This window comes from Nocardia iowensis, from assembly GCF_019222765.1.
GTDB lineage: Bacteria > Actinomycetota > Actinomycetes > Mycobacteriales > Mycobacteriaceae > Nocardia > Nocardia iowensis.
The window spans coordinates 6,249,872-6,306,439 of sequence record NZ_CP078145.1 but is presented as its reverse complement, the minus strand read 5'-3'; the positions used below and the strand labels follow the sequence as shown (position 1 = coordinate 6,306,439).

At 67.2% G+C, this 56,568-nt stretch carries 53 protein-coding genes (1 of these 53 running past the window's edge); 34 read left to right on the top strand and 19 right to left on the bottom strand.

Annotated elements, in window-relative coordinates:
• A protein-coding gene (locus tag KV110_RS29015) for a glutamate ABC transporter substrate-binding protein (protein ID WP_218470394.1) crosses the window boundary here: on the bottom strand, positions 1–598 show its 5' portion. Its footprint begins 239 nt before the window's first position; only the first 598 of its 837 coding nucleotides appear in the window; its start codon is at positions 596–598; its stop codon lies beyond the left edge, outside the window.
• 67 nt (positions 599–665) lie between these two features.
• Positions 666–1,394, bottom strand: coding sequence for a glutamate ABC transporter ATP-binding protein GluA (gluA, locus tag KV110_RS29010; protein ID WP_218479024.1), 729 nt, complete (start codon positions 1,392–1,394; stop codon positions 666–668).
• Positions 1,395–1,807: 413 nt separating this feature from the next.
• Here gluA and miaB point away from each other — a divergent pair, with 413 nt between their 5' ends.
• Together miaB and KV110_RS29000 are read left to right on the top strand one after the other, a co-directional pair.
• Entirely contained in the window at positions 1,808–3,313 is a 1,506-nt protein-coding gene (gene miaB, locus KV110_RS29005; RefSeq protein ID WP_218470393.1) for a tRNA (N6-isopentenyl adenosine(37)-C2)-methylthiotransferase MiaB, read from the top strand.
• 431 nt (positions 3,314–3,744) lie between these two features.
• Positions 3,745–4,323 (top strand): Rv2732c family membrane protein, encoded by a 579-nt coding sequence (locus tag KV110_RS29000; RefSeq protein WP_246634051.1) that lies wholly within the window; start codon positions 3,745–3,747, stop codon positions 4,321–4,323.
• A 66-nt stretch (positions 4,324–4,389) separates the two neighbouring features.
• On the opposite strand, the gene KV110_RS28995 is transcribed toward KV110_RS29000, so the two are convergent.
• Positions 4,390–5,754 (bottom strand): DUF349 domain-containing protein, encoded by a 1,365-nt coding sequence (locus KV110_RS28995; RefSeq protein ID WP_218470392.1) that lies wholly within the window; start codon positions 5,752–5,754, stop codon positions 4,390–4,392.
• A gap of 214 nt (positions 5,755–5,968) precedes the next feature.
• Here KV110_RS28995 and KV110_RS28990 point away from each other — a divergent pair, with 214 nt between their 5' ends.
• The 6 genes from KV110_RS28990 to KV110_RS28965 all read left to right on the top strand — a co-directional run bounded on the left by KV110_RS28990 (position 5,969) and on the right by KV110_RS28965 (position 12,622).
• On the top strand, positions 5,969–6,745 hold the full coding sequence (locus KV110_RS28990; protein WP_246634050.1) for a class III extradiol ring-cleavage dioxygenase family protein: 777 nt from the start codon (positions 5,969–5,971) through the stop codon (positions 6,743–6,745).
• Complete coding sequence (gene miaA / locus KV110_RS28985; protein WP_393538293.1) at positions 6,742–7,674, top strand: tRNA (adenosine(37)-N6)-dimethylallyltransferase MiaA; 933 nt, start codon at positions 6,742–6,744, stop codon at positions 7,672–7,674. Before KV110_RS28990 ends, miaA begins: the two co-directional genes overlap by 4 nt.
• Positions 7,671–8,507 carry a TrmH family RNA methyltransferase gene (locus tag KV110_RS28980; RefSeq protein WP_218470390.1) on the top strand — a complete coding sequence of 279 codons (837 nt, stop codon included), beginning with the start codon at positions 7,671–7,673 and terminating at the stop codon, positions 8,505–8,507. The genes miaA and KV110_RS28980 overlap by 4 nt, the downstream gene beginning before the upstream one ends.
• A 33-nt stretch (positions 8,508–8,540) precedes the next feature.
• The gene (gene dapF, locus KV110_RS28975; protein WP_218479018.1) at positions 8,541–9,422 is read left to right on the top strand and encodes a diaminopimelate epimerase; all 882 of its coding nucleotides are present in this window, start codon (positions 8,541–8,543) and stop codon (positions 9,420–9,422) included.
• Between the two features lie 218 nt (positions 9,423–9,640).
• Complete coding sequence (gene hflX / locus KV110_RS28970; RefSeq protein WP_246634795.1) at positions 9,641–11,098, top strand: GTPase HflX; 1,458 nt, start codon at positions 9,641–9,643, stop codon at positions 11,096–11,098.
• Positions 11,099–11,716: 618 nt separating this feature from the next.
• On the top strand, positions 11,717–12,622 hold the full coding sequence (locus tag KV110_RS28965; protein WP_218470388.1) for a lysophospholipid acyltransferase family protein: 906 nt from the start codon (positions 11,717–11,719) through the stop codon (positions 12,620–12,622).
• A 19-nt stretch (positions 12,623–12,641) separates the two neighbouring features.
• Here the strand turns inward: KV110_RS28965 and KV110_RS28960 are convergent, their stop codons facing one another.
• Complete coding sequence (locus KV110_RS28960) at positions 12,642–14,636, bottom strand: glycosyltransferase family 39 protein (protein WP_218470387.1); 1,995 nt, start codon at positions 14,634–14,636, stop codon at positions 12,642–12,644.
• 254 nt (positions 14,637–14,890) lie between these two features.
• Here KV110_RS28960 and KV110_RS28955 point away from each other — a divergent pair, with 254 nt between their 5' ends.
• Both KV110_RS28955 and KV110_RS28950 read left to right on the top strand, forming a co-directional pair.
• On the top strand, positions 14,891–16,036 hold the full coding sequence (locus tag KV110_RS28955; RefSeq protein WP_218470386.1) for an acyl-CoA dehydrogenase family protein: 1,146 nt from the start codon (positions 14,891–14,893) through the stop codon (positions 16,034–16,036).
• A 389-nt stretch (positions 16,037–16,425) separates the two neighbouring features.
• Positions 16,426–17,214 (top strand): ABC transporter permease, encoded by a 789-nt coding sequence (locus KV110_RS28950; RefSeq protein ID WP_218479016.1) that lies wholly within the window; start codon positions 16,426–16,428, stop codon positions 17,212–17,214.
• 17 nt (positions 17,215–17,231) lie between these two features.
• Here KV110_RS28950 and KV110_RS28945 read toward each other — a convergent pair whose 3' ends face one another.
• On the bottom strand, positions 17,232–17,915 hold the full coding sequence (locus KV110_RS28945; RefSeq protein ID WP_218470385.1) for a response regulator: 684 nt from the start codon (positions 17,913–17,915) through the stop codon (positions 17,232–17,234).
• Complete coding sequence (locus KV110_RS28940) at positions 17,912–19,492, bottom strand: sensor histidine kinase (protein ID WP_218470384.1); 1,581 nt, start codon at positions 19,490–19,492, stop codon at positions 17,912–17,914. Before KV110_RS28940 ends, KV110_RS28945 begins: the two co-directional genes overlap by 4 nt.
• 179 nt (positions 19,493–19,671) lie before the next feature.
• Between KV110_RS28940 and KV110_RS28935 the strand changes: the two genes are divergently transcribed.
• The 7 genes from KV110_RS28935 to KV110_RS28905 all read left to right on the top strand — a co-directional run bounded on the left by KV110_RS28935 (position 19,672) and on the right by KV110_RS28905 (position 27,007).
• Entirely contained in the window at positions 19,672–20,649 is a 978-nt protein-coding gene (locus KV110_RS28935) for a Bug family tripartite tricarboxylate transporter substrate binding protein (protein WP_218470383.1), read from the top strand.
• Entirely contained in the window at positions 20,646–21,224 is a 579-nt protein-coding gene (locus tag KV110_RS28930) for a tripartite tricarboxylate transporter TctB family protein (protein ID WP_218470382.1), read from the top strand. Before KV110_RS28935 ends, KV110_RS28930 begins: the two co-directional genes overlap by 4 nt.
• Position 21,225: 1 nt before the next feature.
• The gene (locus tag KV110_RS28925; protein ID WP_218470381.1) at positions 21,226–22,752 is read left to right on the top strand and encodes a tripartite tricarboxylate transporter permease; all 1,527 of its coding nucleotides are present in this window, start codon (positions 21,226–21,228) and stop codon (positions 22,750–22,752) included.
• A gap of 43 nt (positions 22,753–22,795) precedes the next feature.
• Complete coding sequence (locus KV110_RS28920) at positions 22,796–24,025, top strand: metallophosphoesterase (RefSeq protein ID WP_343224130.1); 1,230 nt, start codon at positions 22,796–22,798, stop codon at positions 24,023–24,025.
• A gap of 134 nt (positions 24,026–24,159) precedes the next feature.
• On the top strand, positions 24,160–25,107 hold the full coding sequence (locus KV110_RS28915) for an alpha/beta hydrolase (protein ID WP_218470379.1): 948 nt from the start codon (positions 24,160–24,162) through the stop codon (positions 25,105–25,107).
• 93 nt (positions 25,108–25,200) lie between these two features.
• Positions 25,201–26,481 (top strand): SGNH/GDSL hydrolase family protein, encoded by a 1,281-nt coding sequence (locus tag KV110_RS28910; protein WP_218470378.1) that lies wholly within the window; start codon positions 25,201–25,203, stop codon positions 26,479–26,481.
• Between the two features lie 346 nt (positions 26,482–26,827).
• Entirely contained in the window at positions 26,828–27,007 is a 180-nt protein-coding gene (locus tag KV110_RS28905) for a YegP family protein (protein ID WP_218479014.1), read from the top strand.
• Between the two features lie 102 nt (positions 27,008–27,109).
• On the opposite strand, the gene KV110_RS28900 is transcribed toward KV110_RS28905, so the two are convergent.
• The gene (locus KV110_RS28900) at positions 27,110–28,591 is read right to left on the bottom strand and encodes an FAD-dependent monooxygenase (protein WP_218470377.1); all 1,482 of its coding nucleotides are present in this window, start codon (positions 28,589–28,591) and stop codon (positions 27,110–27,112) included.
• Positions 28,592–28,684: 93 nt separating this feature from the next.
• Here KV110_RS28900 and KV110_RS28895 point away from each other — a divergent pair, with 93 nt between their 5' ends.
• Positions 28,685–29,332 (top strand): TetR/AcrR family transcriptional regulator C-terminal domain-containing protein, encoded by a 648-nt coding sequence (locus KV110_RS28895; RefSeq protein ID WP_218470376.1) that lies wholly within the window; start codon positions 28,685–28,687, stop codon positions 29,330–29,332.
• 71 nt (positions 29,333–29,403) lie between these two features.
• On the opposite strand, the gene KV110_RS28890 is transcribed toward KV110_RS28895, so the two are convergent.
• The gene (locus tag KV110_RS28890; RefSeq protein ID WP_218470375.1) at positions 29,404–30,123 is read right to left on the bottom strand and encodes a helix-turn-helix domain-containing protein; all 720 of its coding nucleotides are present in this window, start codon (positions 30,121–30,123) and stop codon (positions 29,404–29,406) included.
• Between the two features lie 77 nt (positions 30,124–30,200).
• On the opposite strand from KV110_RS28890, the gene KV110_RS28885 reads away from it, so the two are divergent.
• Positions 30,201–30,779 (top strand): DUF2867 domain-containing protein, encoded by a 579-nt coding sequence (locus KV110_RS28885; protein ID WP_218470374.1) that lies wholly within the window; start codon positions 30,201–30,203, stop codon positions 30,777–30,779.
• Positions 30,780–30,830: 51 nt separating this feature from the next.
• Here KV110_RS28885 and lexA read toward each other — a convergent pair whose 3' ends face one another.
• Positions 30,831–31,565 carry a transcriptional repressor LexA gene (gene lexA, locus KV110_RS28880; protein WP_218470373.1) on the bottom strand — a complete coding sequence of 245 codons (735 nt, stop codon included), beginning with the start codon at positions 31,563–31,565 and terminating at the stop codon, positions 30,831–30,833.
• Between the two features lie 317 nt (positions 31,566–31,882).
• Here lexA and KV110_RS28875 point away from each other — a divergent pair, with 317 nt between their 5' ends.
• From KV110_RS28875 to nrdR, 3 genes are all read left to right on the top strand, one after another.
• A complete protein-coding gene (locus KV110_RS28875) occupies positions 31,883–32,401 on the top strand; it encodes a hypothetical protein (RefSeq protein WP_218470372.1) in 519 nt (172 codons plus the stop codon).
• Positions 32,402–32,630: 229 nt separating this feature from the next.
• On the top strand, positions 32,631–33,887 hold the full coding sequence (locus tag KV110_RS28870; protein ID WP_218470371.1) for a hypothetical protein: 1,257 nt from the start codon (positions 32,631–32,633) through the stop codon (positions 33,885–33,887).
• Between the two features lie 225 nt (positions 33,888–34,112).
• A complete protein-coding gene (gene nrdR / locus KV110_RS28865; RefSeq protein ID WP_218470370.1) occupies positions 34,113–34,580 on the top strand; it encodes a transcriptional regulator NrdR in 468 nt (155 codons plus the stop codon).
• A 143-nt stretch (positions 34,581–34,723) separates the two neighbouring features.
• Here the strand turns inward: nrdR and hrpA are convergent, their stop codons facing one another.
• The gene (hrpA, locus tag KV110_RS28860) at positions 34,724–38,938 is read right to left on the bottom strand and encodes an ATP-dependent RNA helicase HrpA (protein WP_218470369.1); all 4,215 of its coding nucleotides are present in this window, start codon (positions 38,936–38,938) and stop codon (positions 34,724–34,726) included.
• 127 nt (positions 38,939–39,065) lie between these two features.
• On the opposite strand from hrpA, the gene KV110_RS28855 reads away from it, so the two are divergent.
• Together KV110_RS28855 and KV110_RS28850 are read left to right on the top strand one after the other, a co-directional pair.
• Positions 39,066–39,692 carry a Pr6Pr family membrane protein gene (locus KV110_RS28855; protein ID WP_218470368.1) on the top strand — a complete coding sequence of 209 codons (627 nt, stop codon included), beginning with the start codon at positions 39,066–39,068 and terminating at the stop codon, positions 39,690–39,692.
• Between the two features lie 154 nt (positions 39,693–39,846).
• A complete protein-coding gene (locus tag KV110_RS28850) occupies positions 39,847–41,070 on the top strand; it encodes an aminotransferase family protein (protein ID WP_218470367.1) in 1,224 nt (407 codons plus the stop codon).
• Positions 41,071–41,076: 6 nt separating this feature from the next.
• Here KV110_RS28850 and KV110_RS28845 read toward each other — a convergent pair whose 3' ends face one another.
• On the bottom strand, positions 41,077–41,595 hold the full coding sequence (locus KV110_RS28845) for a GNAT family N-acetyltransferase (protein ID WP_246634048.1): 519 nt from the start codon (positions 41,593–41,595) through the stop codon (positions 41,077–41,079).
• A 126-nt stretch (positions 41,596–41,721) separates the two neighbouring features.
• On the opposite strand from KV110_RS28845, the gene KV110_RS28840 reads away from it, so the two are divergent.
• A complete protein-coding gene (locus KV110_RS28840) occupies positions 41,722–43,353 on the top strand; it encodes an acyl-CoA synthetase (RefSeq protein WP_218470366.1) in 1,632 nt (543 codons plus the stop codon).
• A gap of 6 nt (positions 43,354–43,359) precedes the next feature.
• On the opposite strand, the gene KV110_RS28835 is transcribed toward KV110_RS28840, so the two are convergent.
• On the bottom strand, positions 43,360–44,091 hold the full coding sequence (locus tag KV110_RS28835; protein ID WP_218470365.1) for an SDR family NAD(P)-dependent oxidoreductase: 732 nt from the start codon (positions 44,089–44,091) through the stop codon (positions 43,360–43,362).
• 281 nt (positions 44,092–44,372) lie between these two features.
• On the opposite strand from KV110_RS28835, the gene KV110_RS28830 reads away from it, so the two are divergent.
• From KV110_RS28830 to KV110_RS28815, 4 genes are all read left to right on the top strand, one after another.
• The gene (locus KV110_RS28830; protein ID WP_246634047.1) at positions 44,373–45,410 is read left to right on the top strand and encodes an AraC family transcriptional regulator; all 1,038 of its coding nucleotides are present in this window, start codon (positions 44,373–44,375) and stop codon (positions 45,408–45,410) included.
• A gap of 92 nt (positions 45,411–45,502) precedes the next feature.
• Positions 45,503–46,225, top strand: coding sequence for a DUF5134 domain-containing protein (locus KV110_RS28825; RefSeq protein ID WP_218470364.1), 723 nt, complete (start codon positions 45,503–45,505; stop codon positions 46,223–46,225).
• A 223-nt stretch (positions 46,226–46,448) separates the two neighbouring features.
• Positions 46,449–47,117 (top strand): sigma-70 family RNA polymerase sigma factor, encoded by a 669-nt coding sequence (locus KV110_RS28820; protein ID WP_218470363.1) that lies wholly within the window; start codon positions 46,449–46,451, stop codon positions 47,115–47,117.
• Positions 47,110–47,826, top strand: a complete 717-nt coding sequence (locus KV110_RS28815; protein ID WP_218470362.1) for an anti-sigma factor — start codon at positions 47,110–47,112, stop codon at positions 47,824–47,826. The genes KV110_RS28820 and KV110_RS28815 overlap by 8 nt, the downstream gene beginning before the upstream one ends.
• A gap of 408 nt (positions 47,827–48,234) precedes the next feature.
• On the opposite strand, the gene KV110_RS28810 is transcribed toward KV110_RS28815, so the two are convergent.
• The 3 genes from KV110_RS28810 to KV110_RS28800 all read right to left on the bottom strand — a co-directional run bounded on the left by KV110_RS28810 (position 48,235) and on the right by KV110_RS28800 (position 50,233).
• Positions 48,235–48,909 (bottom strand): PhzF family phenazine biosynthesis protein, encoded by a 675-nt coding sequence (locus KV110_RS28810; protein ID WP_218470361.1) that lies wholly within the window; start codon positions 48,907–48,909, stop codon positions 48,235–48,237.
• A 147-nt stretch (positions 48,910–49,056) separates the two neighbouring features.
• Positions 49,057–49,596 carry an alkylhydroperoxidase, AhpD family gene (gene ahpD, locus KV110_RS28805; RefSeq protein WP_218470360.1) on the bottom strand — a complete coding sequence of 180 codons (540 nt, stop codon included), beginning with the start codon at positions 49,594–49,596 and terminating at the stop codon, positions 49,057–49,059.
• Positions 49,597–49,645: 49 nt separating this feature from the next.
• Positions 49,646–50,233, bottom strand: a complete 588-nt coding sequence (locus KV110_RS28800) for a peroxiredoxin (RefSeq protein ID WP_218470359.1) — start codon at positions 50,231–50,233, stop codon at positions 49,646–49,648.
• Between the two features lie 124 nt (positions 50,234–50,357).
• Here KV110_RS28800 and KV110_RS28795 point away from each other — a divergent pair, with 124 nt between their 5' ends.
• Positions 50,358–51,266, top strand: coding sequence for a hydrogen peroxide-inducible genes activator (locus KV110_RS28795; protein WP_218470358.1), 909 nt, complete (start codon positions 50,358–50,360; stop codon positions 51,264–51,266).
• 124 nt (positions 51,267–51,390) lie between these two features.
• The gene (locus KV110_RS28790; RefSeq protein WP_218470357.1) at positions 51,391–51,834 is read left to right on the top strand and encodes a gamma-glutamylcyclotransferase family protein; all 444 of its coding nucleotides are present in this window, start codon (positions 51,391–51,393) and stop codon (positions 51,832–51,834) included.
• Here the strand turns inward: KV110_RS28790 and KV110_RS28785 are convergent.
• Positions 51,831–52,148 (bottom strand): hypothetical protein, encoded by a 318-nt coding sequence (locus KV110_RS28785; protein WP_218470356.1) that lies wholly within the window; start codon positions 52,146–52,148, stop codon positions 51,831–51,833. The two genes, KV110_RS28790 and KV110_RS28785, sit on opposite strands and share 4 nt — an antisense overlap.
• A gap of 4 nt (positions 52,149–52,152) precedes the next feature.
• Entirely contained in the window at positions 52,153–52,461 is a 309-nt protein-coding gene (locus KV110_RS28780) for a hypothetical protein (protein WP_218470355.1), read from the bottom strand.
• Between the two features lie 111 nt (positions 52,462–52,572).
• Here KV110_RS28780 and KV110_RS28775 point away from each other — a divergent pair, with 111 nt between their 5' ends.
• The 3 genes from KV110_RS28775 to KV110_RS28765 all read left to right on the top strand — a co-directional run bounded on the left by KV110_RS28775 (position 52,573) and on the right by KV110_RS28765 (position 54,176).
• Positions 52,573–53,163 (top strand): TetR family transcriptional regulator C-terminal domain-containing protein, encoded by a 591-nt coding sequence (locus tag KV110_RS28775; protein ID WP_218470354.1) that lies wholly within the window; start codon positions 52,573–52,575, stop codon positions 53,161–53,163.
• A gap of 78 nt (positions 53,164–53,241) precedes the next feature.
• A complete protein-coding gene (locus tag KV110_RS28770) occupies positions 53,242–53,976 on the top strand; it encodes an SDR family NAD(P)-dependent oxidoreductase (RefSeq protein WP_218470353.1) in 735 nt (244 codons plus the stop codon).
• Positions 53,976–54,176: a tautomerase family protein gene (locus KV110_RS28765; protein ID WP_218470352.1), complete on the top strand. Its 201-nt coding sequence runs from the start codon at positions 53,976–53,978 to the stop codon at positions 54,174–54,176. The genes KV110_RS28770 and KV110_RS28765 overlap by 1 nt, the downstream gene beginning before the upstream one ends.
• Before the next feature lie 62 nt (positions 54,177–54,238).
• Here KV110_RS28765 and speD read toward each other — a convergent pair whose 3' ends face one another.
• Together speD and KV110_RS28755 are read right to left on the bottom strand one after the other, a co-directional pair.
• Positions 54,239–55,441 carry an adenosylmethionine decarboxylase gene (gene speD / locus KV110_RS28760; protein WP_218470351.1) on the bottom strand — a complete coding sequence of 401 codons (1,203 nt, stop codon included), beginning with the start codon at positions 55,439–55,441 and terminating at the stop codon, positions 54,239–54,241.
• An 8-nt stretch (positions 55,442–55,449) separates the two neighbouring features.
• Positions 55,450–56,550: a type III PLP-dependent enzyme gene (locus tag KV110_RS28755; protein ID WP_218470350.1), complete on the bottom strand. Its 1,101-nt coding sequence runs from the start codon at positions 56,548–56,550 to the stop codon at positions 55,450–55,452.
• Between the last annotated feature and the right edge of the window lie 18 nt (positions 56,551–56,568).

The following is a 56,568-nucleotide window of genomic DNA, read 5'->3' as shown; positions in this document are numbered from 1 at the left end:
CGTCGGTGGTCACCGCGTCCCACGAACCCGCGCGCAGGCCCTCGAGGCACAGCGAGTAGGTGTCATTGGCCTGCAGCTGGGTGTCCTTGAAGTTCTTTTCGATGTTCTGGGCGGGGGTGGAGCCCTTCACCGAGCAGACCTTCTTGCCCTTGAGGCTGTCCGGGCCGGTGATGTCGGTGTTGTCGGCGCGGACCAGCAGCGACTGGCCTGCGATGTAGTACGGGCCCGCGAAGTCGACCTTCTGCTTGCGTGCGTCGTTGATCGAGTAGGTCGCCACGATGTAGTCCACCTGACCGTTTTCGATCAGCGTCTCGCGCTGGCCGGACGGGGACTCCTTCCAGGTGATGCCCTCCGGCTTCACCCCGAGCTTTTCCGCCACATACTTGCCGACCTCGACGTCGAAGCCGCTGTAGGAGCCGTCCTTGTTGCGCAGCCCGAGGCCCGGCTGGTCGAACTTGATGCCGATGGTGAGCTTGCCGTCCTTGGCGTTGTCCAAGGCGGACTTGCTGTCACCGCCGCCACACGCGGTGGCGGTTGCGGCGGCGAGTGTCAGAGCGATCGCTCCGACACCGAGTCGCAGGGCACGGTTGATCCTCATCGAGTTTCCTTCTCCCTCTAGTGGGTTTGTTGGCCGTGGTCGTTGCACAGCGGGTCGATCTGACGTTTCAGTGGCTCAATATCTTGCCGAGGAAGTCCTTCGCACGGTCGGACTTCGGTGCGGTGAAGAACACCTCCGGCTCCGCGTCCTCGACGATCTGCCCGTCCGCCATGAACAGGACCCGGTTCGCCGCGCGGCGGGCGAAACCCATTTCGTGGGTGACGACCAGCATGGTCATCCCATCCTTGGCCAGCGAGACCATCACGTCGAGCACCTCCTGGACCATCTCCGGGTCCAGCGCCGAGGTCGGCTCGTCGAACAGCATCACCTTGGGGTTCATCGCGAGCGCGCGGGCGATGGCGACGCGCTGCTGCTGGCCACCGGACAGCTGGGCCGGGTACTTGTCGGCCTGGTTGGCGATGCCGACCCGGTCGAGCAGTTCCATCGCGTGCTTGTGCGCCGCGTCTTTCTTGATTTTGCGAACCTTGATCGGCGCGAGCATGACGTTCTCGACGATCGTCTTGTGCGCGAACAGGTTGAACGACTGGAACACCATGCCGACATCGGCGCGCAGCGCGGCGAGTCCGCGGCCCTCGGCGGGTAGCGGGACACCATCGATGGCGATGTCACCAGAGTCGATGGGTTCCAGGCGGTTGATGGTGCGGCACAGCGTCGACTTCCCGGAACCCGAGGGTCCGAGAACAATGACTACCTGTCCTTTGGGAACTTCGAGGTCGATATCGCGCAGTACGTGCAGTTCACCGAAGTGCTTTTGCACATTGCGCATCGAGATCATCGGCGCGCTGGTGGCGGCGCTGGCGTCCCCGGTTGAAGCGTCCCCCGTTGTATCGGGCGCGGCGGCGTCGTCGGTCATGGTCAAAGACCTTAAGGGGAAAACACGGATTTGCCCGAGTTTCCGCGACACACCGTCACGCCGCGCCGAAAAGACACGTCTCGGTAATACGTCCGATGAATGCCTTCGGCGCGGTCCGCGGGGTGGCCGGGGGATAGGTGGAACGGTGTCACGTGACCGGCCGGTGCGGCGCCCGTTGCCTGCGCCGATGCCCCCGAAACCCGCTTTGCGCGTCCCCGTACCCTGGACGCGTGGATTCGATCGGAGACGCAGCGTCGCGAAGCGACTCGATAAGGGGCGGTGGTCGGGCGACGGGCGGGCCAGTGTTGACTCCCACCCAACTTCCCGCTGAAGGCATGCGCAGCTACGAGGTCCGCACCTTCGGTTGCCAGATGAACGTGCACGATTCCGAACGCTTGTCCGGACTCCTGGAGGACGCGGGTTACGTGAAGGCCGCGCCGGGGGCGACGGCCGACCTGGTCGTCCTCAATACCTGCGCGGTGCGCGAGAACGCCGACAACAAGCTCTACGGCACCCTCGGCCATCTGGCGTCGATCAAGGCCGACCAGCCCGGCATGCAGATCGCCGTCGGCGGCTGCCTGGCGCAGAAGGACCGCGGCGTCGTGGTGCGCAAGGCGCCGTGGGTGGACGTGGTGTTCGGCACGCACAACATCGGCTCGCTGCCGGTGCTGCTGGAACGGGCGCGGCACAATGCCGAGGCGCAGGTGGAGATCCTGGAATCGCTGGAGGCGTTCCCGTCGAGCCTGCCCGCCAAGCGCGAGTCCGCGTACTCGGGCTGGGTGTCGATCTCGGTGGGCTGCAACAACACCTGCACCTTCTGCATCGTGCCGTCGCTGCGCGGCAAGGAGGTCGACCGCCGCCCCGGTGACGTGCTCGCCGAGGTGCAGGCGCTGGTCGACCAGGGCGTGCTGGAGGTGACGCTGCTCGGGCAGAACGTGAACGCCTACGGCGCCTCGTTCGCCGACCCGGACGAGGCGCGCGACCGCGGCGCGTTCGCCAAGCTGCTGCGCGCGTGCGGCGGCATCGACGGACTGGAGCGGGTGCGCTTCACCTCCCCGCACCCGGCCGAGTTCACCGACGACGTGATCGAGGCGATGGCCGAGACCCCGAACATCTGCCCGCAGCTGCACATGCCGCTGCAGTCCGGCTCGGACAAGGTGCTCAAGGCGATGCGCCGCTCCTACCGCAAGGCGCGCTACCTGGGCATCATCGAAAAGGTCCGGGCCGCCATGCCGCACGCGGCGATCACCACCGACATCATTGTCGGGTTCCCCGGGGAAACCGAGGAGGACTTCCAGGAGACCCTGGACGTGGTCCGCCAGGCTCGGTTCACCAGCGCCTACACCTTCCAGTACTCCAAGCGGCCGGGCACGCCCGCCGCGGACATGCCCGATCAGCTGCCGAAAGCCGTTGTGCAGGAACGTTATGAGCGGCTCATCGCGTTGCAGGAGGAAGTTTCGCTCGACGCGAACCTGGCGCTCATCGGCACCGAGGTCGAACTGCTGGTCGCCGACGGCGCGGGCAAGAAGAACGCCGCCACCGCGCGCATGAGCGGTCGCGCCCGCGATGGCAGGCTGGTGCACTTCCGGCCGGGCGGCACCGCCGAGTCGATCCGCCCCGGCGACATCATCACCGTCGATATCACCGAGGCGGCACCGCATCATTTGATCGCCGACGCCCCGATCAAGTCGCACCGCCGCACCGCCGCCGGTGATGCGCACGAACGCGGCATCACACCGAAGACCGAACCCATCGGCGTCGGGCTGGGGCTGCCCCGGATCGGCGCTCCCGCACCGGAACCGGTCGCGGCCGCGGGCTGTTCGACCGGTTGCGGCGCGTGAGGGAGTGCGGCGAACGGATCGGATTGCAGCGGCCTCGGGTATGCCGGGACCGAATGTCGGCGATGAACGAACCGATCGCCGGTACCGTTGTCCTGATCAGCGCGAGCAGCGAGGCGGAGTCGTGACCGAGCGCAGCGTTAGCGAGGTGGAGTCGTGAGCGAGCGTCAGCGAGTGAACCGAGGACGCAGCGCGCCACTGCGCACGACGGAGCCGAGCGTTAGCGAGGTGGAGTCGTGAGCAGCGGACCGGGCGAAGAACGTGACGAGGCGCGTGGCGCTGGGGGAGCGGACTCCACGCCCGATCGTGCCGGGCAACCGGTAGAACCTACTACCGGCGGTAGTGGGTCGACTGATCCGATCGAATCCGGTGATGGCACAGTGGACGCGGGCAGTGCAGCGAACCACGAACGAGCCGAAGGAAACGAGGGTTCAGTGAACTCGGTCGAGACCAACAATTTCGAGCAGTTCCGCGACGACCTGGACGCGGTGGAACGTCGCATCGCCGGGGAGATCGACCCCGGGGTGCGCGCCATGGTGGTCGCGGGCGCGGTGTTCGTCCTGTTGCTCTCGCTGGTGCTGCCGCACGCCGGTGGCGCGCGCGGCTTCGACGTGCTGCTGAGCACCGATGCCGCCCGGTTGGAGCACATCGGCCTGCCGTCGCGGATCTTCGTCTGGTTCCTGGTCGTCTTCGGCGTCGGTTTCTCCACGCTGGCCCTGATGACCCGCCGCTGGTTCCTCGCCTGGATCGCCGTCGCGGGCACCGCCATCACCAGCGTGTTCGGCGTCTTCTCCATCTGGCACCGGCAGACGCCCGGCATCGGCAACTACCAGGGCGCGGGCCCGGCAATCGGGCTCATCCTCGGCACCATCGCCGCGATCGTGCTGACCTTCCACTGGATCCGCGTCGTCTGGAGCCGCACCGCACTGCAACTGGCCGCCGAAGAACAGCGCCGCACCGCGTCGGCCGCCGCCGAGGAACGCGACCGCCGCCGTCTCACCGGCGAAAACTGAACTCGCACAACGACAAGGGCGGGCTTCCGGCAATGCGCTGGAAGCCCGCCTTTGTCGTTCGATGCGTCAGCGGTTGGTGACGGCGCCTTCGGCGGCTTCGGCCCATTCGCGCCACTGCTTGGCCTGTTCGAGGGCCTTCTCGGCATCGCGAGCTTTGCCCGCGGCTTGCGCCTTGGCGGCCTGCTCCTCGAATTGCGCCACCCGCTCCCGGAATTGGGCCGCGCGGGCCATCGCCTCCGGGTCGGTGCGGCGCCACTGCGCGTCGACCGCGTCGCGGACCCGCTTCTCGATGGCGCGCAGCTTGCCTTCCAGTTCCTGCATGCGTTCGCGCGGGACCTTGCCGATGGCGTCCCACTTGTCCTGCAGCTCACGCAGGGCGGCGCGGGCCGCTTCCAAGCCGTTGGCCGGGTCGATGTGCTCGTAGGCTTTCAGCAGTTCTTCCTTGGCGGCCGCGTTCTGGTCGAACTCGGCGTCGCGTTCCGTGACGGCGGCATTGCGGGCGGCGAAGAACACATCCTGAGCGCTCTTGAAGCGCCGCCACAGCGCCTCGTCGGCCTCGCGCGGTGCCCGGCCCGCCGCCTTCCACTCGGCGAGCAGGTCACGGAAGATGCCCGCGGTGCCGACCCAATCGGTCGAACCGGACAGTTCCTCGGCGCGCACGCACAGCTCTTCCTTGCGGGTCTTCGCGGCGGCGCGTTCCCGGTCGAGCTCGGCGAAGTGCGCGCCGCGCCTGCGGTTGAACGCCTCACGGGCCTTGGAGTACCGCTTCCACAGCGCGTCGTCGACCTTGCGGTCCACGCCGCGGATCGACTTCCACTCGTCTAGGATTTCGCGCAGCCGGTCGCCCGCGGCCTTCCACTGGGTGGATTCGGCGGCGATCTTCTCGGCCTCGGCGCACAGCGCTTCCTTGCGCTCGGTGTGCTCGTGTCTGGCCCGGTCCTTCTCCTCCTTGGCATGCGCGGCAGCCTCTTCGGAGTGTTCGGCGATCGCGGCCAAGCGCTTCGCGAGCCCTTCGATATCGCCGATGACGGCGGCGGTGGGCAGCGATTCGGCGAGGGCGACGGCGGCGGCCTTGGTCTTGCGGGCGTCCGCGCCCGCGGCGAGGCGGGCCTCGAGCAGCGCGACCTCGGTGGCCAGATCATCGAACCGGCGACCGAAGTGGGCCAGGCCCTCGGCGGCGTCGCCCGCTTGCCACGAACCGACCTGGCGTTCGCCGTCGGCGGTCTTCACCCAGGCGGTGCCGTCCTCGTCGACCCGGCCCCAGGCACTGGGGTCGGTGACCGTGGGCACGACGACGGGATGCGGGTGCTGAGCCTGGCCCGGGGTCGCGTGCGGCTTGGGCGGTTGGATCGAGCCACCGGGTTTCGGGGCACCGGAAGAGCGCGGCATGGCGCCGGGGCTGGCTTTCGCGGTTCCGTTGCTGTCGGTCATTGCTCCTCGTCCCTGCCGCGCGTCACGGCTGCCTGGTTACGCCCTAGCTCATCCCATTGAACCCGGTCCGAGCCCTTGTGACCATCGACCCATGCCTTCACGCGGAGGAATCTCGGGGATTGCAACCCCTGATGACCTGGGTTGTAGCTCATCGAACAGTATCAATCTCGACCAGCTTTGCGGCAGAGACACTCGAAGCCGGGCGGTACCCGCGGTGCGCATCGGGGCCGCGCGCAACGGTTACGGTTACCACGTGTTCTCGATAGCCGCCCTGGTCCCGTCGCCGCCGATCCTGGTGCCCGAGCTCTGCGGTGCTGCGACCGGCGCGGTTCCCGGTCAGCGCGATGATCCGCGGTGGCGGCTGCGGGCGGCTGTGCTGGCTGCCGCGGCAGCCCTTGCTGCGGTGTCAGACCGGTGGACAGTCGTCGGTACCGGTGCCGCCGACCAGGTGTTCGGGCCGGAGACGGTCGGCACGTTTCGTGGGTTCGGCGCCGACGTGCGGGTCGCGCTGTCGGCGGCCGCGGCGGCCGAGCCTGATGCCCAGCTTCCGCTGCCGGTGTTGATCGCCGGTTGGTTGCGGGGACAGGTTGCGCCGGCCATGAGCGCGGACGCGCGCATCGTCGCCGACGGCACCGCCGCGGACCGCTGCGTCGAGCTAGGCGCGAAACTGCGCGCGGAAGCGGATGGTTCCGACGGGCGCCACGGTGTGCTCGTGGTGGCCGACGGTGCCGCGACCCTGTCGTTGAAGGCTCCCGGCTATTTCGATGAGCGCGCCGCCGCTGTCCAAGACGAACTCGATCGTGCGCTGACCGCCGGTGATCGCGCCGGATTGGCTGCGCTCGATCCCGCACTGTGCGGGGAACTCGTCATGTCCGGCCGGGCCGCCTACCAGGTGCTGGCCGGGTTGTTCGACACTGATCCAATGGTCGAGACGCTGTTCCGGGACGCGCCGTTCGGCGTCGGCTATCAAGTGAGTCTGTGGCGGCCGTGACCGAATCCGGCATCACCCCGATCGCCGTTGTCGGCCCGACCGCCACCGGCAAGTCCGACCTCGGCCTCGACCTCGCCGAACGGCTCGGCGGCGAGATCGTCAACATCGACGCGATGCAGCTCTACCGCGGCATGGACGTCGGGACCGCGAAACTCACCGTCGCCGAGCGGCGTGACATCCCGCATCACCAACTCGATGTCCTCGACGTGACCGAAACCGCGACCGTCGCCGCCTATCAGTCCGCGGCGAGCGCCGACGTGGCGGCGATCATGGCGCGCGGGCACGTCCCGGTCATCGTCGGCGGCTCGATGATGTATGTCCAAGCGCTGCTGGACAAGTGGGAGTTCCCGGCCACCGACCCGGCCGTGCGCGCCCGCTGGGAGACGGTGCTCGCCGAGGGCGGTGTCGAAGCCGTGCACGCCGCGTTGCGGCAGGCCGATCCCGCGGCGGCGGCCACCATCCTGCCCACCGACGGACGCCGCATGGTGCGCGCCCTCGAAGTCGTCGAACTCACCGGCAAGCCGTTCGCCGCCTCGGCGCCGGAGATCGGCAGGCCGCGCTGGGGCACGGTGATCATCGGCGTCGACCGCGACACCGCCGAATTGGACGAGCGGATCGAACGCCGCACCGAGCTGATGTTCGCCGCCGGACTCGTCGACGAAGTACGGGCCCTGATCGACCGCGGCCTGCGCGACGGCGTCACCGCCCGGCGCGCCATCGGCTACGCACAAGTCCTGTCGTACCTCGACAACGAATACGACCTGAAGCACGCGCAAGAACGCACCCTGATCGGCACGCGACGCTACGTCCGGCGGCAGCGCTCGTGGTTCCGTCGCGACCCCAGGGTGCGCTGGGTGAACGGCGCCGCCCCCGATCTGGTGGCGACCACGCTCGCCCTGCTCGACGAGAAAGAACGGACACCGCAGTGACCCGACGTGTGAGCACCCGCAACGCCTCCGTCCAGGTGTGGCAGGCCTACCTCAATAACCGGACCAAACGCCACCGGGACGGCCGCTTCCTGGTACAGGGCGTGCGTCCGATCACCCAGGCCGTCGCCAACGACTGGCCGCTGGAGACGCTGCTCTACCGCCTCGGCGCCCCGGAGCTGTCGAGCTGGGCCAGGGAACTGCTGGACACCAGCGAGGTCCCGCAGGTCGGCCTGGTCCCGGAGTTGATGGCCGAACTCGGCGAAAAGGTCGGCGGCATACCGGAACTGGTGGCCGTCGCGGTGTCGCGGCAGCAGGAACTCGACACCTTCGAGCCGGGGGAGCCGGGTGAGGACGCACCCGTCGTCGTGGTGTTCGATCGCCCGAACTCGCCGGGTAATCTCGGTACGCTGATCCGATCGGCCGACGCGTTCGGCGCCAGCGGCGTGATCGTCACCGGACACGGCGCCGACCAGTACGACCCGCAGGCCGTCCGCGCGTCGACCGGCTCGCTGTTCGCCATGCCGGTGCTGCGCGCGGCCGGGGCCGCACAGGTCGTCGAATTCCGGGACCGGCAGGTGCGCCGTGGCATCCCCACCCGGATCATCGGCACCGACGAGAACGGCCCGCGGGCGGCCTACGACTACGACTTCACCGAGGCCACCATCCTCGTCATCGGCAACGAGACCAGCGGGATGAGCGCCGCCTGGCAGGCGGCCTGCGACGATATGGTGCACATTCCGATGGGCGGCACCGCGAGCTCGCTCGGCGCACCCTCAGCGGCCGCCGTCGCGCTGTACGAAATTTCGCGGCAGCGGCGGACGTTTGCCAAGTGACGACAAGGTAGGGAGAACACGCACGTGTCCGACATCGCGTTCACCAAGGGCCACGGCACCGAGAACGACTTCGTGCTGCTGCCGGATCTCGAGGTTCGGCTGGAGCTGACCGCCGAGCGGGTCAGCGCGCTGTGCGACCGGCAGCGCGGACTGGGCGCCGACGGTGTGCTGAGGGTGGCGCGGGCCGGTGCGTTGCGCGACGCGGGCGTGCTCGCCGAGCTCCCCGACGGGGTGCGCGACAGCGACTGGTTCATGGACTATCGCAACGCCGACGGCTCGATCGCCGAGATGTGCGGGAACGGCACCCGTGTATTCGCGCACTACCTGGTGGCTTCCGGCCTGGAGACGAGGCACGAATTCGTCGTCGGCAGCCGCGCGGGCGGTCGTCCGGCCACCGTGCACGCCGCCACCGCGGTCGACGGTGACGTCACCACCGAGATGGGTGTCGTGCGCGAACTGGGCGAATCCACCGCGACCGTGGCCGGGTGGGGGTACTCCGGCCTCGGCATCGATGTCGGCAACCCACACCTGGCCTGCGTCGATCCCGGCCTGTCCGCGGAAGGGCTGGCCAAACTCGACCTCACCGTGCCGCCCGGCTACGACCCGGACCTGTTCCCGCACGGCGTCAATGTGGAGATCGTGACCGCGCTCGACGCCGACCGCTCTGTCGACATGCGCGTCTACGAACGCGGCGTCGGCGAAACCCGTTCCTGCGGAACCGGGACCGTCGCGGCGGCCGCGGCGGCACTGGCCCGCGACGGTTTCCGGATCGCCACCGACAGCGGGGAGGTGCGCGTGCGGATTCCGGGCGGCGAGGTCACAGTCCGGCTCGCCAACGGCACCGCCTGGCTGCGCGGCCCCTCGGTGCTGGTCGCCTCGGGCACCCTCGCCGAGAGCTGGTGGCAGAGCCGCTGAAACCGCCGGCCCGCGACACACCGGCGGACGGCGTGGGCAATATCCCGATGCGCTATGTCGGTACCTCGTGGGACCATGGACCTTGTATGACGAAAAAGACGTATGAATTCACTCCGGCCGACGACTTCACCGAGGCGGCCGATGACGCCATCCAGCTCGACGATACGGCTACCGACGACGCCGCGACCGGCGATGTGGTCGCCGAGCACGCCGCGCGGATGAAGCGGTCCGGCGGCTGGACCCCCGCCGAGCCGACGGTCGGCGAGATGCAGCTCGACGAACGCAGCTCGCTGCGCCGAGTCGCCGGGCTGTCCACCGAGCTCACCGACATCACCGAGGTCGAGTACCGGCAGCTGCGCCTGGAACGGGTCGTGCTGGTCGGCGTGTGGACCACGGGTAGCGCGGCGCAGGCCGACGCGAGCATGACCGAACTGGCCGCGCTCGCCGAGACCGCAGGCTCCGAGGTGCTCGAAGGACTCATCCAGCGTCGGGACAAGCCGGACCCGGCCACCTACATCGGCTCGGGCAAGGCCGACGAGCTGCGCGCCGTTGTGCTGGAAACCGGAGCCGACACGGTGATCTGCGACGGTGAACTGACCCCGGCGCAGCTGACCGCGCTGGAGAAGGTCGTCAAGGTTAAGGTGATCGACCGGACCGCGCTGATCCTGGACATCTTCGCCCAGCACGCCACCTCCCGCGAGGGCAAGGCGCAGGTCGCGCTGGCCCAGATGGAATACATGCTGCCGCGCCTGCGCGGTTGGGGTGAGTCCATGTCCCGCCAGGCCGGTGGCCGCGCGGGTGGCAACGGTGGCGGTGTGGGTCTGCGTGGTCCCGGTGAGACGAAGATCGAAACCGATCGTCGCCGCATTCGGGAGCGGATGGCCAAGCTGCGCCGCGAGATCCGCGAGATGAAGACCGCGCGCGACACCATGCGGGCCCGCCGCAATTCCAGCGGCATCCCGTCGGTCGCGATCGTCGGTTACACCAACGCGGGCAAGTCCAGCCTGATGAACGCGCTGACCGGCGCCGGACTGCTGGTACAGGACGCACTGTTCGCCACCCTTGACCCGACCACCCGCCGCGCCGATCTCGACGACGGCCGCGAAGTCGTGTTCACCGACACCGTCGGTTTCGTCCGGCACCTGCCGACCCAGCTGGTCGAGGCATTCCGGTCGACGCTGGAGGAAGTGACCGGCGCCGACCTGCTACTGCACGTGGTCGACGGCTCCGACTCGCTGCCCGCCGAACAGATCAAGGCGGTCCGCGAGGTGATCACCGACGTGATCAAGGAGCAGGGCACCGCCGCCCCGCCGGAACTGCTGGTGGTCAACAAGATCGACGCACTTGACCCGATGGCGCTCACCCGCCTGCGCGGCCAACTCCCCGACGCGGCCTTCGTCTCCGCCCACACCGGCCTCGGCATCGACGCCCTGCGCGACCGCCTGGCCGAGGTACTCGGCGGCCTCGACGTAGAAGTCAGTGTCCTGCTCCCGTACAGCCGCGGCGACCTACTCGCCCGAATCCACGCCGACGGCCGCATCATCGCCTCAACCCACGAGGAAGGCGGCACCCGAGTCCACGCCCGCGTCCCCCACTCGTTGGCCGCGGCCCTCTCGGAGTACGCCCACGCAAGCACCGCCGGTGCGCCGGAAACCAACGGCCACGGCCCGGAGTAGAGGTCAGCACCGGCCGGGTGTAGGGGTCAGCACTGGCCGGGCGTAGGGGTCAGCACCGGCCGGGTGTAGCGATCAGCGTCGGCCGGGAGTAGTGATCAGCACTGACCGGAGTGCTGATCGGCACCGACCGGGACCCCACCGAGGGTTTACTCGCACTTTGTCGCAGCATGTCCCCAGCAAGGGGCCTACCGGCGTAGGTAATCGGCCGAGCGGGACTTCACTGAGGGCTCACTTGCACTTCGCCGCAGCCATGTCCCAGCGAGGCACCTACCCGAGTAGGTGATCGGGCGAGTGGGACTTCACTGAGGGCTTACTCGCACTTTGCCGGGAGTCATGTCCCGCTGACCAAACGTGGGGCCGCCCAACGGGCAGCCGTCGTGAGCCGTCTGGCGCATACGAGACATGGTCGCGCGCGAATTGTTTTGGTGCGGCGGAAATTGCTAGCAAATTCGGGGGCGGGGGGAGAATTGGTGCGCGGCAGGCAGGGTGGGGTTTTGGGCGGTGGGGTGCGGGGGCGGGGGCCGATAGCAGACCGGTTGGACTGTGGCTGGGCTCACATTCGGTGCGACACAGTGGATTTCGTTACGGTATCGTTCGGGTCGACATCAGGAGGGATGTATGTCGCACGACCGTTCTGGCTCGGCCGATTCCGGAGTTCGGCCGTCCGGTGCTCTGCTGCTCGACGAACCAGAACTCAGCGATGGTGCGCCGTTGGCGGTTTCGCTGACCGACAGCGATCTTCGAGTGATCGAGGCGCTGCTCGCGCCGTTGCGGGCTTGGACGAGTCCACGGTTCTACGGGCTGGAGAACATTCCGGCCGAGGGTCCCGTCCTGCTCGTCGGCAACCACAACCTGATGGGCGGCATCGACGCCCCGCTGCTGCTGCCCGAGGTGCTGCGCCGCCGCGGTCGCCTGATCCGCGGCCTCGCGGAGAACGTGCTGATCGCGGTCCCCGGCCTGCGGCACTTCCTGCACCGCTACGGCGCGGTCCGCGGCACCCGCGGCAACTGCCTCGCCCTGCTGAAGCGCGGCGACGCCGTGATCGTGTTCCCCGGCGGCGGCCGAGAAGCGGTGCGCCGCAAGAACGAGAAGTACGTCCTCAAATGGGAGGGCCGCACCGGCTTCGCCCGCATGGCCATCGAAGCGGGCGCGCCGATCGTGCCCATCGCGATGATCGGCGTCGACGACGCCTACGACATCGTGATCGACGGCGACCACCCCCTGCTGCGCCCGCTGCGCTGGACCGTCGAAGCCCTCGGCCTCAACCCCGAACTGACACCCCCGCTGCTGCGCGGCCTCGGCCCCACCGCCATCCCGCGCCCCGAACGCTTCTACTTCTCCGCGGGTGCTCCGATCGACCCGGCTCCCTGGCGCGACGCGGAAGACCTCGGCTCGGCCGCAAAGGAATTGCGCGACGTAGTCCGCAAGGCCCTCGAGGAGGAACTGAAATTCCTCTTCGCCGAACGCGCCCGCGACTCCGGCCGCACCCTCCTCGGCCGCATGCGAGGCTGGCTCCAGCGCTGACCGTGGCGCACGGTGCAGGTCAATTCGGTTGTGGCCGTAAGTCATACACCGCGATATTGCCGATACGCGTGGCGGTGTAGTGGTGCGACACCCAGTCCGCGATCTCCGGCTTTCCGGTCACTTGCCACGGCTTGTCGGACGGCGGCGCAGTACCGGGCTGCCCTGGCACTCGCCATGACGCGGGGAGTTGCATCTCCTGCACCAGGTAATAGGTCAGTTGATGACGGGCCACGATCTCCTGGAACTGCTCGAGCGTCGGCACCGGATCCTGCGTAGCGAACCCGCCGATCGCGATCACCGGTGTGCGGCTGGCCAATTCCAGTGCGGCGGCGATCGATCCCCGATCCACCGCGGCCGACCAGGTGGTCGTCGTGTTCATCAGCATCGTGACGAGCTGCGGATTGGTGAACGCCCCACCATCGGCGAAGTTCTGCGTCTGCCGCCGGATGAGAGCCGCGATCCCGGTCTCCACGGGTTTGGCCGGACCGACAACGGGACTGCGCCCGCCGTGCGCCTGAGGCAGCGTCGCCGCCGCATAGGCGGTCGACCCGCCGAGTCCAGCGAGCACGCCGATGACCACCAAAACCGTTGTCGCCCTAGCGCACACCGTACGCCACGCAGCCGTGGCCGGTATCGCCGTAATCACCAGACCGAACGCGGCGACTACCGCGGTCGCCGCGATCGTCCAGCGCAGCCATGGCATCCAATCGGAATTCCGTTGCAGCACAACGAAAGCCCACACCCCCATGGTCAAAACGAGAGCAGCGGCGCCGAGCTTGCCGAACGCCTCCTCGCGCCGCAGCCACAGCTCGTGCACGCCGACGGCGACCGTCCCGGCCGCCGCGGGTGCGAGCGCGAGTGTGTAATACGAGTGCTCGATAGCCCCCATCGCACTGAACGCGCCGCCGACGATGATCAGCCACAGCCCGAAGACCAGCGCCGCACCACGAATCGGATCGGTGCGCGGCAACCCCCACCGCGAGGCGAGGACCAGCACGAACGCCAACAGCGCGGCAGGAACCAACCACGAGATCTCGAACCCGCTCTCACCCGTGAACAGTCGGCCGAGCCCCGGCGACCCGAAATCATTGAAGCTCTGCAACAGCCCTGGCGGCGCTTGGTAACCGGACGGCAGATCGATCCGACCGGCCGAGGGAGTATGGCCGAGAAACCGGCCGAAGCCGTTGAACCCCAGCACCGAATCCATGAACGTGTTGTCCGAAGACCCGGCCAGGTACGGCCGCGACGAGGGCGGCCAGACGGCAGTGAGCAGCACATACCAGCCGGCCGAAACGATCAGCGCCGAAGCGCCACCGACCAAGTGCCACAACCGATTCCGCAACGAGGTAGGCGCGACGATCAGGTAGGTGAGCGCCAGCGCCGGCAGCACCATCAGCCCTTCGAGCAGCTTCGCCAGAAACGCGAACCCGAGCGCGACACCGGCCAGCATCAACCAGCGCCCGTTCGCCCGCTCCAGCGCCCTGATCGTGCAGTAGGCGGACGCGGTCATCAACAGCACCAGCACCGCGTCCGGGTGATTGAACCGAAACATCATGGCCGCCACCGGAGTTGCCGCCAGCGCCAGACCGGCGAGCAGTCCGGCGCCTCGGCTGCCGGTCGCGCGCGTCACCGCCGCGTGCAACAGCGCCACCGCGCCGACCGCCATCAGCGCCTGCGGTACCAGCATGCTCGCGCTGCTGAACCCGAACAGCTGCCCGGACAGCCCCATGATCCACTGGGACACCGGTGGCTTGTCGACGGTGATGAAGTTGCCTGGGTCGAGCGATCCGAACAGCAGTGCCTTCCAGTTCTGTGCCCCGGACCAGGCCGCCCCCGCGTAGTAGTTGTTGGCCATCCCGTTGACGGTGATGTGCCACAGGTACGTGATCGCGGTACCGAGCAGCAGCACTGCCAGTCCGAGACGTTCCACCGGACGCGCCGGTGGCAGGGTTGTTGAGCCGGGGGAAGAGGCAACGGAGCCGGTCGGAGCCGTCGCGATGAGGGTCGCCGCCATGGCCCAACCGTCGCATGCCGATGTTCACCAAAAGTTGGACAGCGGGTTAACACCGCGTCGAAATTCTGTGGTCGAGGACACCGCCGCGCCCGTGTGGTTTGTCAGGAATCTCGATCTTCTTCCGAGACTGCTGGCACCACTCCTGGTGAGGCAACGATTCCAGCCCAGAAGTGAACTGTGATTCTCGTTCCGGGTACCGTATGGGACAACGACGGTCGGTGTGGACCGGCCCGTGTGGTCACTAGGAGGTTGGTGTGGAGCGCACACTGTTCGAACCCGAACACGATTTGTTCCGGGAGTCGTTCCGCAAGTTTCTCGATCAGCACGTCGCACCGAACCACGCGAAGTGGGAAGAGCAGGGGATCGTCGACCGCTCGGTCTGGCTCGAGGCCGGCAAGCAGGGCTTCCTCGGGATGGCCATGCCGGAGGAGTACGGCGGCGGCGGGGTCAAGGATTTCCGCTACAACGCGATCGTCGCCGAGGAGTCGGTCCGCGGCCAGTACTCCGGCCTCGGTTTCGCGCTGCACAACGATGTGATCGCACCGTATCTGCTGGAACTGGCCAACGAGGAGCAGAAGCAGCGCTGGCTGCCCGGCTTCTGTGCCGGTGAGATCATCACCGCGATCGCGATGACCGAGCCCGGTACCGGTTCCGACCTACAGGGCATCAAGACCCGCGCGGTCCGTGACGGTGACGACTGGGTGCTCAACGGCGCCAAGACGTTCATTACCAACGGCATCAACTCCGACATCGTCATCGTGGTCGCGCAGACCGACCCCGATAAGGGCGCGATGGGCTTCAGCTTGCTCGTCGTCGAGCGCGGCATGCCCGGCTTCGAGCGCGGTCGCAACCTGGACAAGCTCGGCCTGAAGGCGCAGGACACCGCGGAGCTGAGCTTCACCGACGTGCGCGTCCCCGCCGCCAACCTGCTCGGCCAGGAGGGTGCGGGCTTCATCCACCTGATGCAGAACCTGCCGCAGGAGCGCCTGTCCATCGCCGTGATGGCGGCCGCCGCGATGGAGGCGTGCCTGGACATGACCATCCAGTACGTGCGCGACCGCAAGGCCTTCGGCAAGCCGATCGGCACCTTCCAGAACACCCGTTTCGTCCTCGCCGAACTGGCCACCAAGACCACGGCCGTCCGCGTCCTGGTCGACCGCTTCATCGAAGACCTCAACGCGGGCAGGCTCTCCGTCGAGGACGCCGCGATGGCCAAGTGGTGGAGCACCGAGGAGCAGGTCGAGCTCATCGACCGCTGTCTCCAGCTGCACGGAGGCTACGGCTACATGAAGGAATACCCGATCGCCAAGGCTTACATGGACGCTCGTGTCCAGACCATCTACGGCGGCACCACCGAGATCATGAAGGAAATCATCGGGCGCAGCTTGAAACTGTCCTGATAGGAGGCGGTTTCGGCGGCCGTCCGGTCCGAAACCGGTTCTGTTCCATGGCGGTATCCCTCAGGGGGTACCGCCATTTCACTGTCTGCGGATCCCGGCTCGGCCGTTGCACGAAGACGGATAACCGTGCTTCTAAGTATCGCCGCCTACGGATAAAGCAAGATCGCTCGAAAGGCACAGCTGTCATTCGCGAATGCCCTCGGATGAAAGCCGCCGGGCGCTCATTCTGCTTTTACCAGTGTTTCGTTTCAGTGGCTAATTCGGCGGATTTGTCGGTGGCACCCGCGATACTGTCGACGCGGCCGACGGCGCACCGCCGCCGCTGCATATGCCGTTGATGTTCAGCTACTGAGCCCTAGCGAAGGAGGTTGGCGTTGAACTCGATAACCATGGCGGTCAGCGATGGCGTGACGATCACCAAACGAAACCTGATCAAGATCAAGCGGGTGCCCGACCTGCTGGTATTCACGACCTTGTCGCCGATCATGTTCGTGCTGCTCTTCGCCTTCGTGCTCGGCAGCATGATCGACATGCCGGGCATGAGCTACCGGGAGTTCTTGATCGCGGGCATCTTCGCGCAAACAGTGATCTTCGGCGGCACCTGGACCGGCCTCGGCATGGCCGAAGACATCCAGAAGGGCATCATCGACCGTTTTCGATCCCTGCCGATGTCCTCCTCGGCCGTCCTCGTCGGACGAACGGTCAGCGACGTCTTCATCAACGTGATCAGCCTCGTCGTCATGGGGCTCACCGGGCTACTGGTCGGCTGGCGAGTACGAACCTCGCTGCTGGAAGCGCTCGCGGGCTTCGGGATCCTGCTCTTGTTCGCCTACGCGCTGTCCTGGGTCATGGCCATCGTCGGGCTGGCGATCCGCACACCGGAGGTCTACAACAACGCGGTATTCATGATCATCTTCCCGGCCACCTTCGTGGCGAATACCTTCGTGGATCCGAGTCGGCTGCCCACCGTGCTGAGGGTGATAGCCGAATGGAATCCGGTATCAGCGGTCGTCCAGGCCTCCCGAGTGCTGTTCGGAAACACCCATCCATCAATGCCCGCCTCGGACGTCTGGCCGATGCAGCATCCGGTCGCGGCCTCCTTGCTCTGGAGCGCGCTGATCCTGGTGATCTCGGTGCCCTTGGCGATCCGCCAGTACAAGAAGGCGGTGAGCCGGTAGCGATCAGGTCGGTGTCGCTACTGCCGTGGGTCGGCCGCGATCCAGCGATACCGGCGTTCGGGCCGCCCGGTCCCGCCATAGCGCAAGCGCACCTCGGCGCGGTCGGTCTCCGCGAAATGCTCGAGATACCTACGGGCACTGACCCGGGACAGCGCGGCGGCGTCGGCGCATTCCTGGGCGGACAGATCCGATTCGGCCGCGCGCAGAACGCCTGCAACCAGTTCCGCCGTCTGCGCGGTCAAGCCCTTCGGCAGCGTCGCCGAGCCGCGCGGGCGACCCGCGAAGACCTGATCCACGTCCGATTGCGCGGCGCGCGAGAGCACACCGAGCTTGGTGTGCAGTACGGCGAAATGCTGGAGCTGGTCATAGAGCGCGCCATAAGTGAACGGCTTGATCAGATAGTGCAGCACTCCACCGCGCATGGCGGCGCGGATGGTGTCCACGTCGTCGGCGGCACTGATCACCACCACGTCGGTCGCCTCGGCGCTTTCACGGATACCGCGCAGCACCGACAACCCGTCGATGTCGGGCAGATAGATATCCAGCAGCACCAGGTCGGGACGTAGTTCGCCGATCATGCGCAGCGCGTCCGCACCGGTGCGTGCCACGCCCGCGACGGCGAAACCCGGTGTCTTCGAGACGTACCCGCTGTGCACCTTCGCCACCATGAAGTCGTCATCGACGATGAGTACCCGAATCATCCACGCCCCTCCGGGACCATCGGCAGGGTCGCCGTGAACACCGCGCCCTCGGCGTTGTGCACCGAGACGACGCCGCCGCGCCGGACGCAGGCCTGCCGGGTGATCGCCAAACCGAGGCCGCGCTGGCCGCCTTCCTCGGCGGCTTTGGTGGTGAAGCCGTGCCGGAACACTTCCTGTGCGATCTCGGGGGCAACGCCGGGACCGGAGTCGCGGACCACCACGTGCACCGCGGCGTCCGACTGCCGCAGATCCACCTCGATCCACCCCGTGCTCGTACCGGGACCGGGTAGCGCGTCCAGCGCGTTGTCCACGAGATTGCCGAGCACCGTGACGATGTCGGCGGACAAAGCGGTGTCCACCTCACCAAGCTCACTCGATTCGGCCAACCGCAAGCCGACCCCCTGTTCGGCGGCGAGGCTGGCTTTGGCGATCAACAGCGCGGCTACCGCAGGATCGCCGACCTTACTGGTCACCCGAGCCTGCCACTGGTCGCGATTGGCACTGACCCGGTCGACATAGCGATGCACCTCGTCGTATTCCCCGAGCTCGATCAGTCCCGCGATGGTGTGCAGCCGGTTGCTGAACTCGTGCGCCTGGGCACGCAGCGTGTCCGCGGTGTTCCGATTCTCGGTCAGTTGATCTTGCAACCGAACCAGTTCGGTCCGATCACGCAGTGTGACAACGGCACCCAGCGTGTGCTGATCCCACCGGATCGGGGTCCTGTTCATCACCAGCACCTTGCCGCGGCGCAGTCCGATCAGGTCGGCGCCCTCGGCTTTGCCGGTGAACACGTCGAGGATCCGCTCGTTGAGCCCGAGCTCGTAGACGCTGCGCCCGACCACATCGCCGAGCGTCAGCAGCGCCTTGGCCTGATCGTTGACCAACGTGATTCGTTGCTGCTGATCCAACCCGACAACGCCCTCCCGGATTCCGTGCAACATCGCCTCGCGGTGTTCGACGAGCCCGGTGATTTCGGCGGGCTCCAACCCGAAGGTCTGTCGTTTCAGCCACCAGGCGACCGACAGCGAACCGGCGACACCGACGGCGGACGCGATGCCCAGCAGGCTGAGCAGCCCGGGAAACGACTCGACCAGGATCTGCCACATGGCGGGCTGTTTCTTTTGCGCCGCAACGTAACCCACCAGCCGGTGCTGCTCCTGTGCGATCACCGGGACGTGCGCGATCACCGAGCCGTCGATCTCGCCGACCCAGGCCCGGCCGTCGGTCACTGTCGAACCGGCCAATCGCAGTGGCCTGCTGATCTCGGCCGGGTCCTGCGAGGTGAGCACCTTGCCGTCGGCTCTGGCGATCGCCACCACATCGGCACCGGAGGCCACCTGCGCCGCTGCGGCGAAGGGCGCCAGCCGTAGGTGTTGCTTCGGATCGCCCAGCAGCACACGCAGACTCGGGTTGGCGGCGACATCCTCGGCGATGCCGAGCATCCGCCGCGACTCGGTGTTCCGGAACGTCTCGCTCACCTGCGCGACCACCACCGCGGCGACCGCGGCGAGCAGCACGAGCACGATCAGCAATTGCAGGGCCAGCAATTGACGCGCCAGCGAGCCCTTCTTGCCCACGTCTACCTCGTACCTCCTGGCCCATCGCCTGCCGCCAGTCTCACCGAAACGTGCTGAGCGCGTGCCGCATTCAGCGTGAACTCTATGACCACAACGACCGTTTCGGCCGCAAAGCTGACAGAACCGGGTGGGCCAGCTCACAATTCGGCCAGCTCAACGATGCGAGATGAGGATCGACAGTGAGAACTCCGAAGCTGCTGACCGCCTGTATAGGTGTCTTCGTGGCAGTCGCGCTGACGGCGTGCAATGGCGCGGGCGGCTCGGCCGACAAGCTGACCGGCGTCCGGATCATGGTGCCCAATTCCCCGGGCGGCGGGTACGACATCACCGCCCGCACCTCCGCGAAGACGATGGAGGAGGCCGGAATCGCCCGCTCGGTCGAGGTTTTCAACCTGCCGGGCGCAGGCGGCACCGTTGGCCTGGGCCGACTGGTCGGCGAGAACGGCAACGGCAAGTTGGTCATGCAGATGGGCCTGGGAGTCGTCGGCAGCGTCTATACGAACAAATCGCCGTCGAAGCTGTCCGACACCACGCCGATCGCCCGGCTGCTCGAAGAGCCCGACATCATCGTGGTGTCGAAGAATTCCAAGTACACCGACATCAAGCAGTTGGTCGGCGAGTGGAAGGCCAATCCGGGGGCGGTCCCCGTCGGCGGTGGCTCCGCGCCGGGCGGTCCTGATCACCTGGCGCCGATGCTGGTGGCCAAGGCCATCGGTATCGAACCGCGACAGGTCAATTACGTGCCGTTCGACGGTGGCGGCGAACTGCTGGCTTCGGTGCTCGGCAACAAGATTGCCTTCGGCGTTTCGGGAGTCGGCGAATACCTCGACCAGATCCAGGCCGGTGAGCTGCGGGTGCTCGCGGTGACCGGTGCCAAGCGGATCGCGGGCGTCGACGCGCCGACCCTGAAAGAGGCCGGTATCAACGTCGAATTCACCAACTGGCGCGGTGTCGTCGCGCCGCCGGGCATCAGCGACGCCGATCGCAAGGCGCTGGTCGATGCCTACACGAAGATGCACGACTCGGCCCAGTGGAAGGACGCGGTCAGCACGAACGGCTGGGGCGACGCGTTCCTGACCGGTGCCGAGTTCGGCACCTTCATCCAGCAGCAGACCGACCAGGTCGGCTCGGTGCTGAAGGAACTGGGGCTGGGATGAGCACCGGCGGACCGGCGGGCAGCGGTCCCGGGACGAGCGCTGGTGAGCAGGAGCGCGGCGAGGGGACGGCGAGCGGCGGCCTGACCGATTGGCTGCGTGAGCGTTCCGAGCTCGCTGTGGCCGCGTTGCTCGCCGGCGCGGGCGCCGTGGTGATCGTCGACGCCATGACGATGTCGACGAACTTCACCCAGCGTGGCCCGGTCGGGCCGAAGGCAATGCCGTTGGCGGTGGGTGCGCTGCTCCTGCTGGTCGCCGTCGTGCTGGCCATCGATGTGTTGCGCGGCGGGAAGGGGGAGGCGGAGGGCGGCGAAGACATCGACCTGTCCACGCCGCCGGAGTGGCGAACCGTCGCGCTGTTGGTCGGCGTGTTCGTCGCCAATATCGTGCTCATCGACATCGTCGGCTTCCCGATCGCGGGCACGCTGTTGTTCTGGGGTGCGGCCTACGCGTTGGGTAGCAGGCACTGGTTACGTGACCCGCTGGTCGCGGTCATTCTCGCGCTGGTCACCCACGTCGTCTTCGTGCAGCTGCTCGGCGTCGCGCTGCCCGGCGGCCCGCTCGAGCGGGTGATCTGACTTGGACGCACTGGGAGATCTCGTCGCCGGATTCGGCACCGCACTGACCCCGACACACTTGCTACTGGCCGCCGTCGGGGTGCTGCTCGGCACCGCGATCGGCGTGCTGCCCGGGATCGGGCCCGCGATGGCGGTGGCCTTACTACTGCCGATCACCTACAGCGTGGAGCCGACCGGCGCGTTCATCATGTTCGCCGGGATCTACTACGGGGGCATGTTCGGCGGGTCGACCACGTCGATCCTGCTCAACACCCCCGGTGAAACCGCGGCGGTGGTCACCGCGATCGAGGGTTATCCGATGGCGCAGCGGGGACGCGGCGCGCAAGCGCTGGCGACCGCGGCGATCGGTCACTTCGTCGGCGGTATCACCGGTACCGTGCTGTTGGTGCTGCTGGCGCCGACGGTGGCGAAGTTCGCGGTGAACATCGGCGCGCCAGACTATTTCGCCATCATGCTGCTGGCTTTCATCGCGGTGACATCGGTGCTCGGCAGCTCGCGGGTCCGCGGGTTCGCCTCGCTCGGCATCGGTTTGACGCTCGGCCTGATCGGGCTCGACCCGATCACCGGACAGCAACGGCTGACGTTCGGCTTCTTGCAACTGGCCGATGGCATCGACGTGATCATCATCGCGGTCGGATTGTTCGCGGTGGGGGAGGCGTTGTGGGTCGCCGCGCATCTGAGACGTCGCCCGGGCACCGCGATTCCGGTGGGCCGAGCCTGGCTCAGCCGACAAGACTTCGACCGATCGTGGAAACCGTGGCTGCGTGGACCACTGATCGGGTTCCCCTTCGGCGCGGTACCGGCCGGGGGCGCCGAGATCCCGACGTTTCTGTCTTATGCCACCGAGAAGCGCCTGTCCAAGCATCGGGACGAATTCGGCAAGGGCGCGATCGAGGGTGTGGCGGGGCCGGAGTCCACCGCCAGCGCTTCGGCGGCGGGCACGCTGACGACGATGCTGACGCTCGGCCTGCCGACTACCGCGACAGCGGCGGTAATGCTGGCGGCGTTCCAGCAATACGGGATCCAGCCGGGACCGCTGCTGTTCCAACGGGAATCGGAACTGGTGTGGACGCTGATCGCGAGCCTCTTCATCGGCACCGTGCTGTTGCTGGTGCTGAATCTGCCGCTCGCGCCGATCTGGGCGAAGCTGCTGCGAATTCCGCGGCCCTATCTGTACGCCGGGATCCTGTTTTTCGCCAGCGTCGGCGCCTACGCCGTCAGCGGCGATACGGTCGATCTGGTGCTACTGCTGGTGATCGGCGTAATCGGGTTCGGCATGCGCAGATTCGGACTCCCGCTGCTCCCGGCGATCATCGGGGCGATCCTGGGTCCGAACGCGGAACAGCAGATGCGGCGGGCCCTGCAAATCAGCGACGGAGCCCTCAGCGGACTGGTCAACACCTGGTTCTCCATCATCGTCTACGCGGTGATCGCGACAATTCTGCTCTGGCCGTTGATCGCGAAAGGGATCCGAACTCTGCGCGGCCGTGGGAAACCCGTCGAGATGGATGCCTCCGCGCACTCCTAGGTAGCGTGGGCTGCGGGTCCGGAGTGTGATGGAGCGTGCGGCCGTGGGCATTGTGGTTGTTCTGGTTGTGGTCTTGGCCGTGTTCGGTGCGCTCCACTGGTACGTGTGGCGGCGCCTGGTGCGCGACACCACGGTCGCGGGATCGGTCGGTCGGCGGATCGGCACGGCGATTCTCGTTGCCGGACCCCTATTGCTGGTCGCGGCCGGTATGACCGAGCGCGCCGGAATTCCGTTCCTGGTCGTGCGGTTCATCGCGTGGCCGGGCTATCTGTGGGGCGCGGTCTTCGTCTATCTGCTCCTGGCGTTGCTCGTCGGCGAGGTCGTGCGGATCCCGCTGTTGCGGCAGCGGGACACCACCGCGACAACCGTGGCACCACGGACAGTCGAGCCGGTCCCGGGGCACGGCGCTACTGCTCTGCCGAAGCCAGATTCGGCCGACGCACCCCGAATACCGCGCCGCCTCTTCGTCTCTCGCGCCGTGGGCGGTGCGGCCGCCGTCGCCGCGGTGACGACAGTCGGCTACGGAACCTATGGTGTGCTGAGCGGCCCGCAGGTCAAGCGCCTCACCGTGCCGCTGGCCTCGTTACCCCGCGGGGCGCACGGGTTCCGGATCGCCGTGGTCAGCGACATCCACCTCGGTCCGATCCTGGGCCGTGGTTTCGCCGAGCGCGTGGTGGCCACGATCAACGACACCCAGCCCGATCTCATCGCGATCGTCGGTGACATGGTCGACGGCAGTGTGGCGGATCTGCGCCCCGCCGTCGCGCCGCTGGCGGGTTTGCGGGCCCGGCACGGCGCGTATTTCGTGACCGGCAATCACGAGTACTTCTCCGGCGCCGAGCAGTGGATCGAACACGTCCAGGAACTGGGAATACACCTGCTGGCCAACACCCGCACGGAGTTGCCAGGATTCGACCTCGCGGGAGTCAACGATATCCAGGGCGAGCGCACGGGCCAGGGACCTGACTTCGTCAAGGCGCTCGGCGACCGGGATCTGTCGCGTACCGCCGTGCTCTTGGCGCACCAGCCCGTCCTCATCGAGGATGCCGTTGCGCACGGTGTCGATCTGCAGTTGTCCGGGCACACCCACGGCGGGCAACTGTGGCCGGGCAATTACCTTGCGGGCCTTGTCAATCCGACCGTTGCCGGGCTCGAGCGCTACGGCGACACGCAACTGTACGTCACGCGCGGTGCGGGCGCGTGGGGCCCGCCGGTCCGCGTCGGAGCACCGTCCGACATCACCGTGATAGAGCTCGCCTCGAAGCAGGCGTGAACGTTTCCGGCGTTGAGCCCTGCCCCTACGGCCGACGTGCCGGGCGCCCGCAATGCTGCGGTTCGATAACCCTGCTGCCTGGTCTGCGCGTGTTCGGTGCAGGTCACGGCTCTTCGGCGGTATAACCGGAGTCGATGACGGCTTCAAAGTATTTGACAGCACTCGTCAGCATCCTGGTGACCGCTTTCGCGGTTTCCGGCGTGCCCGCCCCTGCCGCGGCGGCCCCTACCTCGGCGCGCGTGGTGGCCGAAGCGGCCCTGGGTCGTTCCGCGTACCGCATCGACGTCTACTCGCCCTCGATGGATCGCGTGGTGTCCAACCGGGTGATTCGCGCCGCGGGCGGTCCCGCGCCCACGCTGTATCTGCTCACCGGCATCGGCGGGGGCGAGGACGGTATCTCCTGGTGGGACAACACCGATGTCCGGGAATTCTTCGCCGACAAGCACGTCAACGTGGTGATGCCGGTGGGTGGCGCGTTCAGCATGTACACCGACTGGATCGCCGACGACCCCGTGACCGGCCGCAACCGGTGGCTGACCTACTTCACCCGCGAACTGCCTGGCGTTCTCGACACCCGGCTCGGTACCAGCGGCCGTAACGCTATCGCCGGGGTGTCGATGAGTGCGGGCTCCGCGGTCGATCTCGCCATCCAGGCGCCCCGTTTGTATCACGCCGTCGCGGCGTACAGCGGGTGCCCGTGGTCCGCTGACCCGTTCGGGATCGCGATGGTCAGTGCCCAGGTGATGCGTGGCGGGGGCAATCCGGTGAATATGTGGGGTGCGCCGGGTGGTCCGAGATGGCGGGCACACGACGCGTTCGCCAAAGCGGGTGCGCTCGCCGGAAAGGTCGTCTATCTGTCGGCGGCGACGGGCATCCCCGGGACGATAGATCGAGGCGGACTACCTTCGCCGCCCGTCGAGGCGCTGGCCAGCGTATGCACCGCCGCCTTCGTACGCAGACTGGCCCAGGTCGGCGTGTCCGCGGTCCACATCAACCGGTCCAGGGGCTCACACACGTGGGGATTGTTCGAAGCCGACTTGCGCAATTCGTGGCCGCACCTGGCCCGCGCCCTCGGCGCTTGACCCTGCGGTGTCGCTTCTTCGATGAGTGTTGGAAGCATTTGGTGGAGAGTATTGGCCATTGGAACGCTCGTCGCTGATTCATAGTGTTGCCACATGGTTAACGTCGCAAAGTTCCTTGAACGAGTCCGTATCCGATATGTAGCCGTAGCGTTCGTGGTGATCGGGGCGATCCTCGCCGCGACGCTGGGTGGCCAGCGCAACGACGCGGCCGCGGAATGGGACGCGGTCTGGGTCACCGCGCAGCAGCGGCCGGTCGCCGCGTCCACCGCTGTGTGGGCGATGTCAGGATTCGCGAATCAGACTGTGCGGCAAGTGGTTCGAGTAGGCGGCGGTGGGGAGAAGATTCGCGTGCGGCTGTCGAATCGGTACGGTGATGTGCCGCTGGAGGTTACCGGCGCGACGATCGCCCGATCCGCGGGTGGCGCGGCGGTGCATCCGGATACGGTCCGGCCCTTGATGATCGGACTACGGCCTGGGTTCCAGATCGCGCCCGGCGGCGAGGCGGCCACCGATCCGGTGTTGTTGCCGGTAGCACCGCAAGAGTCGCTGACGGTCACCCTCTACCTCGCTCGCCCTACCGGACCCGCAACTCACCATGCCCAGGCCCTCGCCACCAGTTACCGGGCCGACGGCGACCATCGTGCCGACCCGGCCGCCGACGCCTTCACCGAACTGTCCCGATCCTGGTACTACCTGGCAGGCATCGACGCCGCCGCCGGCACGCCTCGGCCGGACGCGGTGGTGGCATTCGGGGATTCGATCACCGACGGCTACGCCTCGACCGTCGACACGAACGGCCGCTATCCCGATCGGCTCGCCGAAAGTCTTGCTGCCCAAGGTCTTTCCCGCCCAGTATTGAACGCGGGTATCAGCGGCAATCGAGTGACGGTCGATTCGGCCCTGCTCGGCGACGGCGCGGTGTCCCGATTCCGGCGTGACGTGCTGGCCCAACCGGGCGTGGGAACCGTGCTCGTCCTGGCGGGCATCAACGACATCGGGATGAGCGACTCCGCCGATCCCATCGCCGCACCGCGCACGACGGTAACGGCCGACCGCCTCATCGACGGCTACCGCGAACTCATCCGGCAATCTCGCGCCGCTGGCGTCCGCATCGTCGGCGCCACGCTGCTGCCCTTCGACGGTTCGCCCTATTACACCGCCGAGCGTGAGCAGACTCGGCAGACCGTCAACGCATGGATCCGCACCTCGGGCGCCTACGACGCGGTGATCGACTTCGATGCCGTGATGTCCGATCCCGGCAACCCCCGAATGCTGAACCCCGCCTATGACAGTGGCGACCACCTGCACCCCGGAGACGCCGGATATCGCGCCATGGCGGCAGCGATCGCCGCCGGTGTCCTGACCGGCCGCTGACTCGCGGCCGTCGCAGGTGTGCGCTCGACCGGGATCCCGCGCCTGCTGCGGGCGGCGCGGGATCCCGGGTTCGGGCATGCGACTTCAATCCAGTCATTCGGAGCGGGTGGCCAGTCGGACTTGGACTGTGATCTGGATCACTAGGGCTATCCGCTTCGCGGTCGAGCTCGCAAGCGGTAACGGCGGACTATGCGAAGCGGGTCCAATTCCCGGTCCGTCCCGTGGACGCATCGCCAAACGAGGCGGGCGGCTGCAGCGGGTGGCGGTTTCCTGGATTGAACGCACACTGGGCGGTCTATTCCCCGATGGGCAGGTATTTACCCTTCGAGCGAAAGGCGTGGTCACCATGGCCGCCAAATTCGAGCTGTTCACCGACAAGGCCGGAAAGTTCCGCTGGCACCTGAAAGCGGCAAACGGCGAGGTCATTGCCGCTAGCCAGGCGTATGAATCCAAGGCCGCAGCGAAAAACGGCATCGAGTCGGTCCAGAAGAACGCCCCCGGCGCACCAACCGAGGACCAGTCCTAGCCCCACCTCACCCCCCAACCCACCTGACACACCGACCCGGTGCGTCGAGGGGGACATGACTGAGCAAAAAGCCGAGTGGACGCACCGTCATGTCCCGTTCGCCTAACGGCTGGGGCCCAGCCAGGTGGTGAGGGCTTCGGGGAGGGTGGGGTCGTGGGGGGTGTTGGTGGCCCAAGCGGTGTAGCCGTCGGGGCGGATGAGGAGGGCGGTGGGGGTGGGGATGGCGCCGATGCCGGGGAGGGTCCAGTGGGTGGTGTGGCTTCGGGCGTCCACGACGGTGAGTCGGTCATGCCATCCGGTGCCTGTGTGAGTCTGGTTTCTGTTGAGGCGCAATAGAATCGGGCGGGCGGTGCGTAGTAGTTCACAGACGCGGGTGGTGCCTTCGGTGGTGGTGAGGTCGACGTCGGGGACGCGACGTCCGGCGAGTGGATGGGCGCCTTTGGTGTCGTAGCGGATGTCCAGGGCGGTGATCATGAACCCGAGTCGTCGGCGGACCTCGTCCAGGTCGATCAGATCGCTCATGGTGTCGCGCAGTGCGTCCATATGCGGGCCGGGCCTGCCCAGCGCGGTCTGCGCGCGGGTGTTGTGCAGGACGCGGGCGCCGACCGGATGCCGTTCGGTTTCGTAGGTGTCGAGCAGGGCGTCGGAGACGTTGCCGCGCAACGTAGTTGCGAGCTTCCAGCCGAGATTGACCGCGTCCTGGACGCCCAGATTGAGTCCCTGGCCGCCCGCGGGGTAGTGGATGTGTGCGGCGTCTCCGGCAAGAAACACTCGCCCGTCCCGATAACGGTCGGCTTGGCGGGCCGCGTCACCGTAGTGCGTTACCCATCGAGGGCTGTGCATCCCGAAGTCGGTGCCCGCGATCTCGGTGAAGTGCGCCCGGAAGTCCTCGAACGATAGTTGGCTGCCGCGCTCCAGGATGAGGTCGTGCCGTTGCACGACCAGCCGGTACCAACCGGGTTGGAATTGCACTACCGAAAAGTCGCCCCCGCCACGGCGGCGTCCGAAGAACTGCTCCGCGGGCGGCTCGGCCAATTCGACATCGGCCAGCATGCCGGTCATCGTCGCGGCGGTTCCGGCGAAGTCGATACCGGCGAGCTTGCGGACCGCGCTGCGGCCACCGTCGCAGCCGACCAGGTAGGCCGCCCGAATTCGGCGTGGACCGTCAGGTCCGCCGATCTCGACGTCGACGCCTGTCGCGTCCTGCTCGAAGCCGACGACCGGCGAGCCCCACCGTACGGCGAGCCCCAGTTCGTTTGCGCGCCCTTCGAGTTCGCGTTCGATCACCGACTGCAGGACCGCGAGCAGGTGGGGGTAGCGCGTGTCGAAGTCGGCGAAATTCAATGGCAGCGCGCCGAAGTGACCGGCCTGCAGGGGATGCCCCTGCGTAACGAGCCGGTCGAGCAGCCCGCGCTGATCGAAGATCTCCATCGTGCGAGCGTGGATACCACCGGCCCGGGATTCGCCCGTGCGCTCCGGAAGCCCGTCGAGCAGTGCCACCTCGATCCCGGCGAGCCGCAATTCGCAGGCCAGCATCAGTCCGGTCGGCCCGGCACCAGCGATCACGACCTCGGTCGTCTCCATGACTTTCTCCTTAACAACGTTAAATCGCTTAACGTTGTTAAATCAGACATGAACGTTGTTAAGCTGTCAAGAGGTTCCCGACAGGAGGCGGCAGTGAAGCTCGATACCCAGGTGATCGCCCAAGCGGCGCTCGAACTGCTGGACGAGGTCGGTCTCGACGGGCTGACCATGCGCAAGGTGGCCGCGGCGCTGGACGTGCAGGCGCCGGCGCTCTACTGGCACGTCAAGAACAAGCGTGAACTGCTCGACGCGATGGCCAGGACCGTCTTCGTGGGCGCGGTCGGCGACCTCGAGGCGCCACGGCAGGGTGAAGGCTGGCAGGACTGGATGATCGAGCTCGCCACCCGGTTGCGCCGGGCCATGCTCCGCTACCGCGACGGGGCCAAGGTGCTCGCGGGCACCTACGTCCACGACGAAGCGCTATGGCGCACAGTGGAATTGACACTGCGCACGCTCGAAGACGCGGGCTTCTCGATGGCCGACGCCGGTCGTGTCTTCCCGCTGCTGCTGCACTACACAACCGGTTTCGTCATCGAGGAACAAGCCCGCACCGGCGTGGACTACGACAGCAATCCCTACCGGCTCGAACACATCGAACAGATCGTCGACACCACCCGCTACCCGTTGACCGCTCGCATGGTCATCGAATTCGCCGCCGCCGATTTCGATACCGAGTTCGACCACGGCCTACGCGTAATCCTCGCCGGAATCCGCACCACCCGAACGAATCCCGTGCTCTGAAACCCCTCTCGGCCGCGCGCGGCTTCTTGCTCAACGGCGATAGCCGCGGCGTTCGCGAGTGGGGCGCACGGTCAAGCGATCGGTGTCGAGCTGGGTGTGCGGCCGGTGAACGCGGACATGGTGCGGATCAGGTGGGCCTGGTCGGCGAAGCCGGTGCGGGCGGCCACTTCGGCGGCGGGATAGAAGGGGAGCAAGAGACCTGCTTCGCGCAGGCGGTGCCATCGACGCAATTTCGGGAGTGTTCCGCCGAGATCTCGAGCGGCCAGCTGGCGCAGCCGCCGTGGCGACAGTCCGACCCGGTCGGCGAGTTCGGCGATGCCGGTGCCGTCGTCCAGCATGTCCAGCGCCTGTCGCAGCCGGGGATCAATGAATTGTGTGCTGCCGTCGAGCACTTGATGGACGGTGTGTCGCAGCCGTGCCGAATCGAAGTCACCCGTGGTGGCGGCGAGTAGCCGACGAACCTGGACCAGATCGAGGGGGAGGATGCGCGCCCTGCCGGGGAGCGCGAGACAGTACGGATCGATCCACAGGGAGGTGAAGCCGCTCGGCTGCCGGGTCGTGTTCAGGGTCCCCGGCGGGATCAGCACCCCGGGCGCGGTGATGACCTTGCCGTGCTCGTCGGTGGCCCGCAGCGGACCGTCCCAGGACAGCACGAGCTCCCATGCCGGATGGCGATGGCTGGCGTCGGGTTGCCCGGTGTTCTCGGCGTAGCAGGCGAACTCGCCGCAGCTGGCGGCGAACACGGCATTGCCGTTTTGTTCAAGACGCCACGAACGCGGCTCCTCGATCATGACCTCATGATTGCATCCGTCCCCGGCACCGTCGAGGGGTCGGCCGCAGGGTCGGTGCGCGAAGGAAAGGTCGAGACATGAGGCTCCCGAGTACCAGCTTTACCCACCGGCCGTGGCGGATCCACGACCTGGCAAGCGATTTCCGGATCGAGGACGTCTGGGCATTGCCGACCCCCGGCGGGCCCGACGACCTCGCGGTATTCGTGCAGCAGTTCACGTCGACAGACGTTTCCGACCCCGTCGTCCGCAGATTGCTCGATCTCCGTTGGAAACTGGGGGCGATGCTGGGCCTGGACAAGCCCGACGCGGGCGTCGGCGTCAGGGTGGCAACGCTGCGGGACCGGTTGCCCGACGATCTGCGCGACGGGCCACGCGGCCCGGACTTCGAGGTGGTCCCGTTCAAGTCGGTGTACCAAACCGACACCGAGTGGGTGGCCGAGGTCGCCAACCGGACGGTGCACGCACTGATGCACGTCGGTTGGGTGCCGGACGGGGCAGGCGGCTACCACGGTGAGATGACCGCGTTGGTGAAGCCGAACGGACTCTTCGGCAGGCTGTACATGGCCGCCATCAAGCCGATTCGAGTGTTTCTGGTGAACCCGCTCCTGATGCGATCGATCGGGCGAGACTGGCGGGAGCTGCGCACTGCGGCCTGACCACCGAACGGCCGCACGGATCACCGTGCGGCCGTTGATGTGTCAACTCGGTCAGATCTTGCGGATGACCGTGACGACCTTGCCGAGTACCTGTGCGTCGTTGCCGGGGATCGGTTCGAACACCGGGTTGTGCGGCATCAGCCAGACATCCTTGCCGGTGCGCTTGAACGTCTTCACCGTGGCCTCGCCGTCGATCATGGCGGCGACGATGTCGCCGTTGTCGGCGACGTTCTGCTGACGCACCACCACCCAGTCGCCGTCGCAGATCGCCGCGTCGATCATCGACTGACCGACGACCTTCAACAGGAACAGCGATCCCTCGCCGACCAGCTCGCGGGGCAGCGGGAACACGTCCTCGACCGCCTGCTCGGCCAGGATCGGGCCACCGGCGGCGATCCGGCCGAGCACCGGCACGAACGTCGGTGTCGGCCTGGTCGGATCGACTGCACTGCTGTCGGATTCGTCGATGGCGGCGGCCGCGTGCAAACTGGTCACCGCGCGCCCCACCTCGTCGAGACCGCGGACGTCCACGGCGCGTGGGCGATTCGGGTCGCGACGCAGAAAGCCCTTGCGCTCCAGTGCGCGTAATTGATGGGCCACCGAGGAGGTGGACGTCAGCCCGACGGCGTCGCCGATCTCCCGAATGCTCGGCGGGTAGCCGCGCTCGCTCACCGAGGACCGGATCACCTCCAGCACTTTGCGCTGACGCACGGTGAGATCCGCCCCGGTAACCGCCGTGTCGGCGCTGCCTTCGCTCTCTACGCCCGTGTCGTCTGTGTGCCTCACCGCAACCGCCCTTCCTTGCTGTGTCCGGGCTGATCCGCTGCCCGGCATATCCCTGCGTGGCCTGTCCTGAATTTCGTCTTTCGAATCTAGCCCGGTCGCGCCGATGTTTCAAACATCTGTTCGAGGCATGTCGGGCGTTTCTACTGACATTGTCGGTGCCGCGTGGTAGAAATCGAACATCAGTTCTTCGAACACCTGAGCGAACGATGTATCGAAAACCGGCACCGAACAGCGGCACCGAACGGCCCCCGCAGGCCGCCGAGCTCGACCGACCCAGCTCGAACACAGACGGAGCACCCACCACGGAGGTTTGTCCGATGAGCACTGCGATCAGCGATATCAACACGGCGATCGGCGCGGGTCGCGCACCGCACGCCCTCGACTCCGACCACCTCGACAGCACCGATATCGACACGGCCGACGCCGATCTCGGCTTCGATACCATCCCGCGCGTGCATCGCGGCACCCTCCGTGTCCGCCCGACGGATTCGGCGCATCGATCCGCCGTCGACCGACGTCCGCGCGGTGCGAGGCCCGCGGGTGCGGTCGTCGTATACGACCGTGGCATACGGACTTCGGCGGTGCGGCAATCCCGTGGCGCGCACCCGACCGAGCTCGTCGAGCAGGCACAGGTGGGGTTTGCCGTGCTCGCGATGGCGGCGCTGTTGAGCGCGCTCGTGGTGGCCACGCTGATCACGCTGGCGCATCTGCGGGCCGGTGACTGGGGCGGCGACGCGACGACCAGCACGGTGCCCGCCGTGGTCGACGGGCAGTCGATCCCTGCCGACGGCGTGTCCGGAAGTGTGCTGCCCCAAGGTGTCACCGCACCGCGTTGATCGGGGTCGACGACGGCTGGACGCTCCGAGTGTGCCGTCCGTACCTGCACGTCCCGCCGGTACATCGATGAGGAACGGCTTGGCGCCGCGCTGACCGCCGCCCGACGCTGGCGTGGCCGAATTTGTTGATCGTCCACTGGAACATGTTGCTAGTGTGCTGAAAACGTGATCTGGCAAAGCCCTTTGCCAAACGCGGCCTTTGCCATCGAACGAGTTCGGGACACTAGCAATGACGCACCTCGCCACCACTGGACGCGCCGTCCGGCTGCTCACCCGGATCGCCGGGCTCTCACTGTGTCTCGTTATCGGGCTAGGTGCGATCCCGGCCGCCCAGGCGGCACCGGCCTACGCCGCGTACCTGGACCTGCCCGCCGTCAACGGGGACGGCGCGGGTGGCGGCGGCCTGAATCCGGAACTCCCACTGGACGAATCAGTGCTGGTCGCGGCGGTCGAGCAAGCCCGTGCCGACGGCGTATCGCCACGCCGGTACGCGACGCTGCTGCACCAGTACTGGTTGGTCGTCGCGACCCGCAACGCCGCCATCGACCTCGCGGCCTGGGACCCGGCGCAGGGGGTCCGCGCCAACGAACGCACCTTCAACCTGGTGTACGTCAACTATTTGCGGCTCACCACCCAGCACCCGGAGTTCTATTGGGCCGGTCTGGCGGGCATCGCAGGCGGCTCGTTCGCCTCCGGCTTCTTCGACATGAGCGACGTGGGTGTCGTACTCGACGTGCCGGGCATCCATCAACTCGGCAACGCCGTCGCCGACCTGTTGCGCGGCACCCCACCGGAATTGGTGCGCGAGCTGCCCGCCGATCTACACCTGCTCGCCGCCGAAGGCTCGCGGCTCAGCGCCGCGGACGTCACCTGGTACCAAACCCGGCTGATGATCATGCAGAAGCACATCTTCACCGACCTGGTCCCGATGCACGAAGCCTATGTCGCGCTTGGCATCCGGGGCATCGACGAGATGTACGAGGCGGGCGTGCTCGACGACGACATCCACACCGCATGGCAGTCCATCGCCGCGGGCACCCACGACGGCTACATCGACGCGCTGATCCGGATGACCGACCGCGAACAGAACCGGGTGATCGCCGACCAATGGGACGAGACCTCGGCGGGCCGTGCCCCGATCGGTCGCGTCCTCACCTACGTGAGCACCATCGCGGGCAAACCCGCCGTACCCGGTGTCCGCGCCCCCGGCGTCTTCGCACCGGCCACCGTCCGCGCGAACATCGGCGGCCGCACCCTGGCCCTGCGCACCCCGCTGCCCGACTTCAACTGGGCCGACCGGGACACCCGCTGGACCTACATCACCGGCGACCTCGTCCCGCGCCACATCGACATGGAGCTGAACCCGGCGCTCGCTCCGGCCGTGCTCGGCGAGTCGTTCTGGCACAAACTCGCCCGCGGCCGCCTGATCCCGCGCCTGCCCGAACTCATTGCCGACCTGACCTCGCAATGGCAGCTCGTGGAATAGGAGTGAACCGGCGCACGTGCGGTCGATGACGCCGGGTAAAGGGTGAGTGGGACAACCCGAGTACCCGGACGGGTATCCTCGAAGTGCTATGCAGGTATTCCGCATATCGCCTGAGGTTTACCTGGTGCCGGGGTCCAGGCCCCAGTACACGCGCTCGCCGGGACGGTCACCCCGATCGGTTGCCGGGCCGGCCGCGAGCGCGCGCATCGACGAAGGATCTCTCGGATGCATTGCCCGTACTGCCGACACCCCGACTCCCGGGTGGTGGACTCGCGCGAGGCCGACGAAGGCGCGGCCATCCGCCGCCGCCGCGCGTGCCCGCACTGTGGGCGGCGGTTCAGCACGGTGGAAACCGCGATCCTGTCCGTGGTCAAACGCAGCGGCGTCACCGAGCCGTTCAGTCGGGACAAGGTCATCCGCGGTGTGCGCCGCGCCTGCCAAGGTCGCGAAGTCGACGACGACGCCCTGAACCTGCTCGCGCAGAAGGTGGAAGACGCCGTGCGCGCCAAGGGTTCCCCCGAGGTGCCGAGCCACGAGGTCGGCCTGGCCATCCTCGGCCCGCTGCGCGACCTCGACGAGGTCGCCTACCTCCGATTCGCCTCCGTCTACCGCTCCTTCACTTCCGCGGAAGACTTCGAACGCGAGATCCAGGACATGCGTACCGCCCGCGCCGCCGCGGTGGCCGCCGAATAGTCGAGCCTGCACCGCGCACACTTTGGCTCAGTGCGTATCAATCGCCGAACGGTTCGTGCGCCAAGAGATGCAGGGCACGAAGCTCGGGCGGCACTACAGTCGGATCCTTCGCGGGAATCTGGCTGTGTACGGGGTCGGGTCGGTTATCGGCGGATCGCGCTGATGGCCTTCTCGATGCGCTTGGCGGACACGGGGTAGGGCGTTCCGAGCTTCTGGGCGAACAGGCTGATCCGGAATTCTTCGATCATCCACCAGATTTCGGTCACGGCGGGGCTGTGGCGCCGGTTCTCCGGTAGCGCGTTTACCAGCCGGTCGTAGGCGGCGAGGGCGCGGTCCAGCTCGAGCATGCCCTGACGGTCGCGCGCCGCCGAACCGGGCAAAGCCGCCAGCCGGACGACGGCGGCCTGCAAGTACCGGGGGAGTTCGCGCAGCCGGGTACTGCCCCATTCGGAGATGAAACCGGGGAAGACGAGGTTGTCCAGTTGGTCACGGACGTCATCGGCGATATCGCGCTCGGTGGTCTCCGCCAGCGCCGCCGAAACCCGGTGTGCCTCAGCGAGAATCGGGACAACCAGCCGGACCAGTCGCGCTACCGCGGCGCCGAGATCGGGGCGGATCTTCGCGACGAGGGCCGCGAAGTCGTCCGGATTGTGCACGGGCCCGCCCGCGGCGGCGATGAGCTCGTCGGCGGCCGCGGCGCGGCAATCCTCGACCAGCGCTTCCAGCGATCCGTACGGATTCTGGCTCAGCGCAAGACGATCGGTGGGTGGTAGTCCCGCGGTGACGGTGCGGACCGAGGTCGGTAGCGCGTTCAGGACCAGCGTCCGGGTGCCCGCCCGCATCGCGGCCGCCTGGGCGGCGGGGGAGCTGAGCACTCGAACCGCCACCCCGTCACCCTCGGGAACCAGGGCGGGATAGCCGGTGACGGTCTGTCCGGCGACCTCGCGACGCACCGTCGGCTCCACCGTGCCGAGCGATTCCGACGTCCACACCGCGGCGGGTGCGCGTTCCGCACCCGCTGTCGCGCGGGCGACCGACGCGGAAACCTGCTCGGCCAACTGGGTTTTGAGCGCCGCCAGACTCTTACTGCGGGCCAGAACCCGGCCCTCGGTATCAACGGCGGCGAAAGTCATTCGCAGGTGATCCGGCAGCGCGCCGGGGTCGAGGTCGCTCGGGTCGATCGTGATCGAACCCAGGCGCGAAAGCTCCCTCGCCAACCCGATGCGTAGCGGCTCCGCGCGCGGCGTGAGCGCGGCCAAGGCCGCCGCCGCGAAGTCCGGAGCCGGAACAACGCTGCGCCGCAACGTTTTCGGCAGTGTTTTGATCAGCGCCGCGGCCAGCTCGTCGCGCATGCCTGGGACCAGCCAGTCGAAGCCGACGGCGCGCACGTGGGCCAGCTGCTCGACCGGGATGCGTACGGTGACACCGTCTTCCTCGTTTCCCGGTTCGAATTGGTAGGTGAGCGGGAAGCTGAGCTCGCCCTGCCGCCACGCATCGGGGAAGGCGGCCGGATCCAGCGCGGCCGCGTTCTCGTTGACGACGGTCGATGTCGAGAAGTCCAGCAGCGCGGGGTCTTTCCGGCGCGCGGACTTCCACCAGCTGTCGAAATGGCGCACCGAGACGATGTCGGCGGGCAACCGCTTGTCGTAGAACTCGAACAGCACGTCGTCGTCGACCAGGATGTCGCGGCGGCGCGCGCGGTGCTCCAGATCGGCGACGTCGTCGATCAATTCGCGGTTGCGGTGGAAGAACTCGTGGCGGGTCTGCCATTCGCCCTGCACCAGCGCGTGCCTGATGAACAGCTCGCGCGACAGCCCAGGATCGATCCGACCGTAATCGACCTGTCTGCCGGTCACCAGCGGGATCCCGTACAGCGTGACGCGCTCGTAGGCGCTGGCAGCGCCGCGCTTGGCCGACCAATGTGGTTCGGAGTAGGTGCGTTTCCCCAGATCGCCGGCGAGCCGCTCGGCCCATTCCGGCTCCACCTTGGCCGTGATCCGCCCCCACAGCCGCGATGTCTCGACCAGCTCGGCGGCCATCACCCAGCGCGGGGGTTTCTTCGCCAGCGACGAGCCGGGAAAGATCATGAACTTCGCGTTGCGCGCGCCGAGGAACTCCCGCGATTCGGCTTCCCGCAGCCCGATATGGGAAAGCATGCCTGCCAGCAGGGCTTGGTGAATGCCGACGGAATCCCAAGGGTCACCGTCGGATTCCACGGTAGACCCTGCCGCCGCGTGGGGCGAGGAGTCGGCGGCACGGCCGGACGAGCGCCGTCGCCGCGACCCGGACCGGCCACCAGCGGGCCCGCTGGTGGCGGCTGCTGCACGGCGCGAACTGTTCTCGTCCGGTCGACCCGACGCCGCGGTTCGGCCCCGTGATCGCCCGCCGCGCGACTCGCTGTCCGACTGTCCATCGGCGCCCGCGGTTTCGGCGCCCTCGCGCCGCGTTCCGGCAGCTTGCGTGGCGGCGCCGTCCTCTGTCGACCACCCGAGCCCCTTGGTGATCGTGCGCAACTGCCCGTGCAGATCCTGCCACTCCCTGATTCGCAGATAGTGCAGGAACTCCTCCCGGCACATCCGCCGGAACTGATTGGCGGACAATGATTTGCGCTGCTCGGTGAGGTAATCCCACAGGCGCAGATAGGCGAGGAAGTCCGAGCCCTCGACAGTGAAGCGCGCGTGCTTGGTATCGGCGGCCTGCTGATTGTCGGCGGGTCGCTCACGCACATCCTGAATCGACAGTGCCGCAACGATGATCAGCACCTCCGCCAGGCAGCCCCCGCGGTGCGCCTCCACCAGCATCCGCGCCATCCGCGGGTCGACCGGAAGCTGCGCCATATCGCGCCCGATCGGCGTGAGCGTCAGCCCGGTATCGGCATGCGTGTCGGCGTCCTTGCCGGTTCGCCGCCCCAGCGCGCCGAGTTCCTCCAGCAGCGCGATGCCGTCCCGGATCGCGCGCTTGTCCGGCGCCTCCACGAACGGGAAGTTCTCGATATCGCCGAGCCCGAGCGCGGTCATCTGCAGGATGACGGCGGCCAGGTTGGTGCGCAGGATCTCCGGTTCGGTGAACGCGGGCCGGGAGTCGAAATCGTCCTCGGCGTACAGCCGGATGCAGATGCCGTCGGCGACGCGACCACAGCGTCCGGCGCGCTGCCGGGCCGAGGCCTGGGAGACCGGTTCGATCGGCAGCCGCTGCACCTTGGTGCGCATCGAGTAGCGGGAAATGCGGGCGGTTCCCGGGTCGACGACGTACCGAATGCCGGGCACGGTCAGCGAGGTCTCCGCGACATTGGTGGCCAGCACCACGCGACGGCCCGGATGCGGCGCGAACACCCGGTGCTGTTCGGCCGTGGACAGCCGCGCGTACAGCGGCAGGATTTCGGTCCGCGGTAGTTTCAGGTCGCGCAGTGCGTCCGCGGTGTCCCGGATCTCGCGTTCGCCGGACAGGAACACCAGCACGTCGCCATCGCCCTCGGCGAACAGTTCGGTGACCGCGTCGCCGATGGCGTCCACCGGGTCGCGGTCCACCACCCGGGTGTCCTCGTCGTCTTCGTCGTCGGCGCGGGGCAGTTCCAGCGAGAGCGGCCGGTAACGCAGCTCCACCGGGTAGGACCTGCCGGACACCTCGACAATCGGGGCGGGAGCGCCTTTTTCGTCGGCGAAGTGCCTGGCGAACAGTTCCGGATCGATGGTGGCCGAGGTGATGATCACCTTCAGGTCGGGTCTGCGCGGTAGCAGCTGTTTGAGGTAGCCGAGCAGGAAGTCGATATTGAGGCTGCGTTCGTGCGCCTCGTCGATGATGATCGTGTCGTAGCGGCGCAGCAGCCGGTCGCGCTGGATCTCGGCGAGCAGGATGCCGTCGGTCATCAGCTTGATCAGGGTGCGGTCGGAGGCGTGGTCGGTGAAGCGGACCGTGTAGCCCACGACGTCGCCGAGTTCGGTGCCGAGCTCCTCGGCGATGCGTTCGGCGACGGTGCGCGCGGCCAGCCTGCGCGGCTGGGTATGGCCGATGGTGCCGCGGATGCCGCGGCCGAGTTCCAGGCAGATCTTCGGGATCTGGGTGGTCTTGCCGGAACCCGTCTCGCCGGCCACGATCACCACCTGATGCGCGGCGATGGCCGCGGCGATGTCTTCGCGGCGCTGGGTGACCGGCAGCTGCTCGGGGTAGCGGATCTCCGGGACGGCGGCGCGGCGCGCGTCGATGCGGAGTTCGGCGGCGGCGATCTCGGCCTCGACCGCGCCGAGGTCACCACCGCGCGCTTTGTCGAGCCGGCGCTTCAGCCGGTATTCGTCGCGGAGGGAGAGATTCGCCAGGCGGGTGCGGAGCTCGCGGGGTCCGGTGTCAGCTGTCCTGGTCATTGCATTCATAAGCCTAGCGAAGGGCGGCAACTGATATTTCCGTCAGGCGGACCTGGCCGGTTGCCGGTGGTGTGCTGACGGTCCGGATCTACCGGGTACCGGGGCGTTGGTATGCGAAGATCGGGCGATGGACGCCGATTCGGGTACGCCCTGGCTATATCGCGGTCTACGGATCGCCTTCGGTGTGCTCGGCATCGTCGCGCTGGCCTGGATCCCGCTGCGCAATCTGCACGAGGGCGCGTTCTCCATCGGAAACTACTTCAGCTTCTTCACCATTCAGTCCAACGTGCTCGCCGTGCTGGTGTTGCTGATCGGCGGCCTGCGCGACCCGCAGGACCGCCGCTGGCAGGTGGTGCGCGGTGCGACCGCGCTGTACCTGCTCATCACCGGCGTGGTCTACGCGGTGCTGCTGGCCAGTATCGACGTGATGCTCACCGATCGCTGGATCAACGACATCCTGCACAGGGCGATGCCGATCGTGCTGGTTGCCGACTGGGTGCTCGTTCCGGCCCGCCACCGGGTCACCCTCTCGCCACGCCTTGTCGCCCTGTGGTTGATCTATCCGGTGATCTATGGCGTGTACACCCTCGTCCGGGGGCCGATCGTCGACTGGTATCCCTATCCGTTCCTCGACCCGCGGAACCAGGGCTACATCTCGCTGGCCATCGGCCTGATCATCCTCACCGCCGTCTTCACCCTCCTGGCCGTCGCCATCGCGACCGTCGGCGGCCGGGCCCGCCGCCGAACCCCATGACCCGCCGCGAGCGTGGACGTGGTGATGGCCATAGGCTTGGGATGCGGTCGCGGCGGGTTTGCCCTGGTTGGTGGGGTGGTCGTCGGTTCGGGTGCGAGCAGCGGTAGTCGGCGCGATTCGGAGGGCGACACCTTCCTCCGGTAAAGGTGGACACATGAACTCGCTATGGCATGGATTTGCCGACATGGGTGCGGTCGAGCGGGACGGCGCGTTCGTCGTCGCCCGTGGCGAGGGCGCCTACATCTACGACGAAGCGGACAACCGCTACCTGGACGCCACGGCCGGGCTGTGGTTCACCAATGTCGGCCACGGTCGCGGCGAGATCGCCGACGCGGTCGCCGCGCAGTTGCGCCGGATCGCGCACTACTCCAACTTCGGCGACTTCACCGAGCCCGCCACCCAGGAACTGGCCGAACGGCTGTCCGCGCTGGCGCCGGTGCCCGGCAGCAAGATCTTCTTCACCTCCGGCGGCTCGGACTCGGTGGACACCGCCGCCAAGCTCGCCCGCCGCTACTGGCACGAGCTGGGCAGGCCGGACAAGACGATCGTGGTCGGGCGTCGCCTCGCCTACCACGGCATGCACGTGGCGGGCACCGCGCTCGCGGGCATCGCACCCAACCGCGAGGGCTACGGCGAGCTGATGGCCGACGCGCGCACCGTCGAGTGGGACGACGCCAAGTCCCTGCTCGCCCTGATCGAGGAGATCGGCGCCGAACGCATCGCCGCCTTCTTCTGCGAACCCATCCTCGGCGCGGGCGGCATCTATCTGCCGCCGGACGGCTACCTCGCCGAGGTGCGCCGGATCTGCCGCGACAATGACATCCTCTTCGTCGCCGACGAGGTCGTCACCGGTTTCGGCCGCATCGGCGGGTCCTGGTTCGCGTCTTCCCGATTCGACCTGCAACCGGACCTGATGACTACCGCCAAGGGCCTCACCTCAGGCTATGTCCCGATGGGCGCGGTCTTCATCGCCCCGCACATCGCCGAACCGTTCTTCGCGGGCGGCGTCTGGTGGCGGCACGGCTACACCTATGGCGGCCACGCGGGGGCCGCCGCGGCCGCGCTGGCCAACCTCGACATCCTCGAGCGGGAAAACCTCCTGGACGAGTCGGCGCGGCTGGAAGCCACCCTGCACGCCAAGCTCGCGCCGCTGGCCGAGCACCCGCGGGTAGCGGAGGTGCGCAGCGGCCTCGGCGCCGTCGCCGCCATCCAGCTCGTCGACCCCGCCGAGGGTCTTCCGCTGGTGAAAACCCTGCGCACCCATGGCATCTCCGGCCGCGCGGCGGGCCAGGGCGCCATGCAGATCTCGCCGTCGTTCGTGATGACCGACGCGCAGGTCGACGAGCTGGTCGAAGGCTTCACCCGCGCCCTCGGCTGACCTCGCTCAGAGGGTGCGGGTCATGAAGACGCTGTACGGGTCGAGTCGGTAGTCGCCGAACGGGTCGCAGAACTCGAAACCGTGTGCGGCGTAGAGCTTCTGAGCCGGGACGAAGAACTCGCCCGCGCCCGTTTCCAGGCTCACCCGCCGATACCCGCGCGCGGTTGCCTCGGCGAGAAGGTGGCGCAACAGGATCGAGGCGATGCCGCGGCGCTTGTGCGTCGCGGCCGTGCGCATCGACTTGATCTCGGCGTGCTCGTCGTCGAGCTGCTTGAGTGCCGCGCAGCCCGCGAGGGTGTCGCCGTCCCACCCGCTCCAGAAGGTGATCTCCGGGCGGCGCAGGCCGTCCAGGTCGAGGGCGTGCATGCTCTCGGCGGGGGAGTGCGCGGCCATGTCGCTCAGGTGGTCGGTGAGCAGGGCGGCGATCTCCGGTCCGGAGAGGTCGTCGACCACGATGCGCAGGGCGGGCATCGAGCCGGTGGTGGAGGCGCCCGCGATAGCAGACTGGTCGGTGTTGCTAGACATTTGTCCATCATGCCCTGCGTCCCGGCGCCGCGATCACTCGACGGACCTCGATCGACAAGCTTTACTGGGAAGGCACTCGCCCGCATTGCTCGGTGGACGTCGCCGTCCGGCCAGGGGGTCTGAATCATGAAGCTTGCCAAAGTCGCAACGCTGGCAGCGGACGTGGGTCGTCGCGCGGTCGACGAAACCTATTACGCCGCACTGGCCGTCCGCGCCGGACTGGTGACGCCGGAACGGCCCGACCGCCTCGCGCGGATGGGTGCGGCGGTCCTGCGCTCCGGCATGCTCGGCGGGCTCACCTCGGTCGCCGCGCTGCGCTACCGGGACCGGGCCGCCCTGATCGATGAGCTGGGCACCGTCACCTTCCGCGAACTCGACGAGCGCACCAGCGCGCTGGCCAATGCCTGGCGCGCCCGCGGCCTGCGCGACGGCGAGGGCGTCGCCATCCTCGCCCGCAATCATCGCGGCTTCCACTACGCGGTATTCGCCGCGGCCAAGTGCGGTGCCCGGATCGTGTTGCTCAACACCGATTTCGCGGGCCCGCAGCTGCGTGAGGTGGTCGCCAGGGAGGGCGCGGACCTGCTCGTCTTCGACGACGAATACGCGGAGGTCCTCGGTGACCTCACCGCGCCGCGCGGCCGTTACCGCGCCTGGGCCGAGCAGCCCGGTATCGACACCCTGGACAACCTGATCGCGGGCGCGGTCCGCTCGGCGCCGCGGCGTGCCACCACCCCAGCGAAGATCATCTTGCTGACCAGCGGCACGACCGGCACCCCGAAGGGCGCGCCGCGCAGCGAACCGACCTCGCTGGCCCCGCTCGGCGCGATCCTCGACAAGGTGCCGTTCCGGGCCCGCGAGATCACCGAATGCCCGGCGCCGCTGTTCCATACGCTCGGCTTCGCGCACGCGATCCTCTCGCTCGGCTTCGGCTCGACGCTGGTGATCCGCCGCCGGTTCGACCCGCAGGCGGTGCTGGACAGCCTGCACCGCCATCGCGCCACCGCCATGATCGCGGTGCCGGTGATGTTGCAGCGGCTGGTCGACCTGGGCCCGGAAGCTCGGGCGGGACATGACTTCTCCGCGTTGCGGATCATCTTCGTCGCCGGTTCGCAGCTGGGCGCCGACCTGTGTACCAGGGTGACCGAGGCCTTCGGCCCGGTGGTCTACAACTTGTACGGCTCCACCGAGGTGGCCTACGCGACCATAGCCACCCCCGCCGACCTGGCGGTGGAGCCTGGGTGCGTGGGCCGCCCGGTGCCGAGCGCCACCGTGAAGATCCTCGACGAGCACGGCGACGAGCTGCCGCCGGGGCAGACCGGCCGCATCTTCGTCGGCAACAGCTACCAGTTCGAGGGGTACACCGGCGGCGGCGACAAGGATCGCATCGGTGAGCTGATGTCCAGCGGCGATGTCGGCCATTTCGACAGCGCGGGAAGGCTTTTCATCGACGGCCGGGACGACGACATGATCGTCTCCGGCGGTGAGAACGTCTTCCCGGGCGAGGTCGAGGAACTGCTCTCCGCGCACCCTGCCGTCGCGGAGGTGAGCGCTTTCGGCGTGGACGACGACCGATACGGGCAGCGGTTGCGCGCGGTACTCGTTGTGCGCGAAGGACATTCGCTCACCGAGGAGGAGGTGCGCGAGCATGTCAAGACGCATCTGGCCCGCTTCAAGGTGCCACGCGACGTGCTGTTCGTCGATGAACTGCCGCGCAATCCGACCGGCAAGGTGCTCAAACGCGTACTGCGCGAGCTCTGATCGGCCTCAGCGGCCCTGTCCGTCGCGCGGGAACATGCGGCGCAGCAGCCCACTCGGCGGCCGCAGTGCCGCCCGCAGCCCGTGGTTCGCGGGCACGCTGATCAAGCCGCCGCGCTGGTGCAGCACACTCTCGACCACGGAGTCGGCGACCGCCTCCGGATCCGCGACCGAGCCGGCGGCGACGGTGCTGACGACGACACCCAACTCGGAAAGTTCCTGATCGAGCGCCGCACCGAGGCCGACCACGCCGTGCTTGGTCGCGCAATACACGGCAACCCCCAGCGCGCCGGTCACCCCGGCCACCGTGCCGATGTTCACGATCTGGCCGTGCCCCTGGCTGACGAATCGTTCTGCGGCCAAGCGGGTTCCGATGATCACCGCACGCAGGTTGATATCGAGCTGACGGTCCGACTCGGCCTCGGTCTCGGCGAGGAACGGTCCGGACGGCATGGTGTCGGCGGCGTTCACCACGACGTCCAGCCCGCCGAGCTTGCGTTCGGTATAGGTAAGGAAGCTCGCGAACCGGGCACTGTCGGTGATGTCGAGTGGCACGCCGACCACCGTGCCGCCGTGGATTCTGCCGAGTTGTTCGGCGACGGCGCGCACCGAGCCCGCGTCCACATCGCCGATCACCACCTCGGCCCCCTCGGCCAGGAAAGCCAATGCGGTCTCGCGCCCGATGCCGTGCGCGCCCCCGGTGATCGCGATCCGTTTGCCAGCGAGTGTCTTCCGAGACATATGTTTTCGCCTGCCTTCGTGTCTACTCAACGCTAGATGGTCGCTGGAGCGCTCTCCATGCGATATCGGGTCAGCACTTTGCGCAATCCGGCCATGGCGAATGCGATCGCTCGCCAGGGTTTGCTGTCCATCGCGAATTCGGTCAACAAGCGTGCGCGATCGGCCAGACGGAACCGATCGGACGGTTTGCTTCCCCGGTTGAACCGCATTGGGAGAGCGGTACATACGATCTCCGGCCAAAAACCTTGCGCATATCGGCCAGCGCAGGCAACGATGGACGGGTGGCCTCATGGGAGTGGCGGCGGTCGGTGACAAACGCGGCGATCCTCGTCGAGCTCGGAGACGATCACGGTCTCACCCAGAACCAGTGCCTACACGGCACGGATGTCGATCCTCGTTTGCTCAAAACGCCCGGCGCGGAGATCACCGCGGCGCAGGAACTCCAGATCGTCCGCAATATCGTCACCTTGCTGGACGACCCGCCGGGCCTCGGCGTCGAAGCGGGCACGCGCACGCACCTCACGACCCACGGCGTGCTCGCCCTCGCCGTGCTCAGCAGCCCCACGATGCGGCAGGCCATCGAGGTCGCCATGCGCTACTTCAGTCTGATGACATCGTTCGCCCGCGCCTGGCACATCTACCGCGGTGACGAGATCCTGCTCTACGGCGACGACCGCGATCTGCCCGGCGACCTGCGCGCGTTCCTCGCCGAACGCGACGTCTCGGCGTTGCTGACCAACTGGTTCATGGTGTTCGGCGTGCCGCCGCCGGTGCTGCGAGTCGAGATCGCGGGCGGACTGCGTCCGAGGTTGGCGCCGCTGTTCGACAGCTTCGAGATTCCCAGTAGCGAGTCCGCCGAATTGCAACTCGCGGTGTTCGACGCCACCGGCATCGATGAGCCGATGCCGCAGGCCAGTCCGCTCACCGCCCAGCTGTTCGAGGAGCAATGCGACGACCTGTTGCAGCGGCGCGGCCTGCGGCAGGGCGTGGCGGGCACGGTGCGGGAAATGCTGATGCACCGGATGAACAGCAGACTCAGCCAGGAGGATGTCGCGGCCGGTCTGCACATGAGCCTGCGCACCATGCGCCGCCGGTTGGCCGAAGAGGGCACGTCCTACCGCCAGCTCTGCGCCGAAACCTTCGGCACCCTCGCCGAGGAACTGCTCGCCACCGGGCTCACCGTCGAAGACGTCGCTTACCGGATGGGATATTCGGGCGCACCGAGCTTTTCGAACGCGTTCAAGCAGTGGCGCGGCGTGTCGCCGGGCCGATTCGCCCGCTCGGCCGTCGACCGTTATCGGCAGTCCGTCCCGCGCTGATACACCCTGCGGTGAAAAGGGCACCCTAACCCGCATTCGGTGCGAGCATTGTATGAGCAGGACCACGATCGCCGCGACGAGAGGTGATGGGTGTGGCGCAGTTCGTGCAGGAGTACGCCGCGTTGCGGTGGTCGGTGGTCGCGGCGTTTCTGGTCGCGGCGGCGATCGTGCTCGGGCGATTGGCCGCGCCTGCTCGGCTCGTCCCTGCGCGGGATCCGGTGGTTTCGGCTGCGGAACATGAGTGGCCGCAAGGTGATTCGAGGCGGGGTCCGGTTTCGTCGGTGCACTCGGAACCGGCCGCGAGTTATCGTGAATCCGATGCCGCCCACCTGATCATGTGCCTGGTCATGCTCGCGATGCTGATGTTTCCGGCAGCCGCCAGCCCGTCCGCGGTGCGCGGTGTGCTCACCGCAATGACGGTGGTCTTCGCGGCCTTGCTGGTGAGCCGAATCCTGGAGTCGCGCAGCGCGCCTCGCGCGATGCCGGTGGACCGCCTCGTGATCCTCGGCTATCACACGGTTACTGCCGCTGCCATGCTTTACGCGATGTCCGGGCACGCGGCGAACGGACATACCGGCGGACCCGCCACCGTTCCCGCGGTTGCCCTTGCCGCGCTGTTCGTCGCCGACGCGTTGCTGGTCACCTCGGCCACCCGCCGTTTACCCTCGAACACGCCGGGCCACCTGGGCATTCTGTTGCGCTCCGGTGGGTGTGTCGCGGCGCTGACCGGTCCGAAGCAACGGTCGGCGATAGTCCCCCACGTCGTGATGGACCTCGGCACCGCCTACATGCTGTTCGCGGCCGTTTCGAATTGACCGCCGCCGCAGACCAATCCGCACGCCAGCCCATACCGAACCCCCTCTATGCAGGCAGAAGATTCGGCCAAGAGCAAGCGCGGTAAGCCAATCATGTGCCAGTGGGTGTGGTGTGGGTCGGAACCAAGCGGTAGCGAGATGCGGGCATGAGGGGGCGTGGCGCGCGGATGGTGTGCCAGCGCGTTTTGCGTGTGTCGGAACCGAGCGACGGCGAGGTCCAGGCATGAGCAACGAGTACGGGTTTGCTTCGGTGCATCGGGTAGGCGATCCAGTACTGGATGGCGACGCTGGATCGTTACTCGCGTGTCCGGTGACCACCGGGCTCGACCGGGACCGGATGGTAGTGGCCAGTCGACGATTCGCCACGCTGGTCGCGGCGATCGGCACGGGGGATCGCGCCGCGTTCACCGAGTTCTACCGGCTGACCAGCCCGCGTGTGTTCGGGCTCGCCGCGCGAATTCTGCGCGGCCACGTCGCCGCGGCGGAAGTCACCAAGGAGGTGTACCTAGAGGTGTGGTCGACGGCCGATCGATACGACGCGGCGCTGTCCAGTCCGGTCGGCTGGATCACGACGATCGCGCATCGCCACGCGATCGATCGGGTGCGTGCGGAAGCCTCGTGCACCGTCCGGGAAGCGGCCTACGCATACGAGGTCCGCGAGCACGATGTCGTCGCCGAAGCGGTGACGCGACAGTGGGCGGAACAGTCGGGCTGCTTGGATGCACTCCCCGCTACCCAGCGGGAAGCGATCACCCTCGCCTACTACACCGGGCGGACCTACCGTGAAGTCGCCGGCCAGCTCTCGGTCCCGTTGTCCACCATCAAGATTCGCCTCCGTGATGGTCTGAGGAGACTCGAGAAATGTTTGCCCCTCGGCGGCACCGGTGGCTGAGACCTTCCCGCGGTCCGACGCGGAACTGCTCGACCTCGCGTACCCGTGCGCATTGGACGCCGTCGCCGATATCGAACGCCGGCATATCGAGCAACGGCTCGCGGCCGCCGATCCAGCTGTGCGGCAAGCATTCTCGGACACGATGTGGCGGCTGCGCGAGGTGATGGCACGGATCGCCACGCTCGACGCGCAGCCACCGCCACCGGAACTGGAAGCACGCATTCTGGCGGCACTGCCCGACGATCGGGACGACCGGTCCAGGTCGACACGCTGGACCCGGTGGGCGGTCCCGGTGGCCGCGACGGCGTGCCTGGTGATCGGCGGCAGCATCGTCGCCGACCGGATCAGTGGCCCGCCACCCGATGTGCCGGGCGCGGAGCAAGTGCATCGGCAGCCCGACAGGCGCACACTGACCGCGTCTGTCACCGGCGGCGGTACCGTCGTGGTGGAGGTCTCGCCGCAGCAGCGTCTCGCGGTCGTCGCCTTCGACGGTGTGTCCGAGCCCCCGCCGGGCCAGGTGTATCAGGTGTGGCTGGTCGAGTCCGGCGCGCCGCCGCGCTCAGTGGGTCTGCTCACCGAATCGCCCTCGGCAGCAAGGCCATTCGTAATGGGCTTCGATCCGGGTACAACGCTGGCCGTCAGTGTCGAGCCAACCAGTGGCGCCGCGGCGCCGACGACTACACCGATCGTCCGGGTGTTCCTGCCCTGACGTCAGGGGCTTGGCGTGAGTTACCGGAGCCGATGTATGCCCAGAACGCCAGCGACTCAACGTGCTGCACCCGTGACGATTTGTCCTGGCAACAGCGGTGCTGCCGGTGCCGCAACAACGCCGCGCGATATGCGGCAGTCGGACGTTTGGCTGCAAGCTCGTCGATGACAACGATTCTCCGGGTGTAACCGCGTGCGGTCTGTGCTTGCGCCGCAGCGGATCCGCGCGACACGGCGTCCGAGAGGTCCCGGGTTCGCCGGCGCGCGGCCGTCCGGAAAGGCGTCGGCGGCAACGCCATCGTGCGTACCTCGTCCGGCGCCGCGGACGTAATGGCATAGAGGTTGTGCGTCAACTCGCGTTGGACTCCGGTATGCCGCTCAGCCCGGCGGGACTCGTTGCGGTGGACCCTCAGATCTCCACTGTTTGATCGGCGACCACGCGACCGCCGAGGCGCACCCAGCCGTCGGAGTCCCAGGCGGTGAACAGTTGTGATCCCTTGCCCTGAGTGATGACCAATCCCTTGCGCAGCAGTGCCGTGATGGCGACGGCGGCGGCACCGGTCGCCTCGTCTTCGGCGATGCCGAAGTTGGGCGCGAACATGCGGGAGCGCAGCGAGCCGCGGTTCTGGTCGATCCATGCCCAGAAGTAGTGCGGTCCGCCGGTGAAGTCGTCGGGGCGCAGATCGGCCAGTTCGTCGAGGTCTTCGAGTTGGTGAAAAGTGAAGTCCGGTGCCCATTCCGCGCGTGCCGTGATCCAGGTGAGGCCGTCGGTCAGCTCCACCGCGACCGGTCCAGCGGGGACGTCCAGCTGCCGGATCGGCTTGCCCTGCGCGGCGAACCACCACGCGGTGCCTACCGACGGATGTCCGGCGAACGGCAGCTCGACGGTGGGGGTGTAGATCCGCACTCGGGCGACCCCGTCGACCGGGTCCTCGACCACCACGGTCTCGCTGTAGCCCGCCTTGGCGGCGAGTGCCTGGCGGTCGGCTTCGGGCACGTCCGCGGCCCGCGCGATCCCCAGTTCGTTGCCGAACCGTCCGGCGGCGTCGGTGAACACCCGCACCACATCAACCTGTGTGCCCATGGTTGCCGAGCCTACTAGCCGCCACCGACACCGAGCTGTCGCGTGGCCCACACCCTGCGTTCATCGAGACGTCGTCGCTGGTCAGCGGGTACGCAAAAAAGGCCGCCGCCGTCCAGTGGGAACGGCGGCGGCCTCTTGCCGAACGGATCAGACCGAGGCGGCGGCAAGCGTTTCGGTCGACTGCACTGCCTGTCCGACTCCGGCGACGATCGCGGCCGCGCGCAGCGACTCGAAGATCACCTCACGGGACACGCCCGCCTCACGCAGCGTGTGCTCGTGTGCCTCGAGGCAGTGCTGGCAACCGTTGATCGAGGAGACCGCGAACGACCACAGCTCGAAATCCGCCTTGTCGACCCCGGGGGCGCCGATGATCTGCATGCGCAGACCGGCCCGCAGGTCGTCGTAGCGGCCGCCGAGAAACGCCTTGCCTCGGTAGAACACATTGTTCATGCCCATGATCGAGGCGGCGCCGAGCGCGGCGTTGTAGGCCTGCTCGGACAGCACGTCCGCGGCTTCCTCGGCGATCTCGCGCAGCGTGGTCGCCGACCGTGTCGCGGCCGCCGACGCCAGCAAAGTGCCCCACAGCTGCTGTTCGTTCAGCACGGTGGTGCGCGCGAGCGATGACAAGTTGAGCTTGAGGTCCTTGGCGTACTCGGGGAGGGAGTTCTTCAGGTTCTCAATGCTCATATGTACCGGTCCTGTTCTCGTTCAAAGGTTTTCGTACTTCGGGAGGGGATCAGACGCTCGCGGCGAGCAACTCGCCCGCGTTGATGGTCGGATCGCCCTTCTTCCAGTTGCAGGCGCACAGCTCGTCGGACTGCAGCGCGTCGAGCACCCGCAGCACCTCGTCGACATTGCGGCCGACCGAACCCGCGGTGACCGAGACGAACTGGATCTCGTTGTTCGGGTCGACGATGAAGGTGGCCCGGTCGGCGACACCGTCGGCGTTGAGAACGCCGGTGGCGGCGGCCAATTCGCGCTTGAGGTCGGAAAGGATCGGGAAGGGAAGGGTCTTCAGGTCCTCGTGCTGGGCACGCCACTGGAAGTGGACGAACTCGTTGTCGACCGAGGCGCCGAGCACCTGCGCATCGCGGTCCTCGAATTCCTCGTTGAGCTTGCCGAACGCGGCGATCTCCGTCGGGCACACGAAGGTGAAGTCCTTCGGCCAGAAGAAGACGATCCGCCACTTGCCCGCGTGATCGTCGCTGGTGATCTGGGTGAAGTAGTCGTCAGGCTGCTGAGCGTCGACCTTGGACAGATCACCACCGATGACAGCGGTGAGGTTGTATGCCGGGAATTGGTCGCCGATGGTCAGCAAGGCCATGCCTAATCTCCTCGTCCTGTGATGGGTTTGCTAGCACTGTGCAGAAAAGCAGAAAAGCTCACTTGCGATCTTGCCGAAGGGCCGCTGAAAGGTAAAGGTGATCAGTCGCACTACACTGATAGCCGTGACCGATCAGACTTATCAGCCGACCCTGTCACAGCTGCGTGCGTTCGTGGCGGTCGCGGAATACCGCCATTTCGGCACGGCCGCAGCGCGGCTCAGTGTGAGCCAGCCCACGCTATCGCAGGCGCTAGCGGCGCTGGAACACGGGTTGGGGCTACAGCTGATCGAGCGGAGTACGCGACGGGTCCTCGTCACCGCCGCCGGGATGCGATTGCTGCCCAAGGCGATGGCGACACTCGAGGCGGCGGATCGTTTCGTGGCGTCGGCGACCGGAGACGGTCTCGGTGGCACGTTGCGCATGGGCATCATTCCGACGGTTGCTCCGTATGTGCTGCCGGGTCTTCTTCCGGAGTTGCACAAGAAGTTACCCGCGCTCCACCCCCAGGTGATCGAGGATCAGACCGCTCGCCTGCTGGACGGGTTACGCACCGGCGTGCTCGATGTCGCAGTGCTCGCGTTGCCGACCGATATCCCCGGGCTGGTCGAGATCCCGCTGTACACCGAGGAGTTCGTGTTGGTGACGCCGCGTGGGCACGAGCTGGCCGGGCGCACCGACCTCGCACCGTCCGTACTGGACGCGCTGCCGCTGCTGCTCCTCGACGAGGGGCACTGCCTGCGTGACCAAACTCTGGACCTGTGCCGCTCGGCCGAGATCCATCCCGCCGCCGTCGGCGATACTCGGGCGGCGTCCTTGGCGACCGTAGTGCAGTGTGTCGCAGGCGGTCTCGGTGTCACCCTCATCCCGGAGATGGCCGTTGCGTCCGAAACCGCCCGCGGCACGCTCGACATCGCCCACTTCGCCGCCCCCGCGCCGGGACGCACCATCGGCCTCGCATACCGCACGTCCACCGCTCGCGCCGAAGACTACGAATACCTCGCCGCGATCATCCGCACCCAGCGCCCACTCTAAACAAAAGACCCTCGGCCCCAGTCCAATCCGGCGTCGACACGAACATCCGTACGGGACATCACTGCGCCGAACATCGAGTGGGTGCACCGTCACGTCCCGCTCGGCTACCACCAGAGGAGACGACGTGGAGTTGTCGGGGAGGGGGGTCAGGTTGGGGCGGCTCGTCACCTCAGGTCGCCCGTTGTTCGCCTATGGGACGCTGCAATTTCCGGCGATACTCGAGGTCCTGCTCGGCCGCGTCCCGGAGCTCGTTCCGACTGTCGTGCCGGGCTGGCGGGTGGCTGCTTTACCCGGCAGGGTGTACCCGGGCCTTGTTCCCGCGGCGACGAGTCAGGCGCGCGGTGTCCTGCTCAGCGGACTTACTGCGGGGGAGTGGGAGATCCTCGACGCCTACGAGGACGATGAGTACGACCTACGTGCGATTCCCCTTCCTTCCCCAGGCAAATCGGCCTGGTCCTACGTATGGACTTCCACTCCCGCACAAGAGGATTGGCACCCGGACAGCTTCGTCACTGCCCATCTCTCGCACTTCGTCACACGCTGCGCCGAATGGCGGCGCGGGTTCTAGAGGTGCGGGCCGATCATCAGGACCGTGATCACCGATATCGCTTTGCCATCGCGTTCGGTGTCCGGGCCGTACATCCAGTAGATGCGCCACGCGCCCGGCGTGTGGTTCTCCACGTACGAGTCCCAGATCTTTTCCTTTTCCACTCCGGGAAAGTTCTGGTAGCGATGGGAGTTCAGGCCGGGATACAGCGGATCCGTTTGCAGCAGTCCCAGTGCCTTGCTTACCTTTCTGAGTTTTGTTGCGGTGTCGGGCCTTTCGGCCAATGTTTGCAGCGCGGCGGCCGCGGCGCGGGCGAATCGCAGTTCGTACGCCACCGCGTCAGGCCTTGTCCTCGGGGTCTGCGGCGAACTGCGTGAAGTCGCCGAGGTCGACCGTGGCACCGGACTCGGCCTCTTCGACGCCCCGCCGGATCTGCTCGGCCAAGTGCGGGTTTTCCCACACCATCATTTCGCGTTCCGGAATCGAGACCACCGGCACCAAAACCACCACCCCGTCGCTGTCGATGCGTACCTGATATCGGCGGCCTGGGCGTGCGCCCGCGCGCCCCAATGCGACGCGTCCGCGGGAATCGGCCTCGCTTTCTCCCACGATCTCGAAGCGGCTCAGATCCAAACCAGACAGTGTCATCGCAACTACCTCCGTGCCCATCATGTCACGAGGGGATCAAGTGGGCAATACCCACCCGGTACGCGCCGCTCTCGATTGGCGTTTTGAGACGACCGGTCGTATATTTGCGGCATGGCGCGACCGCGACGGAGTGGGGACACTCGGCAGCTTCTGGTGGAGGAGGGGGCTGCTGGGTTTTTGGCCAGTGGCTATCACGGGACCGGGATCAAGCAGGTCTTGGACAAGGTGGGGGTGCCGAAGGGGTCGTTCTATAACTACTTCGACAGCAAAGAGAGTTTCGGGCAGGCGGTGATCGAGCACCATTCGGCTTGTGTGCAGCGGAATTTGAGTGTGGCGTTCGCTGCGGCGCCGGATCCGGTGAGTGGGCTGCGGGCGTTCTTCGGGCGACTCATGGATGAGTTCGTCGAGGCGGATTTCACGGGCGGATGCCTGATCGCGAACCTCGGTGGCGAGCTGGAAGGCAGTGAGCTGCTTCGGGAATCGTTGTCGAGTGCGTGGCGGGCGTGGCGGGATCGGGTCGCCGACCAACTGCGGGATGCGCAGCGGCAGGGGATGATTCGCGACGATATCGACGCGACCGACTTGGCCGACCTGCTGCTCGAATCGTGGGAAGGGGCGGTGATCCGGATGAAGATCGACCGGACACTGGAACCACTTCACAAGTGCTTGAACCGTCTGCTGGACGACTACTTCCGGCCCTGACCTAGGGCTTTCCCATCGGGTCGTTTTGCATACCCATTCCAAGACGACCGGTCGTATCAATATAGAGAGAAGGACGACATGACGAAGACGGTCATCGTGACCGGATCCTCCAGCGGGATCGGGCGCGATATCGCCCGCGCCTTCGTGGCGCGCGGAGACAACGTGGTGCTCAACGGGCGTGACGCGGACAAGCTCGCCGACGTGGCGGCGGAGCTCGGCGCACCGGAACGGATCGCCACCTTCGCGGGGGATATCGGTTCTCCCACAACGGGTTCCGAGCTCGTGCGAGCCGCCGTCGAGCGGTTCGGCGGCGTGCATGTCCTGGTGAACAACGCGGGCATCTTCGGTGCCAAGCCATTTGTCGACGTCACCGAGGAAGACCTCGACAGCTACCTCGACGGCAACTTGAAGGGCACCTACTTCACCACGCAGGCGGTGGTGCGGCAGCTTCGGCGGCAGGCGTCCGGCGGCAGCATCGTGAACATCGGCACGGTGCTCGTCAACCACGCGCTCGCCGGGTTGCCCGCGTCGGCGGCGCTGGTCAGCAAAGGTGGCGTGCACGCGCTGACCGTCAGCCTCGCCGCGGAACTGGCAGCGGACGGCATCAGGGTGAATGCTGTTGCCCCCGGCATCATCCGCACCCCGCTGTTCGGGGACGGCGACGAAACCGCTTCCGGCCGACTGGCTTTGCTGAATCGGATCGGTGAGGTGTCCGAAACCACCGCCGCGGTGCTGTATCTCGCGGATGCGGAGTTCACCACCGGTCACATCTTGCCCGTCGACGGCGGGTTCATCGCCGGAAGGGCAGCCTGATGCCGTACGTCAACATCAAGATCACCAACGAAGGCGTCACGCGGGAAGAGAAGGCGCAGTTGATCAAAGGCGTCACCGACCTACTCCAGGACGTCCTCGGCAAGGATCCGGCGAGCACCTACGTGGTCATCGATGAGGTCGACCTCGTCGACTGGGGAGTCGGGGGCCTGAACGTCGAGGAGTACCGCAGCCGGCTCTGACCTACGCCGAACGCACAGGCTCCCAAGGGATTTCCTTGGGAGCCGGTGCGTTCGAAGTTGAGCTACACGCGCAGGGCGTGTGGTTCGATCGCGCCGCGGATCAATGCTCGGGCGTCGATGGTTTCCGGGCGGTAGGGCAGGGTGGTCAGGCGGTCGGTCATGGCTTGTACCGGGTCGGTGATTTGTTCGTTGAGTCCGAACAGGAATGTCCATTCGTGTTCGTCGCTGCCGTATTGCACGACGGTGGCGAACTGGTCGTGGAAGCGGTTCCAGGACCGTTTGAGTGTTTCGTTGCGCCACATGGTGGCGCATCCGGCTTGGGCGCTGAGTACGCCGCCGGGGGCGAGTAGTTCGCGACATCGCGAGAGGAACTCTGTTTCGTAGAGCCGGTTGTGTTGTGCGTCTTCGACTCTTTCGTCGGGCAGGTCGATGACGATGACGTCGTAGCGGGTGCCGGTCTGGGCGGCGTTGGCCAGGAAGTCCCAGCCGTCGGCGTAGTGCACCGTGATCGGGCCTTGGGCCTTGACGGCGGCGGCCAGGTCGTCGCTGGTGTAGCCGTAGGGCAGGTGCTCGGCGCACAACTCGACTTCGCGTTGGTCGATGTCGACGTGGTCGACCTGTGTCGCGCCCGCGGCGACCGACATCTGGCTGGCCACACCTTCCCCGGAGCCGATGATGAGGACCTTGTCCAGTTTCTGGGCCAGGGCGAAGGCGGGGACCATCATCGCTTCGTGGTAGGTCAGTTGGGAGAATTCGGTGGATTGGCGGTCGTTGTCGGAGAACAGGCTGATGCCTTGGTCGGTGCGGGCGATGACCATGTGCTGGAACGGGGTGTGGGTGTCGACGATGACCTCGTGCAGGTCCCAGATGCGGGTCAAACCCTCGCCGACGGGTTCCTCGATGCGTTGGGAGCCGTGTCCGCGTCGGATGACTTGCATGCGAACGTCGTTGGGGGCGAGTTTGTCTCGTAGGAGTTCGACGGCTTTCGACGCGCCGGCGCCGATGCTGCCGCAGGTGAAGACGTCGACGAAGATGTCGCCGGACTCCGGATAGGTGTGAATCGAGGCGTGGGACTCCGACAACAGCGCGAGGACAGTCACCCCCTGCGGATCGAACTTTTTGTGAACGACATCGCAGATGGTGACGCCCGCGGCGATCAAAGACTCACGCAACGCCGATTCGAGTCGTTCGAGATCGTCGCAGAGCGCCGCGTCGACACCACCGAACTCGGCCAGCACGTGCCAGCCGGTGAAATCCGCCGTCATGGGCAAACTCACTCTCGCTCAGCGCCCGAGACATGAACGGTCAAGGGCGGAAAACCATTGAAGGACACCGACGAATAGCTCGCGGTATAGGCGCCGGTGTCGAGGATCTGAATGCGATCACCGGCTCGCAACGTGGTCGGTAGGAAGACTCGCGTGCGTTGATACAGTACATCGTCTCCGTCGCAGGTCGGACCGGCCACCACCGCCTCATCGACGGGGTCACCATCCCGGTCTGTGACGAACCGATAGGCGATGTACTCGTTCTCGGTCTCGGCCATTCCGTTGTAGCGGCCGATGTCGAGATACACCCAGCGCCGGCCGTCCGGCGCGATGCGCACGCCGACTACCTCGGCGTGGATGATGCCCGCGGAACCGACCAGCGCGCGGCCGGGTTCGACCACCACCCCGGCGGTTTCGGGCAGGAATTCGGCCGCGGCGGCCGTGATGACCGCCGCGATCTCGTCGATGGCGGGTGCGGGATCGGCGTACGCGATCGGCAGGCCGCCACCGATATTCACCGACTGGACGTGAATCTCCTTGTCGGCCAATGCTTCCACGATGCGACCGGCCTGCTCGACGCCGATCCGCCACGCGTCCGGATCGAGTTGCTGCGACCCGACGTGGAAATACGGCCCCGCGACGATCAGCCCGAGATCGCGGGCTCGGACCAGCAGCCGGAACGCCTCACCGGGCGTGCAGCCGAACTTGGTGCCGAACGGGGTGCGCGACTCGGGAGCCGAAGCGAGGAAACGGCATTCGACCTCTGAGCCCGGCGCATGCTCCACGATGCGCAGCAGATCGTCCTCGGTGTCGAAGGCGAAGCGGCGCACCCCGAGGGCGTAGGCGCGGGCGATGTCGGCGGCCTTCTTGATCGGATTGCCGTAGCAGAGGGTGTCCGGTTCGACACCGAGCTCGAGGCACAGCTCGATCTCGCCGATGCTGGCGACATCGAACTCGGCGCCTTCCTCGTCGAGCGCGCGGATGATCTCCGGCACCGGACTTGCCTTGACCGCGAAGCGAATCCTTGCCGCGGGCATGGCGGCATGGAGTGCGTGGAAGTTCTCACGCACTCGCTCGGGATAGATGACAAGAAACGGTGATTCGGGCATAGTTGATCTTTCGCTTGG

What these genes read in the sequence shown, in the direction of transcription:
- gluA (WP_218479024.1), bottom strand. Translation starts at nt 1,394, where the DNA reads ATGATCTCGATGCGCAATGTGCAAAAGCACTTCGGTGAACTGCACGTA.
- miaB (WP_218470393.1), top strand. Translation starts at nt 1,808, where the DNA reads ATGCGCAGCTACGAGGTCCGCACCTTCGGTTGCCAGATGAACGTGCAC.
- KV110_RS28995 (WP_218470392.1), bottom strand. Translation starts at nt 5,754, where the DNA reads ATGACCGACAGCAACGGAACCGCGAAAGCCAGCCCCGGCGCCATGCCG.
- hflX (WP_246634795.1), top strand. Translation starts at nt 9,641, where the DNA reads ATGAAGCGGTCCGGCGGCTGGACCCCCGCCGAGCCGACGGTCGGCGAG.
- KV110_RS28965 (WP_218470388.1), top strand. Translation starts at nt 11,717, where the DNA reads ATGTCGCACGACCGTTCTGGCTCGGCCGATTCCGGAGTTCGGCCGTCC.
- KV110_RS28960 (WP_218470387.1), bottom strand. Translation starts at nt 14,636, where the DNA reads ATGGCGGCGACCCTCATCGCGACGGCTCCGACCGGCTCCGTTGCCTCT.
- KV110_RS28950 (WP_218479016.1), top strand. Translation starts at nt 16,426, where the DNA reads ATGGCGGTCAGCGATGGCGTGACGATCACCAAACGAAACCTGATCAAG.
- KV110_RS28945 (WP_218470385.1), bottom strand. Translation starts at nt 17,915, where the DNA reads ATGATTCGGGTACTCATCGTCGATGACGACTTCATGGTGGCGAAGGTG.
- KV110_RS28930 (WP_218470382.1), top strand. Translation starts at nt 20,646, where the DNA reads ATGAGCACCGGCGGACCGGCGGGCAGCGGTCCCGGGACGAGCGCTGGT.
- KV110_RS28915 (WP_218470379.1), top strand. Translation starts at nt 24,160, where the DNA reads ATGACGGCTTCAAAGTATTTGACAGCACTCGTCAGCATCCTGGTGACC.
- KV110_RS28910 (WP_218470378.1), top strand. Translation starts at nt 25,201, where the DNA reads ATGGTTAACGTCGCAAAGTTCCTTGAACGAGTCCGTATCCGATATGTA.
- KV110_RS28905 (WP_218479014.1), top strand. Translation starts at nt 26,828, where the DNA reads ATGGCCGCCAAATTCGAGCTGTTCACCGACAAGGCCGGAAAGTTCCGC.
- KV110_RS28900 (WP_218470377.1), bottom strand. Translation starts at nt 28,591, where the DNA reads ATGGAGACGACCGAGGTCGTGATCGCTGGTGCCGGGCCGACCGGACTG.
- KV110_RS28890 (WP_218470375.1), bottom strand. Translation starts at nt 30,123, where the DNA reads ATGATCGAGGAGCCGCGTTCGTGGCGTCTTGAACAAAACGGCAATGCC.
- KV110_RS28885 (WP_218470374.1), top strand. Translation starts at nt 30,201, where the DNA reads ATGAGGCTCCCGAGTACCAGCTTTACCCACCGGCCGTGGCGGATCCAC.
- KV110_RS28875 (WP_218470372.1), top strand. Translation starts at nt 31,883, where the DNA reads ATGAGCACTGCGATCAGCGATATCAACACGGCGATCGGCGCGGGTCGC.
- KV110_RS28870 (WP_218470371.1), top strand. Translation starts at nt 32,631, where the DNA reads ATGACGCACCTCGCCACCACTGGACGCGCCGTCCGGCTGCTCACCCGG.
- nrdR (WP_218470370.1), top strand. Translation starts at nt 34,113, where the DNA reads ATGCATTGCCCGTACTGCCGACACCCCGACTCCCGGGTGGTGGACTCG.
- hrpA (WP_218470369.1), bottom strand. Translation starts at nt 38,938, where the DNA reads ATGACCAGGACAGCTGACACCGGACCCCGCGAGCTCCGCACCCGCCTG.
- KV110_RS28855 (WP_218470368.1), top strand. Translation starts at nt 39,066, where the DNA reads ATGGACGCCGATTCGGGTACGCCCTGGCTATATCGCGGTCTACGGATC.
- KV110_RS28850 (WP_218470367.1), top strand. Translation starts at nt 39,847, where the DNA reads ATGAACTCGCTATGGCATGGATTTGCCGACATGGGTGCGGTCGAGCGG.
- KV110_RS28845 (WP_246634048.1), bottom strand. Translation starts at nt 41,595, where the DNA reads ATGTCTAGCAACACCGACCAGTCTGCTATCGCGGGCGCCTCCACCACC.
- KV110_RS28840 (WP_218470366.1), top strand. Translation starts at nt 41,722, where the DNA reads ATGAAGCTTGCCAAAGTCGCAACGCTGGCAGCGGACGTGGGTCGTCGC.
- KV110_RS28835 (WP_218470365.1), bottom strand. Translation starts at nt 44,091, where the DNA reads ATGTCTCGGAAGACACTCGCTGGCAAACGGATCGCGATCACCGGGGGC.
- KV110_RS28820 (WP_218470363.1), top strand. Translation starts at nt 46,449, where the DNA reads ATGAGCAACGAGTACGGGTTTGCTTCGGTGCATCGGGTAGGCGATCCA.
- KV110_RS28810 (WP_218470361.1), bottom strand. Translation starts at nt 48,909, where the DNA reads ATGGGCACACAGGTTGATGTGGTGCGGGTGTTCACCGACGCCGCCGGA.
- ahpD (WP_218470360.1), bottom strand. Translation starts at nt 49,596, where the DNA reads ATGAGCATTGAGAACCTGAAGAACTCCCTCCCCGAGTACGCCAAGGAC.
- KV110_RS28800 (WP_218470359.1), bottom strand. Translation starts at nt 50,233, where the DNA reads ATGGCCTTGCTGACCATCGGCGACCAATTCCCGGCATACAACCTCACC.
- KV110_RS28780 (WP_218470355.1), bottom strand. Translation starts at nt 52,461, where the DNA reads ATGACACTGTCTGGTTTGGATCTGAGCCGCTTCGAGATCGTGGGAGAA.
- KV110_RS28775 (WP_218470354.1), top strand. Translation starts at nt 52,573, where the DNA reads ATGGCGCGACCGCGACGGAGTGGGGACACTCGGCAGCTTCTGGTGGAG.
- KV110_RS28770 (WP_218470353.1), top strand. Translation starts at nt 53,242, where the DNA reads ATGACGAAGACGGTCATCGTGACCGGATCCTCCAGCGGGATCGGGCGC.
- KV110_RS28765 (WP_218470352.1), top strand. Translation starts at nt 53,976, where the DNA reads ATGCCGTACGTCAACATCAAGATCACCAACGAAGGCGTCACGCGGGAA.
- speD (WP_218470351.1), bottom strand. Translation starts at nt 55,441, where the DNA reads ATGACGGCGGATTTCACCGGCTGGCACGTGCTGGCCGAGTTCGGTGGT.
- KV110_RS28755 (WP_218470350.1), bottom strand. Translation starts at nt 56,550, where the DNA reads ATGCCCGAATCACCGTTTCTTGTCATCTATCCCGAGCGAGTGCGTGAG.